This window comes from Cryobacterium sp. N21 (assembly GCF_002929575.1).
Taxonomy (GTDB): Bacteria; Actinomycetota; Actinomycetes; order Actinomycetales; family Microbacteriaceae; genus Cryobacterium; species Cryobacterium flavum.
In genome coordinates this window covers 112,288-153,149 of the sequence record NZ_PJJQ01000028.1, presented here as the reverse complement: position 1 = coordinate 153,149, position 40,862 = coordinate 112,288, and the positions used below count along the sequence as shown (strand labels likewise).

Sequence of the window (40,862 nt, the reverse complement as noted above, 5' to 3'; positions counted from 1 at the left end):
CGCCGACGATTTCGGGTACGACGGATGCCCCGGTCGGTACGTTGATCACTGTGGTGGTTGCGGGTCAAACGCTGACCGCCACCGTTGTTGCGGGTGGTACTTGGTCGGTGACGGCCGCAACGCTGGTCGAGGGCGAGCACACCGTCACTGTATCGATCACGGATCTGGCGGGTAACAGCGGTAGCGCCACCCAGGCCTTGACGCACGATGCTGAGGCACCGACCGTGGTTTTTGCTGGTGGGGCAACGCAGACGACCAGCGATCGAACTCCGACTATTTCGGGCACGACCAGCGCAGCGAATGACAGCGTCGTGACGCTGGATATCAATGGCACCACGGTTTCATCGACGGTGACGGCCGGTGCCTGGTCGGTGCTTGCGGACGGCCTCGGTGCCGATGGCACCTACCCAGTCGTCGTCACCATCGCAGTCGGCGGCCTTGTCGGCACGGGGAGTCAGGCGATCACTCTGGACACGACGGCGCCGACGCTGGTCATTACCGGCGGGGCAGCGCTGACGACCGCCGATAGCACCCCGACCATCTCTGGAGCGACGGATGCTCCCGTCGGCACTTCGGTCACTGTGACCGTTACTGACACTATGGCCGTTACGGGTCAAACGCTGACCTCCACCGTTGTTGCGGGTGGTACTTGGTCGGTGACGGCGGCGGCTCTCGTCGAGGGCGGGCACACCGTCACTGTCTCCGTCACGGATCTTGCAGGCAATACCGGCACGGCCATCCAGACCATCAGGGTCGACACCACCAAACCCTCGCTGGCCATCATCACGGGTTCCACGCTGATCAACGATTCCACGCCGACCATCTCGGGCACAACGGATGCCGCCAACGGCACCGTCGTCACCGTCACCGTGGCCGATCAGACCCTGTCCGCGACCGTTTCCGACGGCGCATGGTCGGTCACGGCCGGCGCACTCAGTGACGGCAATCACCTGGTTTCCGCTGTGGTCACGGACCCGGCGGGTAACAGCCAAACGGCAACGCAGGCATACTCCGTCGACACCGTCGCACCGATCGTGTCCATTTCCGGAGGGTCCGCACTCACCAACGCCGATACGACACCGACCATTTCGGGCACGTCCAATGCACCCGTCGGCACCGCGGTATCCGTTTCAGTGGGCACCCAGACGCTCGCCGCCACGGTCATCGCGGGGGGCACGTGGTCAGTGGCCGCCGGGGCGCTCGTCGAGGGCGATCACACCATCACGGCCTCGATCACGGATGCCGCCGGTAACACGGGTGTCGCTCTTCAGGTCTACACGGTGGTCGCGGCACCCGACGTGACTGTCATCGGGGGCGCGGCAGCAGCATCCAACGATCCAGCACCGAGCTTCGTCGGTACCTCGACGGCTGCGGCCGGATCGGCAGTGACCGTGACGATCGATGGCCAGGTTCTTAGAACGACCGTGACGGCTGCCGGAACCTGGTCGGTCGAATCGGCCGAAATTTCTGCCGATGGTAATTTCACCGTCGACGTGACCGTGGTGGACCGCGTAACGAACCTCCCGGCAACGTCGACCCAGGTCTTCACGATCGACACGACCGCACCCGCGGTGGCCGTGACCGTGGCCCCGGCGGGTCGAACGCGCGACACCACGCCGACACTGTCGGGAACAACGGATGCCCCGGTCGGCGCGACCGTGTCGGTCACGGTGGCCGGGCAGGTGTTGAGCGCTACGGTGCAGGTCGGTGGCGTCTGGACGGTTGAGCCCGGTGTGCTCGCCGACGGAAACGTAGACGTCGTCGTCACAGCCGAGGACACGTATGGAAATGCGCGCTCGGCTAGCCATAGTTTCGTGGTGGCCACGACGCCACCACAGAACACAACGCTCGAACAAACCGTTGAGGAGGGTACACTGCAGTCACTCGCTGTCACTGGTGCCGATTTCGATCCGGGGGAGTCCGTTCAAGTGTGGATTCATTCCACACCCGTGCTGCTGTCAACCGTCACAGCTGATGCCAACGGCAGCATCGTGACCCGCGTCATCGTTCCCGAGGCGACAGCGGCCGGCCTGCACCACATCGTGATGATCGGCGTGACTTCTTCGACCGCACAGCTGGCGTCGGAGACCATTACCGTCATCAACTCGGGCACCAAGAATGCCAGCGTTGCAGCGGTCGCCCCGGAGATGACCGAACTCGCCCGCTCGGGATTTGAAGCGCCAGGGATCGGCGGCGCGGCATTCCTTCTGCTGCTGGCCGGTGTTCTCCTGCTGATCCTGCGACGGGACATTCGGAAAACTCACCACCGCATCAATCCGTAAAAACGCCGACATACCCGGAAATCTTCGACCGCGCGCGCGCCCGCCCGCCACACTGTTAGAATTTTGAAAGCGAAGGGGAGTATCCCTCTGGGCCCGATCGGGTTCTATGTCGCGATCGTCAATACGGGCCGCGCTGTCGGGGCCCCGGTCGCGGTGGTATCGATTGGTTCCGGTTGGGTCCTATTGGTGCGGGAGAGACTTTCGGGTTCCGTAACACCCGACTCCCGTTATTTCTTGAAAGGCCCCCGTGGAACTCGCTCTCCCTCTCTGGTTCGAGGCTGGATCACTGGTCGTTCTGACCCTGATTCTCGTCGCCGACCTGCTCATCGTCTACAAGCGCCCGCACGTGCCGAGCATGCGCGAGGCTGGCCTGTGGGTGGCGTTCTATGTGACCCTGGCGCTGATCTTCGCACTGCTCATGCTGCTGCTCGGTGACGCCGAGCATGCCGGGCAGTTTCTCGCCGGCTGGCTCACCGAGTACAGCCTGTCGATCGACAACCTCTTCGTCTTCGTGATCATCATGGCGCGGTTCTCGGTACCGCGAAAATACCAGCAAGAAGTGCTGATGGTGGGCATCATCATCGCCCTCGTGCTGCGCGGAATCTTCATTCTCGCCGGCGCCCAGCTGATCGAAAGCTACGCCTGGATCTTCTACATCTTCGGGGCGTTCCTCTTCTACACCGCCGTCAAGCAGGCGTTCTCCAACGAGGAAGAAACCGAGGACAAAGAGAACGCGGTCATCCGGCTGCTGCGTCATCGAATCCGTATCTCGTCAGAATTCGACGGTTCCAAGGTGCGAACCCGAATCGATGGCAAAAAGGTCTTCACCCCGATGCTGATCGTGTTCATCGCGATCGGCACCACCGACCTCATCTTCGCGCTCGACTCGATTCCGGCGATCTTTGGCATCACCCAGAGCCCCTTCATCGTGTTCACGGCCAACATCTTCGCTCTCATGGGCCTGCGCCAGTTGTACTTCCTGCTCGGCGGACTGCTCGAACGGCTCGAATACCTCAAGTACGGCATCGCGGTCATCCTTGCTTTCATCGGCGTTAAGCTCGTGCTGCACGCAATGCACACCAACGAAGTAATCTTCATCAACGGCGGCGAAAACATCGAGTGGGCCCCGGAGATCGACACCTGGACGTCGCTCGGCGTGATCATCGGTAGCATGGCCGTGGCCACCATCGCGAGCCTGATCAAGGCGCGTCACGATGCCAAGAAGCGTGGTCACACGCTGGCCGAGGAGATTTCGGCGACCGCCAAGGAATGACGAATAGAGGCCGGGCACCGGCGAACGGAGGGTTCTTATGACTCTGAACCAGCAGAGCACGATTGAACTCTCCACCGCCACCGCCCGCCTCTTTTTCAGCGCACGCACCGACGTCGGCAGCGTGCGCACGGTGAATGAAGACAGCCTTCTGGCACAGTCACCGGTCTTTCTGGTGGCCGATGGTATGGGCGGCCACGCGCAGGGTGAGGTCGCCAGCCAGACCGTGTTGCGGGTGTTCGACGAGCACATCGCGCGCGATCTGCCGTCGACTCCGGAGCGCATACTCGACGCCATCCACTCCTCGAACGACGCCGTGCGCGATCTCAGCGCAGCCGACGACTACGGCACCGCAGTATCGGGCACGACCCTTGCCGGCATCGCTTTCGTCGACGCCGGCGATGACGTCGGCTATCACTGGATGGCCTTCAACGTCGGCGATTCCCGCGTCTACACCTGGACCGACGGGGTTCTGAGCCAGCTGTCAGTCGACCATTCCGCGGTGCAGGAAATGCTGGACGCCGGACTGATCTCCACCGAGGACGCTGAGAAGCATCCAGAGCGCAACGTCATCACCCGCGCGATCGGCGCTGACGAATTCGTCGATGCCGACGTTTGGCTGCTGCCGGCCCTGGGGGAGCAGTCCTTTCTGATCTGCTCCGACGGGCTGACCAAGGAACTCGACGACGCGGCGATCGCGCGGGTCCTGGCCATGGACATCCGCTTGGATGGGCACGGGCGCAGCGTCGCCGACATTCTCGTCGCTGAGGCCATCGAGCATGGCGGGCGTGACAACGTGAGCGTCGTCTACGTGGAGTCGGCGTTCGACTGACCGCTGGCGAGGCCGGCGGCTGGACGAGGTGTTACCCTGAATCCGTGGTGAGCCGACTTCTTCTGTGCCGCGACGAGTCCCTGTCCTGAGGCCTCCCTCGTCGCGGAGTTCGGCGTGGCTGCCATCGATTCGTGAGGAAGACGCTCAAAATGACCAACGCAATACCCACTTCGGAACAACATTCCAGCACCGGCCTGCGCACGCTGGCTGAAAAGGTCTGGGACAAGCACCTCGTCAGCAAGGGCGAGAACGGCACGCCAGACCTCATTTACATCGACCTGCACCTGCTGCACGAGGTCACCAGCCCCCAGGCCTTCGACGGTCTACGCCTGGCCAATCGACCGCTGCGCCGTCCTGATCTGACCATCGCGACCGAAGACCACAACACGCCGACGCTGGCCATCGACAAGCCCATTGTCGACCTGACCAGCCGCACCCAGATCGAGACCCTGCGTCGCAACTGCGCCGAATACGGTGTGCGCCTGCACTCGCTCGGTGACATCGAGCAGGGCATCGTGCACGTCGTCGGCCCGCAGCTCGGCCTGACCCAGCCCGGCATCACCGTGGTCTGCGGTGACTCGCACACCTCCACCCACGGCGCCTTCGGCGCCATGGCGCTCGGCATCGGCACGAGCGAGGTCGAGCACGTCATGGCCACCCAGACACTGCCGCTGAACCCGTTCAAGACCATGGCCATCACGGTCAACGGCGCCCTGCGCACCGCGGTCACCGCGAAGGACATCATCCTCGCCGTGATCGCCAAAATCGGCACCGGCGGGGGAGCCGGCTACGTGCTCGAATATCGTGGTGAGGCTATTCGCGCCCTCTCCATGGAGGGGCGCATGACCATCTGCAACATGTCGATCGAGGCCGGCGCCCGCGCCGGCATGGTGGCCCCCGACCAGGTCACCTACGACTACCTCGAAGGGCGTGCCCACGCGCCCCGTGGCGCCGACTGGGATGCTGCCGTCGCCTACTGGCAGACCTTGGCCACCGATGAGGGCGCCAACTTCGACGCCGAGGTCATCATCGACGCCAACGAGCTCGAACCCTTCGTCACCTGGGGCACCAACCCCGGCCAGGGCGTGTCCCTGAGCGGATCCGTTCCGAACCCCGCCGCAATCATCGACGCCAACGAGCGCTCGGCGGCCGAGCGGGCCCTGGAATATATGGACCTCGCGGTCGGCACCCCGATGAAGGACATTCGGGTCGACACCGTTTTTCTCGGTTCCTGCACGAACAGCCGGGTCGAAGACCTGCGCGCCGCCGCAGAGATCATCAAGGGCAAGACCAAGGCCGAGGGACTCCGCATGATGGTTGTCCCCGGCTCGGCCCGGGTGCGCATCGAGGCCGAAGCCGAGGGGCTCGACAAGATCTTCCTCGATTTCGGTGCCGAATGGCGGTTCGCCGGCTGTTCGATGTGCCTCGGGATGAATCCCGACCAGCTCGAACCCGGAGAGCGCTGCGCCTCCACCAGTAACCGAAACTTTGAGGGACGACAGGGCAAGGGTGGCCGTACCCACCTGGTGTCACCGCTCGTCGCGGCAGCCACGGCCATTCGCGGCACGCTCTCGAGCCCGTGGGACCTCGTTCAGGATGGAGACTAAGTAGCATGCAGAAATTCACCACCGTCACCGGAGTCGCGGTGCCGCTGCGCCGTTCCAACGTCGACACTGACCAGATCATCCCGGCCGTGCACCTCAAGCGCGTCACGCGCACCGGCTTTGAAGACGCGCTCTTTGCGGCTTGGCGCCTCGACCCCGACTTCGTCATCAATAAGAAGGAATACCAGGGCGGTCGCGTGCTCATCGCCGGAGCCGACTTCGGCATCGGCTCTTCACGCGAACACGCCGTCTGGGCCCTGCGCGACTACGGCTTCGACGTCGTGCTCAGCCCCCGATTCGGCGACATCTTTCGCGGCAACTCCGGCAAGCAGGGTCTGCTCGCCGGCCAGATCAGCGAAGCGGATGCCGAAACCCTGTGGAACCTGATCGAGAGCGACCCGGGTATCGAACTGACCGTGGATCTGGTGAGTAAAACAGTGCGTGTCGGGGATCTGACCGTGAATTTCGAAATCGACGATTACACTAGATGGCGGCTGCTCGAAGGTCTCGATGACATCGGCCTGACCCTGCGTGACGAAGCGCGGATCAATGAATTCGAAGCGACGCGAGAGCCGTGGTTGCCCCGAACCCTTCCCGCGCTGTCGCCGGAATCAATCTCCAAGTAACACGAAGACAGGTATTTTGTGAGCACTCTCAGCGAAGCCCGACGTGATCAAGAGGCGAAGAATTTGAATGACGCCAGGCAGCACGACGATGCGAACGAACGCGGGAGTGCCCAGAACCACGGGGCAGCTGTTGGCCTCACCGCCGACAAGATCACCATCCGCGGCGGTATTCCGCTGGTCGGCCGCATCGAGGTGAAGGGGGCGAAGAACCTCGTCACCAAGGCCATGGTCGCCGCGCTGCTCGGTGAAACCCCGAGCGTGCTCAAGGACGTTCCGAACATCAGCGATGTTCGGATCGTTCGGGGCCTGCTCGAGGTGCACGGCGTCAAGGTGACCGAGGGCGCCGAGCCGGGCGACCTCATCCTCGACCCGGTCGACGTGGAGAGCGCGCACTTCGCCGCGATCGATGCGCACGCCGGCTCGAGCCGCATCCCGATCCTGTTCTGCGGACCGCTGCTGCACCGACTGGGCGAGGCGTTCATCCCTGACCTCGGCGGTTGCCGCATCGGCGACCGACCGATCGACTTTCACCTCGAGGTGCTGCGCAAGTTTGGTGCCGTCGTCGAGAAACAGCCCAACGGCATCCGCATGTCGGCACCGAACGGTCTCAAGGGTGCCAAGCTCGAACTGCCGTACCCGAGCGTTGGGGCCACAGAGCAGGTGCTGCTCACCGCGGTGCGTGCCGACGGCATCACCGAACTCAAGGGCGCGGCAATCGAGCCCGAGATCATGGATCTCATCAATATTTTGCAGAAGATGGGTGCCATCATCACGGTCGACACCGACCGGGTGATTCGCATCGAGGGCGTGGACCGCCTCATGGGCTACAACCACCGCGCACTGTTTGACCGCAACGAGGCCGCCAGCTGGGCTGCTGCCGCCCTCGCCACCGACGGTGACATCTTCGTCGGCGGCGCCCGCCAGCCCGAAATGATCACCTTCCTCAACGTCTTCCGAAAGGTCGGTGGTGCTTTCGACATCTGCGACGACGGCATCCGCTTTTATCACCCGGGCGGCGATCTGAAGCCTGTCATCATCGAAACGGATGTTCACCCCGGCTTCATGACGGACTGGCAGCAGCCGCTCGTCATCGCCCTCACCAAGGCACACGGCACGTCGATCGTGCACGAGACCGTCTACGAGCAAAGGTTCGGCTTCGTTGACGCCCTCGTGGAAATGGGCGCGACCATTCAGATTCACAAGGAATGCCTCGGCGGCCACCCCTGCAGGTTCGGGCAGCGCAACTTCAACCACTCGGCCGTCATCACCGGCCCGACCAAACTGCACGGCGCTGACATCGTTGTGCCCGACCTGCGCGGCGGCTTCAGCCATCTGATCGCGGCACTCAGCGCCGAGGGCACCAGTACGGTCAGCAACGTGGGAATCATCAGCCGAGGCTATGAGAACTTCATCGGCAAGCTGCGGCTTTTGGGGGCGGACTTCGATCTCGAAGGATAATAGGCGCGTGCCAGAAAATAAAGACGTGCCAGCATCCCCCGAGTCAGCCGAGTCGCCTACCCGAAGCCGTTCGGAAAAGAGCCGGCCCTCGGCGTTCTGGATTCTCGCCGGGCTGATCCTGCCAGTGATGAACCTCGCGGCCCGGTACGAGATCGTCGACGCCCACAAGTTCCCGCGCAGCGGTGCGTTCGTCTTCTCGCCCAACCACTACAGCGAGATCGACCCCGTGGTCATGGGCGTCGTGGCCTGGAAGCTGGGGCGGCTGCCGCGGTTTCTGGCGAAGGCATCCGTTTTCAAGATTCCGGTCATCGGCTGGGTTCTGACCAAATCTGGCCAGATTCCGGTGCAGCGCGGCGGATCGGTGCGCGGCAGTGAACCGGTCAAGGCCGCCCAGCGTCTGGTCGAAAAGGGCCAGATCGTGGTCGTCTACCCGGAAGGCTCGCTCACCCGCGACCCCGACTTGTGGCCGATGCGGGGCAAGACCGGAGCGGTGCGCATCGCGCTCGAGCAGGGCATTCCGATCGTGCCGGCCGCCCACTGGGGCACCCAGAAGTTGATGCCGCGGTATTCCAAGAAGATCAGCCTGTTTCCGCGCAAGACCATTCGGGTGAAAATTGGCGACCCGCTCGACCTCGCCCAGTTTCGGGGGCGCAGCCTCGATACCGCCACGCTCAACGAGGCGACGGCCGTCGTGATGGTCGCCATCACTGCGTTGCTCGAAGACCTGCGCGGCGAAAAGGCTCCGGTCAAGCGCTGGAACCCGTCGGAGCACAACCAGAAAGAGACCGGCCGTTTTGAAGCCTAGAACCCCCCAGCTGCTCAAGATCCAACCAGGCACCCGGGTGGCCGTTCTCGGCGCCGGTAGTTGGGGAACCACCTTCGCCAAAATTCTGACGGATGGCGGGGCCGACGTCGTTCTGTGGGCCCGCCGCCCCGAGTTGGCCCGCGAAATCTCCGAAGCCCGCCGTAACAGCGACTACCTGCCCGGCGTGAACCTACCGTTGGGCCTGCGCGCCACGAGCCGCCTCGACCTCGCACTGGCCGGCGCTGAAATGGTCTTCGTCTCCGTGCCCAGCCAGTCCCTGCGGGAGAACCTCAAGCAGGTTGAACCGTACCTGGCCGCGAACGCGATCGTCGTCTCGCTCATGAAGGGCGTCGAGCGCTCCACCGGCATGCGCATGAGCACGGTGATCGAAGAGGTGCTGAGCATCGACCCCGCTCGCATTGCCGCGATCAGCGGGCCGAACCTGGCGCTCGAAATCGCCAAGGAGCAGCCCACGGGGGCTGTCGTCTCCTCGGTGAGCCTGGAAACCGCGCAGGCCGTGGCCAAACTGGCCACCAACCGCTATTTTCGTTCGTACATCAACACCGACGTCATCGGCACCGAATTCGGTGGCGTGCTGAAGAACCTCATTGCGGTTGCCATCGGCATCGTCGACGGTGTCGGCTTTGGCGAAAACACCAAGGCCTCGATCATCACCCGTGGTCTGGTCGAAATGACGGACTTCGCTGTGGCCTACGGCGCGCAGGCCGAGACGCTGGCCGGCCTGGCCGGTCTCGGTGACCTCATCGCCACCTGCCAGTCGCCGCTGTCCCGCAACAATACGGCCGGGCGACTGCTCGGCCAGGGTTACAGCATCAACGACGTCGTCAAGCAGATGCAGCAGACCACCGAAGGCCTCGCCTCGGTGAAGCCCGTTCTCGAACTTGCCCGCGCCAAGGGCGTTGACATGCCCATCGTCGAACAGGTACGCCAGGTGCTCGACGGCACACTCAATCCCCGCGACATTGCGCCGCACCTAACAACAGACTCCGGCGAACCGCAGGGCGAAAGGACACTTGACGATGGACAAGCTCACGGTGGTGCTTCTCTTTGGAGGGCGTTCCAGCGAACACTCGATCAGCTGCGCCACGGCGGGCGGAGTGCTGGCAGCCCTCGACCCTGATCGCTACACGGTCATTCCGGTGGGAATCACCCGTGACGGTGCGTTTGTGTTGGAAGACAACGACCCAGCCAAGTTCGCCCTGAACGCGTCCGCGTTGCCCGTTGTCGCCGACAACGGAACGCGGGTGCGCTGGCCGGAGAGCGCAGCGAGCCGGGAACTGACCGTCGTCGACGCGTCGGGTGTGCGCTCGCTCGGCACCGTCGACCTCATATTCCCGATCTTGCATGGACCGTTTGGCGAAGACGGAACGATCCAAGGCATGCTCGATCTGCTCGGCCTGCCGTATGTCGGCTCGGGAGTGCTCGCATCCGCTTTGGGTATGGACAAACACTTTGCCAAGACCGTGTTCCAGCAGGCGGCACTACCGGTAGCGCCGTGGCGCACCCTGACAGCGGATGACTGGGCGCAGGCCCCCGGAACCGCCTACGCCGCCCTCGAGCACTTGGGTCTGCCCGCGTTCGTCAAGCCGGCGCGCGCGGGTTCCAGCGTCGGCGTCAGCCGGGTGTCGACGCCCGAGCAACTGGCCGAGGCCATGACGGTGGGGCTCGCCGAGGACAACAAGGTCTTGATCGAATCCGGGCTCATCGGCCGGGAACTCGAAATTGCCGTGCTGCAGGGACGCCCGGGGGAGCCGACCCGCGCCTCCGTGGCCGGCGAGGTCGTCGTGACCGGCCGTGACTTCTACGACTTTGCCGCGAAATACCTCGACGCACCGGGGGTCGACCTGGTCTGCCCCGCTCTCTTGTCGGACGAGGAGCTGGCAGAGGTGCAACAGCTAGCGATTCGGGCGTTCGAAGCCATCGGCGGCGCCGGCCTGGCCCGGGTGGACTTCTTTCTCACGCAGGCCGGCTGGGTGATCAACGAGATCAACACCATGCCCGGCTTCACGAGCATCTCGATGTTCCCGAGCTGCTGGCTCGCCAGCGGCTACACCTACCCCGAGCTGGTCGGCGAACTCATCGCGGTGGCCATCGCCCACGCCCGCCACGGTTCCTGACCCGATCGCCACCAGCGGTCTCGTAAGACCGGACTACGGCGCGGTCGTCGCCCCGTCGGTGGGCAGCCGCACGTCTTCGGCGCCGACACAGGCCCCGGCCGCCGGAACATACCCGACCGCATTGGCCACGTCGACCAGCGCCGTTGAGCCGCTCACCGCTTCGGAATCGATGACGACCTCGATGGTGGGGTCGCGCCCGTAGGTCGTGTACCGGTAGGTCGGGGCGTCGGAGTCATCTTCGATCCAGTCGATGCCGTTGATGTTCAGGCAGGGCAGCGTCGTCGGCGCAGGCACCGGAACACCGCAGTGCAGCAGCACCGCGGCCGGGTCTCCCCAGGCCCCTGTCCCCTGGGCGTTCGTCTCCCGCGAGCGCTCGTCGGCGACGGTGGACGGCAGGTGCACGATTACGTCGGCGCAGGCCACATTGGTGGCATCGGCGGCCGGGGTCAGCGGCACGGCGGCGGCGCAGCCCGCCAGCAGCAGTGAGCCCGCGAGCACGGTGACGACGGCGATGGAACGACGGGGAGCGAAGCGCGGGAGCAGGAATGGGTGAGACATCGTATTCAGGCTACCGTTTCTTACATGACAACCGCTGCGGATGCCCCGCGTTCAGCCCCGCATACCGCCACCACCGAAACGCTCGCCGACCTGAGCGAAGGCGCCGTACTCGGCCGAATCTTTCCCCGGCTGCCGACCGCAGCCGCGCAGCTGCTTGGCCCGGGGGACGACGCAGCAGTCGTCTCCGCTCCCGACGGACGCTTCGTGGTGACGACCGACATGATGATTCAAGGTCCGGATTTTCGTCTGGCCTGGTCCACGCCGCACGACCTCGGTTGGAAGGCCGCGGCCACCAACCTCTCCGACGTGGCAGCGATGGGAGCCCGCCCGACCGCCCTCGTCGTAGCCATTGCCGCACCGCCGTCGACGCCCGTGGTGGTGCTCGAGGGCATCGCCGACGGGCTGCGGGACTGTTGTGAGGCACTCGCGCCCGGCTGCGGGGTGGTCGGCGGCGACCTGTCCGCGTCGGACGCCCTCACGCTGGCTGTGACGGCCTTCGGCGACCTGGAGGGCCGCGCGCCCGTATTGCGCTCGGGCGCGCGCCCCGGCGACGTTGTGGCGCACTCCGGGCTGCTCGGCGACGCCGGTCGCGGTCTCGAACTGCTGTTTCGCCTGGGCGTCGACGCCAACGGAGTGCCCAACCTTGACCGCGCCAACGCGCTCAAACTCTCGCACCCGACCGAAGTGGCAGCCCAGCTCACCCCCGTGCCGCCGATTGCGAGCGGACCGATCGCAGCCCTCGCGGGCGCCACCGCCATGCTCGACGTCTCCGATGGGCTCGCCATCGACGCCGGACGCATTGCGCGTGCCAGCGGAGTGGGCATCGATTTCGACTCCGCGAGCCTGGGCGACCGCATCGAGGTCGCTCTTGGCGGCGGCGAAGACCACGGGCTGCTGGCAACTTTCCCGCCCGGCGCCGTTCTGCCGGCGGGCTTTCGGAGCCTCGGAACGGTTGTGGCGGCATCCGCTTCGCACGCGGGCATGATCACCGTCGACGGTTCCCCGCACGATCAGGGCGGCTGGGACCCCTATCGCGGCTGGGACGGCGCGGCGGGCTAATTCAGTTCAGGTGGAGAGGCGTACCAGACAGTCGTGTCGCCGTAGTCCTTGCGGCGATCGAGCTCGAGCCCGGGGCCCCATTCCGGCTCGGGTGAGCGGGAACTGCGCTCCAGCACCACGAGCGCGTCGTCGGCCAGCAGTGGGGCCAACGCACTCAGATTGTGCCCGAGCTCAACCTCGGTGAGGTCGTACGGCGGGTCGATGAAGACGACATCGAAGCCGTCCTTGGTGGCCGCCAGGAACGACTGCACCGCCTGTGACGACACCGCAATCTTCAGTTCTGCACCTTTCGGGGCTGACCGCTGCACGGCCTCGCCGTTCTTGCGGCACATGGCCGCCGCGCCGTAACTGTTCTCGACCAGCGTCACCACTCGCGCTCCGCGGCTCGCTGCTTCGAGTCCCAGAGCGCCCGATCCGGCATACAGGTCGAGAACGCGCATGCCGTGCAAGGCATCAAGTGAGTCGAGTGCCGAGAAGATGGCCTCGCGCACCCGGTCGCTGGTCGGTCGGGTGCCCGATTTCGGAACCGCCAAAGTCAGGGAGCCGGCAAACCCGGAAATAATTCGCGTCATAACCCATCGAGCCTAGCTGCCCTGTCAGAGGCCCGGTTTACGATGGAACCATGACCGGTTCGAGCGCTGCCAGTGGCCCCGAATTCGATGGTGGTTCCCTGCCGGCACCCCGGCTGCAGCCTCTCACCCCCGATAGCAGCCTGACGAGTGCCCTCGGCGCACTCAAGGCGAAAGCGCTCCTGAAGGCGTTCGGTTTTCAGACCGTCAACGACTTGCTCAGCCACTACCCGCGCGACTACGCCGACCGCGAGGTGCTCCGACCGCTGAATCAACTCACCCCCGGCGCCAACATCACGGTCATCGCCGACATTGTGTCAGTGCGAGAAAAGCGCATGTCATCGCGGCCCGGCACGATCGTTGAGGTGGTCATTTCCGACGGAGGTGGGGAGTTCCTGCTCACGTTCTTCGGCAAGAGCAGCCAGCAGTGGCGTCTCGATCAATTGCGCCCAGGGCTGCGTGGCAGTTTTTCCGGCAAGGTGACCACCTTTCAAAACCGGAGTCAGCTGGCGAACCCGTCGTACAAGACCTTTGAAAGCGAAGAAGAAGAGGCTCGCGATGACCCGGCGGTGCGGCTTCGCCACAAGCCGCTCATCCCCATTTACGCGGCAACGGCCGCAGAGACCAGCTGGAACCTGCAGACCATGATCGACCAGGTGCTGCAACGCGTGGGCAACCTGCCCGACCCGGTTCCCCAGGACATGCGGATCGAACACGGCCTGCTCGACCACACCCAGGCCATCCGCTGGATTCACAGCCCCGACAATCCGAAGCAATGGAAGGCCGCGGAGGAGACGTTGCGGTTCACCGAGGCCTGGGTGCTGCAGTGCGCGCTCCTGCAGCGGCACAGTCTCGCGCGGGAGCGCCGAACCCGGCCGCGAGTGCCCACCCCTGGCGGGTACCTCGAACGCTTTGACGCGACCCTGCCGTTCGTACTGACGGTCGACCAGGAGATCTGTGCGGCCGAGATCGCCAGCGACATGGCCCGGTCTGGCCCCATGAACCGGTTGCTGCAGGGCGAGGTCGGTTCGGGCAAGACTGTTGTCGCCCTGCGGGCCATGCTCGCCGTAGCCGACAGCGGAGGCCAGACGGCGCTGCTGGCACCCACCGAAGTGCTGGCTGCGCAGCATCTGCGGTCGATCACCACGCTTCTCGGCCCCGATCTCGCGGCCGAACTCATGCCGACACTACTGACCGGCAAGCTGCCGGTCGCCCAGAAGCGCAAGGCACTGCTGCGCACGGTGTCGGGTCAGTCGCGCATCGTGATCGGCACCCACGCGCTGCTCAGCGATACCGTAACGTTCTTCGATCTCGGTTTGATCGTCATCGACGAACAGCACCGGTTTGGCGTCGACCAGCGTGAAACCCTGCGGTTGAAGGGCGCGCAGCCACCGCACGTGCTGGTCATGACGGCCACGCCCATTCCGCGCACGATCGCGATGACAGTGTTCGGCGACCTCGACGTGAGTACCATTCGCATGCTGCCGTCGGGGCGCCAAGGGATTCGCAGTGTCGTGGTGCCCATGGGCGAGAACGGAGCCCTGTTTGGGCGGGTCTGGGCGAGCCTGGCGCAGGAGCTCGCGCTCGGGCGTCAGGGCTTCGTTGTCTGTCCGGCGATTTCTCCGGCAGAAATTGAGGAAGTCCCCGCTGACCTGGTCGGAATCGAACCGTCGCACGGAGAGAAAGCCGGTCCCCTGTTCAACGTGGACGAGGTTCTCGAAGGCATGCGCGGCGTACCGACGCTCGCCCCCTATCGTCTGGAGGCCCTGCACGGGCGCATGACGAGCGACGAGAAAGACCGCATCATGCGGTCGTTCGCCGCCGGCGAGATCGATGTTCTCGTGGCCACGACCGTTATCGAGGTGGGTGTCGACGTGCCGAACGCCTCGGCCATGGTGGTGCTCGACGCGGATCGCTTCGGTGTCTCCCAGTTGCACCAGTTGCGCGGCCGTGTCGGGCGCGGGTCCGTGCCAGGCCTCTGCCTTCTGGTCACCAATTCCCGGGCCGGGTCTCCGGCCCGCCAGCGCATCGGCGATGTCGCCGCGACGCTGGATGGTTTCGTACTCGCCGAACTCGACCTCGCCCTGCGCCGAGAGGGCAACGTGCTCGGCGATCTGCAATCGGGTGACGGCTCGAAACTGCGTTTTCTTCGGGTGGCGGTCGACGGCGACCTGATCGCCGAGGTGCGACGGGCGGCCTTCCACTTGGTGACGGGCGATCCGGGCATCCGCACCAATGAGGCTCTGCGCAATGCGATCGCGCGCCGCCTGAACGATTCCGAACGCAGCTGGCTCAACAAAGGCTGATTATGTCCACGCCAAGCGGATGCGTCGGGCAGCGTTCCGTCAGCGTCTGGCAGTAGGGTGTGATCATGCGCAGGATCGCCGTTGTCCCTGGATCATTTGACCCCGTCACCCTGGGCCACTTGGACGTGATCGATCGCGCGGCCGGCCTGTTCGACGAGCTCCATGTGCTCGTGGTGCATAACCCCGACAAATCGGCCCTGTTGCCGATCAGCCAGCGAGTGTCGCTGCTGGAACAGGCCATCAAAGAAGCCGGGCTTCCGACCAATATCGTGGTCGCCAGCTGGAGCATGGGGCTGCTCGTCGACTACTGCATGGATGTCGGTGCGAGCGTTCTGGTGAAGGGCATCCGTTCGCAGGTTGACGTGGCCTACGAGACTCCCATGGCGATCGTGAATCGCAATCTGGCCGCGGTAGAAACGGTCTTTCTGCTGCCCGACCCGGCCAACGCCCATGTCTCCAGCTCCCTGGTACGCCAGGTGGCCGGTCTCGGCGGCGATGTCTCGCCCTACGTGCCACGGGCCGTAGCGGAATATCTGGAGCGTTCGCGGGTATGAACCTCAAACCGACTCGCTCCTCCACCGATTCAAGCAGGGCGGAACTGGCGTCGGTTCCGTCGAATGACGCTGACACGACCGTTGACCTCGGGGAACTGCAAGAAGCCGGACGCGCGATCATGCGCAACGTTGAGACGGTTATTGATGGCAAGCACGAGGCTGTGCAGATCGCCCTGACCGTTCTGCTGGCCGAAGGGCACCTCCTAATCGAAGATGTGCCCGGTGTCGGCAAGACCATGCTCGCCAAGGCCCTCGCCCGTTCCGTGGATTGCACGGTCGGGCGCATTCAATTCACCCCGGACCTGCTGCCCTCCGATGTGACCGGGGTGTCGGTGTTCAATCAGGCCGAGCGTCGGTTTGAGTTCAAACCGGGCCCGGTCTTCGCCAACATCGTCATCGGTGACGAGATCAACCGGGCGAGTCCGAAAACCCAGTCGGCGCTGCTGGAATCCATGGAGGAACGCCAGGTCACCGTCGACGGCGTCACGTACCCGCTCGCCCTGCCGTTCACCGTCATCGCCACCCAGAACCCGATCGAGATGGAGGGAACGTACGCCCTTCCGGAAGCGCAGCGGGACCGGTTCATGGCCCGCATCTCCATGGGATATCCCGACCCCGACTCTGAGCTCGCGATGCTCGACTCGCGCGACACGAACAGCCCGCTCGCACTGATCTCGGCCGTGGTGTCGGGGGAGACCCTGCGCGACATGATGCTCACGGCGCGAGGCGTCTTCGCCTCTGGCGCGGTCAAGGAATACGCGGTCAATCTCGTGCGGGCCACCCGCGACGACCGGGACCTGCGCCTCGGCGCCAGCCCGCGCGCGACCCTGCAGCTCATCCGTGCCGCGAAGGCCCAGGCGGCGTTGAACGGTCGGGACTACGTGCTGCCCGACGACATCGACTCGCTCGCCGTGGCCGTTCTCGGCCATCGGCTGGTCCCCACCAGCCGGGCGCTCGGCCACCACCACCAGGACAGCGGTCCGGTGATCGACGACATCGTGCGTCGAATCCTCGCTGATACGCCGGTGCCAATCGGTGTCGCGGCATCCGCTCTGTCCCGATCGGTGACGCAGGTGCGTGCCGTTGGATCTACCGGAACGTCGTAGTCATGGCACGCGGGGTGAGAGATTCCGGGCTGGTCAATGCCGACTGGTACACGCGGCTGGCAGCCCGATTCGCCACGCGTCTCACCCTGCGCGGCTGGGTTATTCTGGCCGCCGGAGTCGTGCTGTTCGCCAACGCGGTGCTGGTCAACAGCCGCGACATGCTATTCGTGGCCAGCCTGATGATTGTGGCTCCGCTCGTCGCCGCCGGTTACGTTTCGCTCCGCCCGGCCCGGGTCGAGGTCACCAGGGTCTTTCGGCCGCCGATCGTGCCGGTCGGCGGTGAGAGTGTGGTCTCGCTGCAGCTGAGCAACCTCTCGGCGACACCGCTCAGCGGCGCCTGGTGGGCTGACACCCCGTCGCCCGGCGTGGAGGCGCCGCCGGCGGCTATCCTTCCACTCGTTAGTCGGAACGGCGCAACCGGCGCGACTGTGCGTCTGGAATACACTGTCGTGCCGCGACATCGCGGCGTCTACGACGTCGGCCCGCTCCGCGTGTCACGCCAGGACCCATTTGGCTTCGCGCGCAGCGACCGAACTGCCGGCTCTCCCCACGACCTGATCGTGACGCCGCGCGTGACGCCGCTACCGGGCAACGGCCTTGCCCAGTCCAGCAACGATGGGTCGATTCGCGAGCTGGTGCGCCAGGCCACCCCCACCTCCGACGAACTCATCGCCCGCGAATACCGCCCTGGGGATGCGCTGCGTCGCGTCAACTGGCCGGCCACCGCCCGGCACGGCGAAATCATGGTGCGGCAGGAGGAGCAGCGCAGCAACCCGGAGGCCCGGATCGTGCTCGATACGACCCTGGCCGGCGCGGCGGGGCTCGGCGCCGGGCATCTTCCACCGCATCTCGGGGCCGGATTTGAACTCGAGATCGAGCTGGCAGCATCCGTTGGTGTGCACCTGCTCGACGCCGGTTACCGGGTCGAGGTGATCGAGCTGGGTGCCAGCCAGTTGCTGCCGGGCGACCAGCAGACCCTGGGCGGGTTGCACGGCGACGTGCCAGCGACTTTTCGAGCCCCCGGCGGTGATCGCGCCCTGCTGGAAGCCCTGGCCAGTGTGGTTCCGGTGCCGTGGCCGACCCGCAGCGCTCGCCTCGCCGCAGAGCGCCGGGCGCCGCTGCGCGCAGCCCTGCGGGGCGCGCAGCCATCGCTTCCGACATTCGCGATGCTCGTGAGCGTGTCCGAAGCTGATGTCGACGATCTCGTTGCCCTCGCGCGACACTGTGAACCCGCCGTCGCGTTGGTGCAACGAACGGTCGGGGCGCCGGCCCGCGAACGCCTGCAGGCCGCGGGGTGGCGCTGTGTGGAGCTGGCCACGGCCGAGAACCTGGAAGACGTGTGGAACGACGTGAGCGGGGAGCGAGGAGCCAGCCATGACTAGCCTGGTCGCTCAGGAGGCGCCGGCCGCAGATTCCCCGTCGCCGGCACGCCAGGTGAGCCCGCCTCGGGCGCACCGCCGTCGGCGCGGCGAGCGAGTTGCCGCGCTCTGGCCGCTCGCCCTCAGTTTGCTTTTCTTGCTGCTCAGCTCCTGTGCGGCGCTCGCGCCCCTGCTGCGCGGCAACGCCTGGTGGTGGGTCTGTGCGGCGGTTGGATCCGTCGTGCTGCTCAGCGCGGCTGTGTTTCGTCGGTTCGGGCTGTCGCGCCCGATCGCTCCGGTGGCGAGCGGCGCGGTGCTGGTCGGCACGATGACGCTCCTGTTCGGCGGTGGAACCGGCCTGTTCTGGATCATTCCGACGCCGCAAACCATTGGCCTGTTCAGCGGTCTGATCGACTCCGGCGGGGCGTCCATCGCCCAGCAGAGCACGCCGGCCGAGGTGACCCTCGGCATCCTCTTTCTGCTCGCCGGCGGCACCGGGCTGATCGCGGTTCTCATGGACCTGCTCGCGGTGACGCTGCGCTGGCCCGCCCTTGCCGCAGCCGGCGCACTCGTGCCGCTCCTCGTGCCGGGATTCATCATCGACGACGGGACCGACGTCGCCGTGCTCGTGGTGACGGCGGCCGCTTTTCTACTTGTGCTGCGGGTCGATGTGTCGGCGCGTCGCGCACGGGAAGCAGCGCGTCTGGCGGTCGGACCGGGCGAGCCACGTGTGTACCGGCCAGAGCGGGTGCGCGGCCGCGGCCGGATCGGCGGCACATTCGTGCTGGGATCCGTGACCATCGTGGCTGCCCTGATTCTCAGCACGCTTGCCCCCGCCTTGACATCCGGGGGACTCGTGACGGCAAGGCCTGGTGGTTTACTGTTCGGCAGCGGAGTCAGCCCCATGATCAATCTCGGGCAGGACCTGCGTCGGCCCAAGGCTGGACCGGCATTTCACTACACCTCGACCGGCACGGAGCAGCCCTATTTCACGCTGCTCACCCTCGATGAGGTCATCGGGTTGACCTGGACGGCACGCATCGACGGGGCAGACGTGCGCAATACCGTCGACGACATCCCGCGGCCATTCGGGCTCGACGCCAACGTGGAGACGGTGCCAGCGTCGACATCGGTCGTCATCGAGGGCGTCAACAGCCATTGGCTGCCCGCACCGGCCCGCGCCACCAGCATTGAGGGCCTCACCGGTCGCTGGTACTGGGACAGCCGCACCCGGGCGATTGCGAGTGTAACGGCGAACACCCTCGGCCAGGAATATACGGTGTCGTCCCTGGAGCTGAAACCCACCGCCGAGCAACTGCGGCGCTCCAGCACCGACTATCCGGCGAGCGTCCTGGGCAATCTGCAACTGCCGGTCGATCCGCCGCCGATCATCGAGGAGACGGCCCGGCAGGTGACGGCGGAAACGACATCGAACTATGACGCTGCCGTCGCCATTCAGGACTATCTGCGCAGCAGCGCCTTCATCTACGACACCGACGCGCCCGTTGAAGACGGCTACGACGGCGGGGGAGTGGATGTGATCGGAGTGTTCCTGAAGGAAAAGCGCGGCTACTGCGTGCATTTCGCCTCCGCCATGGCCGCGATGGCACGTACCTTCGGCATTCCCTCCCGGGTCTCGCTCGGCTACCTGCCCGGCGTCAAATCCCAGGACCTCGAGCAGGGGCTCGGGCAGTACAACGTGGACTCGCACGACCTGCACGCCTGGCCGGAACTGTACTTCGTGGGAATTGGCTGGGTGAGATTCGAGCCGACGCCCGGCCGCGGTACCGTCCCCAACTACGAGCAGGCAGCGGATGTCGGCACGCCGACGGCCGCGCCCGGCGGTGCCGCCGCCACGAGTGCTCCCGGGCTCAGCCCCGACCGGCTGGCCGACGATTCCGCCCTGGAACGCGGTACCACGCCGCAGAGCGTCGAGGCCAGCAACCTGCTCGCAGTACTCGGGTTCAGCGCACTGGGTCTCCTGCTGCTGCTTCTGCCCGGGGTCGCCAGACGGATGCTCCGGCGCTCGCGGGTGCGGCGCATCCGCTCCGGAGGCGCTGGCGCCGGGCTCGCCTGGATCGAAGTGCAGCACACCAGTCTCGATCACGGCATACCGACGCCGATCACCGACACTCCGCGAGCGTTTGCCGGCCGACTGGAGCGCCTTGGAACCCTCGACCCGGCGTCGACGGAAGCGCTCGAACGAGTACTCCTCGCGCTGGAGCGATCGCGGTTCGACCGGTCGCCTGTGCGGGCCGACACCCTCGCCGCCGACCTGACCCGGGTGCTGCGCGGGCTGCACGGCGGCGCGAGTGCCGGCATCCGTTTGCGGGCAAACTTTGCGCCCACCTCGCTGTTCGCCACCCTGGCCGCGGTGCTGCGCGGAGACCGTCGCGCCCGCACGATCGCCCCCTGAACGAAGCACCCACGCGCAGCGCGTACAATTTACGACCGTGACTAAGTTCAAGAAGACGCCGTACACGGTCGACGTGCGTGACCTCATCAACCGCCCGGGCACCATGCACGAACGCCACCTCGATATTGTCGTTCCCGACGACCTCGGCGCCGGCCTCGTGGCCGTGAAAGCCGGTTCGACGCTGTCGACCGAGCTGCGCCTCGAGGCGATGCACGAGGGAATCCTGGTGAGCATCGAGGTCTATGCAAGGGCGCTCGGAGAGTGCGGCCGATGCCTCAAAGACATCGACCTGCCGGTTCGAGTTCAGTTTGCCGAGCTTTTCGGTTATCCTCAGGAGGAAGCCTTCGAGTTTGAGATTCTAGACGACCATGTCGATTTGGAATCTTTGATCCGGGACGCGGTAGTGTTAGCACTTCCGTTCCAGCCGGTATGCCGGCGGGATTGCCCTGGTCTTGACAGTGAGACCGGACAACCGCTTGCCGAACTACCCGAACTCGTTTCCGACGAGCGCTACGATCCCCGGTGGTCAGCGCTTGCGGGGTTTACGGCTTCCACAGACAAAGACATGGGTGCGGACATCCATGTTTCAGACAGCAGAGAAGAGAAGTAGTCATGGCAGTTCCGAAGCGCAAGATGTCGCGTTCCAACACCCACTCGCGTCGCGCGCAGTGGAAGGCCACGCCTCCCACCCTCGTGAAGACCATGGAGGGCGGCAAGGTCGTCTACAGCCTGCCGCACCGCGCCAAGGTTGTCACCGACTCCACCGGCACCCCGTTGTTCATGGAATACAAGGGCCGTAAAGTCGCCGACATTTAAGTCGCGGCTTTTCTATGGGCCGGAGATCGGTCGATGAAAAACGCTGATACCGAGCGGTCGCCCCTGTTGGCGACCCTCGGAGTGCAGATTGAACCGGTGATTCTGGAGCTTGCTCTGACCCACCGGTCGTTTGCGTACGAAAACGGCGGAATTCCCACCAACGAGCGCCTCGAATTTCTGGGCGACTCGATTCTGGGTCAGGCCGTCACGGTGATGCTCTATCGCACCTACCCCAACCTCGATGAGGGCCACCTGGCCAAGCGCCGGGCCAGTCTGGTCTCCACGGCCGCGCTGGCGCAGATCGCTCGCGGCCTGGGTTTGGGTGAGTATATTCGACTCGGCCGAGGCGAAATCCTCACCGGCGGGCGCGATAAGGCATCCATTCTGGCCGACACCGTCGAAGCGCTCATCGGAGCGACTTTTCTCGACGCCGGTGGCGACGTCGCCACCGCGTTCGTGTTGCGCCTGATCGAGCCGCTCCTGGCCGAACCGGGCCACTTCGGTGTGTTGATGGACCCGAAGACGAGCCTGCAGGAACTCGCCGCGAGTAAAGGCGTCGGCGTTCCCGTCTACACGCTCGAAGCCAGCGGTCCCGATCACTCCAAGGTGTTCGTCGCGACCGTCGACATCGGCTCGTCCGTCAACGCCCAGGGCGTCGGCCCGAGCAAGAAATTCGCTGAAATGGCCGCGGCCCGAGGCGCCATCGACCAGCTCAACGCGCTCTAACCCTGTGCCGGAACTTCCCGAAGTCGAGGTCGTGCGCTCCGGCCTGCAACCGGCGGTCACCGGGGCCCTGGTCACCGGGGTTGAAATCTTCGACGAGCGTTCCCTGCGCCGCCACGTTCCGGCGGCTGAATCGTTCACGGAGCAGCTCACGGGGCACCGAATCCTTGCCGCCGTTCGCCGCGGCAAGTTTTTGTGGCTTCCCCTCGACAGCGGCCGGGCGCTCGTCATCCACCTCGGAATGAGCGGCCAGGTGCTGCTGCGCACGCCGGGCGCGGCGGTGGATCGCATGTTGCGCATCCGCTTGACGTTGGAACACCCGACCCACGGCGAGCTGTGGGTCAATTTCGTCGACCAGCGAATCTTCGGCAGCATGGCCGTCGACGCTATGCTCGCCACGAGCGACGGGCTGCCCGGCGGCTACTCAGGGCTGCTTTCAGCGGATGCCGCGTGGCAGCACCGCCTTCCCGCGCAGGTCGCGCACATTGCTCGCGACCCGATCGACCCGTCGTTCTCGTCTCCGATGTTTCTGGCGGCCCTCGCGCGCAAGAACACCGGCATCAAGCGGGCGCTGCTCGACCAGAACCTGATCAGCGGCATCGGCAATATCTACGCCGACGAGGCGCTCTTTGCCGCGCGCATCCACTATGAGCAGCCGGCCGCGTCGCTGTCGCGCGCCAAGGCGACGACGCTGTTCGCGGCCGTACGTACCATTCTGGAGCGTGCTCTTGCCGAGGGCGGCACGAGCTTCGACGCCCAGTACGTGAACGTGAACGGGCAGTCCGGGTATTTCGCGCACAGCCTGGAGGCCTATGGCCGGCAGGGTACGCCGTGCTCCCGCTGCGGCACCCTTCTGGTGCGCGAGCAGTTCATGAACCGCGGCTCGCACTTCTGCCCCAGCTGCCAGCGGTTGCGCTAGCCGTAGCACGTTGGTTGTCGGGCGTTCGCCGCCCGGCCAAGAGTTCGACCGTCTGGCGCGGGAGGTGCGCCAAAATGCTCGACCTGCGCCATTGCGCGGGACCGCGGGCAGCGGGCATCCGTTCGACCGCCTCGCGCTGCGCGGGACCTTCGGCGCTGCGCGCTGCGCGGGACCTACGGCGCCAGAGCGGATGAGCCCCGTCGCGCTGCGCGGGGACTGCGCCAGTTCGCGGGAGTTCGGGCCTGGCCAGAACTCCAGCGCAACGCGTCGCGCTGGACCTGCGCCAGTGCGTGCGAGTTCCGCCTCCCGCGCAGCGGCGCAGCCCCCGCGCGACCGTAGTATCCCGCCCGAGAGTGGCATCTGGGTGTCAGCTCTGCCAATCTTCGGTCATGGATATCGTTACAGATCGGTTGACGCTGCATCCCCTGACTCCGTGGGAGGCTCAGCGCATTGTTTACCGAAAGCCTGAACCCGACGATGTCTGGCATGCGGACTATCCGTTGGACGATGAGTTGAATCCACTCCGAGCCCTCGCCGAATCCCGCGAGGGCGAAGCAATCTTCACGCTCTATTCAATCCGGATCAACGACGGCGATGTCGCGGTGGGCGGCATCGGGTTCTTTGGCCCTCCCGACGTGAAAGGTTCGGTTGAAATCGGCTACGGCCTGGTGGAATCTGTTCGGGGACGAGGGCTCGCCACCGAGGCCCTCATCGCCGCGACTCAGTGTGCTTTGAGGAATGGAGCCGTGCAGATCAAGGCAGACACTGACCTCAAAAACTATGCATCGCAAGGAGTCCTCGTGAAAGCCGGGTTCACAGAAGTGTCCCGGTCCGACGAATTGATCTTCTACGAGTTCGGGTGAGCTCTGAACCAATCGAGGTCGCGTGATGGTCTTGCTGGCGCGGTCGCCGGGGCGTTAGGCCAGAGCGGCCTGGAGGCGCCGTCGCCTCAGCGCCCAGCGCACAGTCAGGCCGAGAACCATCACGATGACCGCTGGGATCAGGAGCGCGGCGGATCCGCCCTTCACACCCAGCGCGCTGAAGAACACCTGCACGCCGTAATCGAGCATCTCAGCCGGGTAGGCAGCAAGCACACGAGTTCCCGCGGCGGCGCTGACTGCCGTGAACAGTGCAGGTCCGATCCAGAGGGCAAGAAAACTGACGATCGCCGCAGCCACCCGGCCAATCGTTGCCAGGCCGCACCACGCCACGGCGAGCCCCACGATGACGGCCGGAACCCATCGGGTGGCGCTCAGCAGGGCCCTGCCCGTTTGCGATACGTCAAAGTCGAACGGATGCGCGATGAGCGCGCCCAGCCAGACACTGACCGTGACAGCGGCCAGGCTCACGCCCACCGTCGCACCGGCGGCAGGCGCTCGGGCGATGAGCACCAGAATAAGCAGTCCGATCACGTTGGCAGCAATGGTTCCGAGGGTCAGAGCGAGCAGGTAGACCTTCGCGGCCGGGCTCTCAGCGAGTCCGCTGGCGACTGTGACTGCGGTCTGCATGATGGCAAGGACCTGCACGAGCAGCACTCCGATCATGATCGCGGCGAATGCGAATCGGGGGTGCTGCGCGCGCGTCAACCGAGCGAAGCCGCCGGCCAGCGCTGACCCGGTCACGATCAGGGCGACGATGAGGGTGATGGTGTACTGGCTGAACGGCAGCAGGGCGATCGGCATGTCCTCCGGAACGGAGTCGACGGCCCACAAATTCTGAATGGGAAGGTGCATCCCGGTGACCAGCCAGGGCAGCAGCCCGACGATCGCCGCGAGCATCCCGACGATAAGGTATGACACCGGACCTATCGCTTTCATCCGTGTAAGTACAATCACCAGAACCCCCTCAGACTGAAACCGCAAGGCTAGCACTGCCTCAAACGGGGGGATTCGACGGTTCCGGCGGAGGCACGACGCGTTTCCAGGCGCCCTCGTAACCCATCGGTACAAAACCGAGCGCCTCGTTGACGGCCAGCATGTGCCGGTTCTCTTCAGCGTTGAATGTCGTCACCGACGGATGCCCGGGGCTCTCTTGCGCGAGATACTCCAGATTCGCTGTTTTCAGCAGCATGCCAAGGCGGTTCCCACGATGCTCGCGCAGCACGAGCGTGTCCTCCTGGCCGACGGAGCAGTCACTTTCGGCCGGCACCGACAGCTGGGTGAACGCGACCAGGTGACCGATCGGGTCGTGCAGCGCGGCCGCGGTGAGCATTCGACGCGGGCTGCCGACGCGGGAAGTCTCCTCGTCGACCAGCCGCTCGATGCTCCAGACATCTTCGGGCTCTTCGAGGCCGGCGGTAGGGGCATCCGTGCTCATGCGCGTATAGAGCAGAGCGAGATCGTCGCGCCAGGGCGGGGGAGTCGCCTCACTCCAGCAGTGCACGGTGTAGTCGCCGCCGGCGTGCGCCGCGGCATCCGCTCGGAAGCGGCGGATCACGCTCTCGTCGGCGGGCAGCGCGAGTCGGCTACCGCGCTCCACCTGCTCGAGCCGGAAGCCCCGGGTGAGGAGAAATCGCACTTCGGAGTTACCGAGCGGGACCGACCCGAAGCCGGTCGGGGCGGTCAGGCGTTCGCCCGGGCATCCGCTGACACCGTGTAGACGATCAGTTCGTGCCGATTCTCGGTGGCGGCGAGCAGCTCGACGCGATCGGCGAGGGCGGTGCCGATGCCGCGATTGCGCCAGGCCGGCAGTACCTGTGCGATCAGCCAGGCATGATCGTCGTTCGGGCCCTGCAAGGTCTCATAGGCGGCCCGGCCGACGACAGCACCGCCGACGCGTGCTACGAACATGCGCTTGGGATCGTGTTTCGTGGCGAGCCACACCGGCAGCAGCTCAGCAGCCGAATAGTTGAGTTCGGTCGTGCCGAACCCGTGCGCTTCGATTTCGTTACGGAGCGCGGCAACAGCCTCGAAATCGGGCCAGCCGGGCGCGGTCGCCCCGGCGGGAATGTCGAGTTCGTCGATCGAGAAGTCGGTCATGCTATGCCAGAGTAGTGCGACCCACTCGGGTGCGTGCGGTCGATTCGTGCAGAACCGCGGCGATTTTCGCTTTGCGACCCGAAATCACCGGAAAGGATGCTGTGTTCCATGGATTCTCCGCAGTTGGGTACGCCACACCGGGCACGAGCGGATGTCCCGGCCAGTGTCGGTGGGGCACGGTACCGTTGAATCAGCCCCGAGACCAGTACTCGCCGCGACCGACCGGAAGGGTCTCACGTTGTATCTGAAGAGCCTCACCCTCAAGGGGTTCAAGTCGTTTGCCCAGCCGACGACGTTCGCCTTTGAGCAAGGCGTTACCTGCGTCGTCGGTCCGAACGGGTCGGGCAAGTCCAACGTCGTCGATGCCCTCGCCTGGGTGATGGGGGAGCAGGGCGTGAAAACCTTGCGCGGCGGCAAGATGGAAGACGTCATCTTCGCCGGCACGTCGACCCGCGGTCCGCTCGGCCGGGCCGAGGTCATCCTCACCATCGACAACAGCGACGGCGCCCTGCCGATCGATTACTCCGAAGTCACCATTTCACGCACGCTCTTTCGCAACGGCGCGAGCGAGTACGCCATCAACGGGCGCACCTGCCGGCTGCTCGACGTACAAGAATTGCTCAGCGACTCCGGCCTCGGCCGCGAGATGCACGTCATCGTCGGGCAGGGCCAGCTCGACGCCGTGCTGCGCGCGACCCCGGAGGAACGCCGCGGCTTCATCGAAGAGGCCGCCGGCATTCTCAAACACCGCCGCCGCAAAGAAAAAACCCTGCGCAAGCTCGACGCCATGCAGACCAACCTCACCCGATTGAGCGACCTCGCGGGAGAGATTCGCCGCCAGCTCAAACCGCTCGGACACCAGGCCGAAATCGCGCGGGAGGCTCAGACCATCGCCGCCGTCGTGCGAGATGCCCGCGCCCGCCTGCTCGCTGACGATGTCGTGACGCTGCGCACTGCGCTCGACGCGCACAATCGCACCGAGAGTGAACGCCACACCGAGCGGGTCGTGCTGCAGGAGCAGCTTTCGCAGAAACAGGCACGGGTGCAGCGGCTCGAACTCGCCCAAGTGGGAGACGCCGTCGACCTGGCACGCCGCACCAGCTATGCCCTGGAGTCGGTGCAGGAACGACTACGCGGGCTCTTCACCCTAGCCAACCAGCGGCTGGCATTATTGGGTTCGCAGGCCGAGTCGACCGGCCTCGTCTCGAGCGTCACCCCCACCATGCTGGCCGAGGCTGCCGCCGAGGTAGAGCAGCTGCGTGCGGGCATCGGCATGGCTCAAATCGGCTGGGACGACTCACGAGGGCAGAGCGCGGCAGCCCGGTCGAGGCTCGACGCGGTCGACGAAGATATTGCAGCCCAGGCAGCACTCGTCTCTCGGCACGACCTCGACATCTCCCACCTGACCGGGCAATCCGAGACGGCAGCATCGCGGCTGGCTGCCGTACGTGGTGAGCAGTTGCGGCAGCAGAATGCCCGTGACGCGGCGACCGAACGCAGCATGAAGGCGCAGCTGCAACTTGACGAGTTGCAGTCCGCTGCGCCAGCCGGTGAACCGGACTCCGGCGAGCTGGCCGCGGCATTCGAGCTGGCGCAGGCTGCGGTTCAGGGTGTTGAGGCCGAGGTGGAGCGTCTGCGCGACGAGCTGCACGGCCATGAGCGGGAACGGGACGCCCAGGCGGCACGGCAGGGTGCGTTCTCCCTCGCGCTCGATCAGAAAGACGGCTCCTCGGCGTTGCTCGGCGCGAAGCTGGCCGGCATCCGTGGCCTCGTGGCCGACCACGTGCGGGTGCAGCCAGGGTTCGAAGCGGCGATCGCCGCCGCCCTCGGCTCTCTTGCCGATGCCGTGCTGGCCGACAACCGCGACGCCGCCCTCGCTGCCCTCGTTCAGGCCGAAAACGACGACTTCGGGCGGGTTGAGCTGATCGTGGCCAACGGCGACGACAGCGCGGCGCCGACCATCGAATTGGGTGCGCCGTCGGGCATACGCTGGGCGAACGCGGTCATCGACGGCCCGGCCGGCCTGCGCGGCCTGCTGGCTCAGACCGTCATCGCCGACGATCTTGCCGTGGCTCGAGCGGCCGAGCTGCCTCAGGGTCTCACGCTCATCACGCTGGCGGGCGAGGTCTTGAGCCCGTGGGTCGTGAGCGGCGGGTCCGGCGCCAGACAGAGCAAGCTCGAACTCGTTGCGGAGCGAGACGTGGCGGCCGAGAGGCTCGCGGCCGTCACCTCGCAGATCGAACGGGTGCGCTGTGAGTTCTCCGAACAGCGCACCCTGTTGCAGGCCTACAAAGAGCAGTCGGTCAGCGCACGGGCTGCCCTGCGCGCCTTCGAAACTCAGCTCGCCACGGTGACCGAACGTCGCGGACGACTCGTGGTGCAAGCGGATGCCGCCGCCGCCGACGTCGACCGGGTCTCCGCCGCTCTGCAGCTCGCGAGCACGGCCGGCACCGAAGCCGAGGCTGTCGCGGCGCGGGCAGCCGCTGCACTCGACACTGCCCGGTCCCAGCCACGGCCCATCCTCGACGCGACCCTGCGGGACGCTGTGTACACCGAACTTGAGGCCGCCCGCGAGACCGAGGTCGAGAACCGGCTCCAGGTGGAAACCGCCCGTGAACGCGTGCGCGCAGGCGCTGACCGCGTCGCAACACTCACCCGTCAGCTCGAGGACGACCGCACGGCCGCTGAGGCCGCAGCGCGTCGCGCGGTCATTCGTCGCCGCCAAGTGGATGCCGCCTCCCGCGTTGCCGAAACGCTTCCGGCCGTGCTCGCCGCGGCCGACCGCTCCGTCGCCGAGGCCCGGATTCAGCTCGCGAGCGCCGAAGCCGAACGGGCGAGCCAGAACACCGAACTGCAGCAGCTTCGGCAGGGCGAGAACGTGTTGCGCGAGCGGCTGGCCTCGATCACCGAAAACGTGCACGGACTCGAACTCGAGATCTACGAGAAGAAGCTGCACCTCGCGGCCCTGCTTGAACGCGCCGGCAGCGAACTGGGTCTCACCGAAGACGTGCTCGTCGGCGAATATGGTCCCGACCAGCTGATCCCGCCCGATGGCACCGACGTGAGCGGCAGCGGCAGCGAGGGCCTGGTTTTCGCTGGCGGCGCGGCCGGCGGCATCCGCTTTGATCGGGCCGAGCAGCAGAAACGGTTCGCGGCCGCCGAACGCAAGCTCGGTCAACTCGGGCGGGTCAACCCGCTGGCCCTCGAAGAATTCGCGGCGCTCGAGCAGCGGCACCGCTTTCTCACCGAGCAGCTCACCGACCTCACGGAAACCCGCAGCGACCTGCTCACCATCATCGCGGACATCGACGAGAAGATGCAGACCATCTTCTCGTCCGCGTTCGATGACACCCAGGCGGCCTTCGCCGACGTGTTCCCGGTGCTGTTTCCCGGCGGCAGCGGCAGCATCTGGCTCACCGACCCCGACGACCTGCTCACGTCCGGCATCGAGGTGTCGGTGAAACCGGCCGGAAAGAAGATCGAACGGCTGTCGCTGCTCTCCGGCGGTGAACGCTCACTCGCCGCCGTCGCGCTGCTGATTGCCATTTTCAAGGCCCGTCCGAGCCCGTTCTACATCATGGATGAGGTCGAAGCTGCGCTCGACGACGCCAACCTCGGCCGGTTGCTCACCATCTTCGAAGACCTGCGAGAGACCAGCCAGCTCATCGTGATCACGCACCAGAAACGCACCATGGAGATAGCGGATGCCCTCTACGGTGTGAGCATGCGGCAGGACGGCGTCAGTGCTGTCGTCGGCCAGCGCATCGGCACCCGCGCGGACGAACGGGCCGATGCTGCGGTCGGTTGACCCGCGGATGCGCGCGTAATTGCCGATGCGGGCGCCCTACGCCTGCGGCGGCAGTGCGGAGACGACGGGGTGGTCCTTGGCGAGCACGCCGACCTTGGCGGCGCCGCCCGGGGAGCCGAGGTCGTCGAAGAATTCGACGTTGGCTTTGTAGTAGTCGGCCCACTGTTCGGGCAGGTCGTCTTCGTAGTAGATGGCCTCGACCGGGCAGACCGGTTCGCAGGCTCCGCAGTCGACGCACTCGTCTGGATGGATATAGAGGGAGCGTTCGCCCTCATAAATGCAGTCCACCGGGCATTCGTCGATGCAGGCACGATCTTTCACATCGACACAGGGCAGGGCGATCACATAGGTCATAGTGTCAGCAAAGCTTCCGTGCGGGAGATGGCAACCTGTTCGGCGCGGGAGATCACCTTGACGCGCTCCCGGCCGGGAGTGACCAGATCCTGGGCGCCGAGCAACTGCTCGTGCGCGTCGAGGGTGCGCCAGCCGGCCCAGGTCGTGTATTCCACGCCGCGCGCCTCGAGCAGCGCCAGAATCGTATCCGCCGAGCCGAACGCCTGGTCGCGAGCGACGAGCGCCGGTACGTCTTCGACGAGCCGGGTGATGGTCTCCAAGGCATCACCCTTGGTGTGTCCAATGAGGCCGATCGGGCCGCGCTTGATCCACCCGGTGGCGTAGAGGCCGTCGATCGGCTCGCCGGCCGCATCGAGCACGCGGCCGCCGTCGTTTGGAATAACGCCGCGCACGGCGTCGAACGGCACCTCGGTGAGGGCGCTACCGCGGTAGCCGACTGCGCGATATACGGCCTGTACCGGGTAATCCACGATGACGCCGGTCGGTCGCACGCCGCCGTCTCCGGTGTGTTCGGTGCGCTCAAAACGGATGCCTTCCACCCGGCCGTCGCCGTAGACCTCGCGCGGTGCGTGCAGAAAGTGCAGGTGCAGGCGACGTGAGGCGCCCTGCGGAGCCTTGGTGAGCCATCCGTTCAGCGTGCGGGTCATGATCTTGACCTGGTTGTTGCTCGCGACGAGATGCTCGCTGTGCGAGTCGGGAGCGAAGTCCTCGGCGTAGACCACGAGGTCGACATCGGGAATATCGGCGAGCTCGCGCAGCTCGATCGGCGTGAATTTCACCTGCGACGGCCCGCGGCGGCCGAACACGTGCACGTCGGTGACCGGCGAGCCGGCCAGCCCGGCGTAGACCGAGGCCGGGATGTCGGTGGTGAGCAGATCGTCGGCGGGCTTGGCCAGAATGCGCGCCACGTCGAGGGCCACGTTGCCATTGCCGATGACGGCGACATCGGTCGCGTCGAGCGGCCAGTCCAGCGGAACGTCGGGGTGGCCGTCGTACCAGGAGACGAAGTCGGCGGCGCCGAACGAGCCGGGCAGGTCGATGCCGGGAATGACGAGCGGTGCGTCGAGAATGGCCCCGGTGGCGAAGATGACCGCGTGGTAGTGCTCGCGCAGCTCGGCCAGGGTCAGGTCGGTGCCGTAGGTCACGTTGCCGATGAAACGAATGATGCCTGCGTCGAGCATCTCCTGCAGCGACTTCACGATGCCCTTGATGCGCGGGTGATCGGGGGCGACGCCATAGCGAATCAGACCGTACGGGGCCGGCAGCGAATCGAACAGGTCGATGGCCACCTCGTGGCCGGCCTCCAGCACGAGCCGGTTGAGAATGTTGCCGGCGTAGATGCCGGCCGGGCCGGCGCCGATGATGGCAACGCGCAGGGCAGAGGGAGCGGGGGTCATAACGGGCCTTTCAAACAAGGGACAAGGACAAAGGATGCGCGCAGGTCAACGCAGGCCGGCGGCCATGAGTCCGCGGCGACGCAGCAATCGGCGCTCGATCGGCGCGAAGATGACGAGTTCGACCAGGATGCCGACGAAGAGGATCACCAGGATCGTGGCAAGTACGCCGGACAGGTCGGCGAGCTCGCGGCTCTGGTGCAGCATCGACCCGAGACCGAACCCGATGTCGCCGCCGATCACGATGATCTCCGCGGCCATGAGGGAGCGCCAGGCAAAGGCCCAGCCCTGTTTGAGACCGGAGAAGTAGCCCGGCAGGGCCGCCGGCAGCACTACGAGGGTCGCCATTTGCAGGCGCGAGGCGCCGAGGACCGTGCCAACGCGGCGCAGCTGCGGGGGAATCTGGTCGACGCCGGAGACGAGCCCATTGGCGATGGACGGCACAGCGCCCATCAGGATCACGAAGTACACGGTGGCGTCGCTGAGGCCGAACCAGATGATTGCGGCGGGCACCCAGGCGACGGAGGGCAGCACCTGCAGGCCCGACAACAGCGGACCGAGCGCTCGTCGCACCGGTCGGCATTCGGCCAGCAGCAATCCGATCGGGGTGCCGATGGCTACGGCGATGATAAAGCCGAGCCCGCCGCGTTCGAGGCTCGTCGTCACCGCGAGCTGCAGGCGGTCACTGTTCCAGGCGCTCACCAGGGCGCCGAACACATCGAGGGGTCCGGGGATCAGGTCGGGGCGCGGTTTGACGATGAGAATGTAGACCTGCCAGGCCAGGGCGAGTCCGATGAGCAGCAGAATGGGCGGCAGCACACCGTCGACGGTGCGTCGAACGGCACCGCGCGGGGTTTCGGGGACGGCCTGCAATGAATCCAATCCGGCTTCGAGGCGACGCAGTTCGTCGTGGCTCGGGTCGGGGGCCGTTGCGGTACGGGTGTCAAGCGGCATTGCGGCGGATCTCCTGTCGCAACTGGTCGGTGATTTCGTCGCTCAGCCGGGCGACTTCGGGGGATTCGATGCGGCGTGAGCCGGTGTCGGTGATGGTCCACTCGTTGACGATGCGGCCGGGGCGGGAGGACATCAGCAGGATGCGTTCGCCCAGCCGGGCGGCCTCCCGCACGTTGTGGGTGACGAACACGATGGTGCGGCCGGTCTGCCGCCAGACCCGTTCCATCTCCTCGTGCAGCAGGTCGCGGGTGATGGCGTCGAGGGCGGCGAACGGTTCGTCCATCAGTAGTACCTTGCGGTCCTGTGCCAGCGAACGGGCCAGCGCAACGCGCTGCCGCATACCTCCGGAGAGTTCGTGCGGGCGCTTGTCGGCGGCATCGGCCAGGTTGACCAGGTCGAGCAGCTCGAGGGCCTCGCCGCGGCGGTCCTTGCGGGGGACCCCGCCCAGCTTGAGGGCGAGTTCAACGTTGCGGCCGGCGGTCAGCCAGGGGAACAGTGCTGCGTCCTGGAACATGACGGCGGCCTTGCCGCTCGCCACGGTGACGGCGCCCTCGGTCGGTTTCTCCAGGCCGGCGATGATGTTCAGCAGCGTGGACTTGCCGCATCCGCTTGCCCCGAGCAGACAGACGAACTGGCCGGGCTCGATCGACAGGTTGATGTTGTCGAGCACGAGCGGGCCGGTGCCGTAGCGCTTGCCGAGAGCATCGACCGTGATGGCGGCCGGCTCGAGCGCCGTGGCAGTCGGCGCCACGGCAACGTTCGTGAGCGAACTCACGGTGACACTTCCGACCCTGCGCCCGAACCATCGCCCGCACGCGTCGGCTCGCCGGGAGCGGTGACGATGCCGGCCGCAAGGGTCGCGCCGTCCTGCGGGTGAATCACCAGGAACGCGCCGGAGCGGCGGTTCTGCGCGTAGGGTTCCACCGGCAGATCGCGCGACAAGCGGATGCTCGCCTGCCCGATATCGTTCACGGCCAGGCTCGTGGCCGGTTGGGCGCCGAGCGTCGTCAGGTCGAGCCGACCGGTGACCTCGCTGATCAGGGCCTGCATGACGGTCGTACCGAACTTCACGAGCACGCGGGCGCCCGGTGCGAGCGGGCGCGGGTCGAGCCAGAACAGGTCGGCCGAGAGGGTGCGGGTCACCGGCGGCAGGCTGCCGGCGGCGGCAATCACCGCGCCACGGGCAATGTCGAGGTCGTCGGCCAGGCGCAGCGCGATCGATTGCGGTGCGAAGGCCTCGTCGAGAGCGACCCCGGCGAAATCGATTCCGGTGACGGTGCTGGTGCCGCCGCCCGGCTCAACACTCACGGTGTCGCCGACCTTGATGCTGCCGCTCGCCACCTGCCCGGCATAGGCCCGATAGTCACGGTACGAGTCGGCGAGCTCGGGGGCGACGACGACCGCGCCCTGAGGCCGCAGCACGAGCTGTACCGGCAGGCGGAACGCCTCGGTGGTTTGGCCGCGCTCGTCCAGATCGTCGATCACCGTGAGGGTTTCGAGCAGTTCGAGCAGGCTCGGTCCGGCATACCAGGGGGTGCGCTCGGAGCGGTCGACGACGTTGTCGCCGACCAGGGCCGACACTGGAATCACATGAACTTCTGCACGTGAGTCAGAACCGAGGCCGAGTTCGGTGGTGACGAGACGAACGGATGCCTCCACCTCACGGTAGGCCGCTTCGTTGTAGTCCAGCAGGTCGATCTTGTTGACCGCGACGATCACGTGCGGCACGCGCAGCAGGGCGACGACGCTGAGGTGTCGACGGGTCTGCTCGAGCACCCCCTTACGGGCGTCGATGAGCATGATGACGGCATCCGCTGTGGTGGCGCCGGTGACCATGTTGCGGGTGTACTGTACGTGGCCGGGGCAGTCGGCGAGGATGAAGGACCGGGCGGGCGTGGCGAAATAGCGGTAGGCCACGTCGATGGTGATGCCCTGTTCGCGTTCGGCCCGCAGGCCGTCGGTCAGCAGGGCGAAGTCGATGCCGCCGCCTATCCCGCCGAAGCCGCGCTCGGTGGAGGTGCGGGTGACCGCTTCGAGCTGGTCGGCGAGGATGGCTTTCGAGTCGTGCAGCAGGCGGCCCACCAGGGTGGACTTGCCGTCGTCGACCGAACCGGCCGTCGCGAAGCGAAACAGGGTGCCAACGGGCTCGGCGACGGCGGTTTCTTCGGCTTTCGCTTGGGTGTCAATGGTGAGGGTCATCTGTTATTCCGTTCCCAATCCGCCGGCCGAGACCGGTTCTTCTGCATGTTTCACCAGCACTGCGTTGAGCAGTGCCACGTTGAACAGGCCGTCCAGGTCGCCGTCCTTGCCGAGGCCGGCCTTGACCGCCTCGGCGAGCGAGACCGGAAAGGTCGAGGCCAGCGGGTCGACATTGAATTTCACTTCGGTCAGGGCCCGGGTCAGAACGTCGTCGGCGAGTGCCTTGCCGGTGTCGGCCTTGAGCTTCGTGTTGATCGTGGCTGCCGCGTCGGCCGGGTTCTGGGTGAGCCAGTCCACGGCGGTGACGTGCCCCTGGAGCAGGGCGCTCACGGTGTCGGGATGCTCCTCGAGAAAGGCCTTACGCACGAGGAGCACGGTGGTCGGAAAGTCGCCGTTGTCCCACAGGTCGGCTTCGTTCACGAGAACGTGGCCGCCGCCTTCCAGGACGAGCCGGGACACCCACGGTTCGGGTAGCCAGGCGCCGTCGATCTTGCCGCTTTGAAACAGGGTCAGGGTTTGCGCATTGTCGCCGGGTGAGACGGTGACGTCGCCGCCGCCAATCGTGCTGGTCTCATAGCCCTCGTCGCCCAGCCAGGAGCGTAGGGCCACATCCTGGGTGTTGCCGAGCTGGGGCGTGGCGATGGTGGTGCCGGCGAGGTCGGCCGGGGTGTCAATGCCGTCGCGCACGACGAGCGCTGCCCCGCCGCTCGCGGCTCCGGCCACGATGACCGCCGACTGGCCGCCGCTCTGCACAAAGGTGTTCACGGCCGGACTCGGACCGATGTAGGCGGCGTCGATCGCACCGGCGCTCAGGGCCTCAACGGCAGACGGCCCGGCGCTGAAGATCTGGGTGCTCAGCGTGGTATCGCCGAGGGCGTCCTCGAAGAAGCCGTTCTGCAGGCCCACGAGCGCGGCGGCGTGGGTGACGTTGTCGAAGTAGCCGAGGCGCAGTTCGGTGGCTGGTCCCTGGTCGGTGGCGGGCTCGGCGCTGACCGAGGTCGCGCATCCGCTTAGAAGAAGGGTGGTTCCGAGCATGAGAGCGCCCAGACGTAGCGAATTCTTCATTAGAAGTATCCTTCCTTCTTGCGGTCTTCCATGGCGGCCTCAGAGATGCGGTCGTCGGCGCGGGTGGCGCCTCGTTCGGTGATTGTGCTCACGCCGACCTCGCGCACGACATCGGCGACGGATGCCGCACTCGAGTCGACCGCGCCGGTGCAGCTCATATCGCCCACCGTTCGGTACCGCACCGTGCGTGTCTCGACGATTTCGTCGGCGCGGGGCAGGCTGACCGGGCTGACCGAACGCCACATGTTGTCGCGGCGGTAGACCTCACGTTCATGCGCGTAGTACAGCGGGGGCAGCTCGATGTTCTCGCGTTCGATGTAACGCCAGACGTTGAGTTCGGTCCAGTTGCTGATCGGGAAGGCGCGCACGTGCTGGCCGACGGTGTGGCGTCCGTTGTAGAGGTTCCACAGTTCGGGGCGCTGGTTGCGCGGGTCCCACTGGCCGAATTCGTCGCGCAGCGAGAGGATGCGCTCCTTGGCTCGGGCCTTGTCCTCGTCGCGGCGGGCGCCGCCGAAGACGGTGTCGTGCCGGCCGGCGGCGATCGCGTCGAGCAGCGGCAGGGTCTGCAGCGGGTTGCGGGTGCCGTCAGCACGCTCCACCAGGCGGCCGTCATCGATGTAGTCCTGCACCTTGGCGACCGTCAGGCGCACGCCGTGGGCGGCGACGGTCTGGTCGCGAAACTGGAGAACCTCGGGAAAGTTGTGGCCGGTGTCCACGTGCAGCAGTGTGAACGGGATCTTGCCCGGCCAGAACGCCTTAGCGGCCAGGTGCAGCACCACGACGGAGTCCTTGCCGCCACTGAACATGAGCACGGGGCGTTCGAACTCGGCGACGACCTCGCGAATGATGTGGATCGCTTCGCTCTCGAGCACGTCGAGTTCGGAGAGACGGTGGGCTGGTGGTGAAACTGGCGTGATCGTCACAGGTGGAGCCCGCATTCTGTCTTCTCGAGGGTGGCCCAGCGGCCGGAACGGGGGTCAGCGCCCGCCGCGACGGGCTGGGTGCAGGGGGCGCATCCAATAGAGGGGTAGCCCTGGGAAAGCAGCACGTTAACCGGAACGTGATTCAGGGTGGCGTAGTCCATCAGCTCGTCGTAGCTCCAGGCGGCGACCGGGTTGACCTTGACCAGGCCGTTGCGTTCGTCCCAGGTCACCAGCGGCGTGTTGGCGCGAGTGGGGGCTTCGTCGCGGCGCACACCGGTGAACCACAGCTCGTAACCGCCGAGCGAACGCTGCAACGGTTCGACCTTGCGCATCGCGCAGCAGGCGTTGGGGTCGCGGGCGAACAATTCGGCGCCGTGCAGGGCATCCTGCTCCGGCACGGTCGTGAGCGGCAGTACGTCAACGACGGTGACCGGCAGGGCGGCGGCGACCGCGTCGCGGGTTTCATAGGTTTCAGCGAAGTGGTAGCCGGTGTCGAGAAAGAGCACGTCGACGCCCGGCAGCTGCTTCGACACGATCTCGGGCAGCACGGCGTCGGCCATGGAGCAGGCGACAGCCACGGAGTCGGCGCCGAAATTGCGGGTGACCCAGGCGACGACCTCGGCGGCGGTGGCCTCGCGGCCGTTGGCTGCTGCGGCGGCAGCGAGTTCGGCCGAGCCGGCTTCGGCCAAGGCCTCCAGCTCGGCGGCCGGGCGGCGCGCGGGAAGTTCGCGTGCCGGCGCAGCGGATGCCGCGGCGCGCGCGTTCAGGTTGATGGCGCTCATTTGAGCTCCTCCTCGTCGGCGCGGTGCGCCCACTGGGCAAAAGTTTCGTCCGTGCTGCGGGCATCCAGAAAACGACGCACGAGGCGTTCGACGTAGTCGGCCAGGTCCTCCGCGGTGACCTTGAGGCCGCGTACAGTGCGACCGAGGCCGGCTTCGTCCCGATCCACCGAGGCGAGTCCGCCGCCGAGGTGCACCTGGAAGCCGGGGGTGGAGCCGCCGTTGCCGTCCGGCAGCAGCTGTCCCTTGAGCCCGATGTCCGCGGTCTGGATGCGGGCGCAGGAGTTGGGGCATCCGTTCACGTGCAGGGTGATCGGGTGCGGGGCGTCGATTCCGGCGAGCCGCTTTTCCAACTCGAGAATGGCATCCGTTGCGGACTGCTTGGTCTCGACGATGGCGAGCTTGCAGAATTCAATGCCGGTGCAGGCGACGGTAGAGCGGCGGAACAGGCTCGGGCGGGCCGAGAGGCCGATCTCGTCGAGCGCCGCGATCAGCGGTTCGACGTGCTGTTCAGCGACGTCGAGCACCACGATTTTCTGGTGCGGCGTGGTGCGCAGGCGGGTCGAGCCATGGGCTTCGAGCAGGTCGGCGAGCTTCGTGAGGGTCCGGCCGGAGACACGGCCGACAAACGGCGCGACGCCGATGTAAAAGCGGCCGTCCTTCTGCTTGTGCACGCCGATGTGGTCGCCTTGGGTCTTGGGGCGGGGCGCGGCGGGGCCGTCAGGCAGGGTGTAGCCGAGATATTCGTCTTCGAGAATACGACGGAATTTCTCGGTTCCCCACTCGGCCAGCAGAAACTTGAGGCGTGCCTTGCCGCGCAGGCGGCGGTAGCCGTAGTCCCGAAAAATGGAGGCGACGCCCCGCCAGACCTCGGACACCTTGTCTTCGGCGACGAACGCGCCGAGGCGTTCGGCCAGGCGCGGGGTGGTGCTGAGCGCGCCGCCGACCCAGAGGTCGTAGCCGATGCCGAGTTCGGGGTGTTCGACGGCGACCAGGCCGATGTCGTTGATCTCGTGTACAACGTCCTGGCTGGGGTGGCCTGTGATGGCCGTCTTGAACTTGCGCGGCAGGTTGGCGAATTCGTCGGTGCCGAGGTACTTGCGGGCGAGCTCGTTGATCGACTCGGTGGGGTCGATCAGCTCGTCGGCGGCGATGCCGGCCACGGGGGAGCCGAGGAACACGCGCGGCACGTCGCCGCAGGCCTGGGTGGTTTCGAGGCCGACGGCTTCGAGGCGGCGCCAGATTTCGGGCATGTCCTCGATCTGGATCCAGTGCAGCTGAATGTTCTGGCGGTCGGTGATGTCGGCGGTATCGCGTCCGAAGTCGCGCGAGACCTCGCCGATGACCCGAGTCTGCTCGGTGGTGAGTTGGCCGCCGTCGATGCGCACGCGGAGCATGAAATAGCGGTCTTCGAGTTCTTCCGGTTCGAGAGTGGCGGTCTTGCCGCCGTCGATGCCGGGCTTCCGCTGGGTGTACAGGCCCCACCAGCGAAAACGGCCGTGCAGGTCGGTGCCGTCGATGGAGTCGAAACCCTGCTTGGAGTAAATCTGTTCGATGCGTCCTCGCACGGCGAGGCCATTGTCGACCTGCTTCCAGACCTCGTTGCCGTTGAGCGGTTCGGTGCCGTCGATCTTCCACTGGCCGTTCGGGCGCGTTGAGGGCCGTGGCGGGCGGGCTGCGGGCAGCTTAATCGCTGTTGGTGCATTGCCGGCCCCGGCTGCAACGGTGGGCACCGTCTCGGTTTCGTTCGGCACGTCGACTCCCTCGGTTTGCGGTGCCGCCTCGGTATTTTGGGATCCGAAGCAACGACATCAACGCTACTGCGCCGCACGAATACGGGGCAGGGAGCCGGTCACGTGCTGTCACACACTGTCACGCGGCGTCACACAGGTTGCGCGGAACGTTTCGCGCGCTAGCCGGGCAGCCGATCGCCGCGCGCAAGCCGTCGCCGTCCCCGTAGGCTAAGGACATGGCTGAACGCACCCCCTGGTCCCTCTCCGGCGCACTGCGCGGAATGTTCGCGAAGAAGACCATCGACGCCGACACCTGGGAAGACCTCGAGGATGCCCTGCTGCAGGCCGACTTCGGCCCGAATGTCACCGAAGCTGTCATCGCAGACTTGCGCGCCAAGGTCGCCAAGTACCACACGACAGACCCGACAGATCTCCAGCGGATGCTTCGCGAAGATATCGAAGAGCGGCTCTCGGTTCTCGACTCCACCCTGACGCTCTCCGAGCGCCCCGCCATCGTGCTGGTCGTCGGGGTGAACGGCGTGGGCAAAACCACCACGATCGGCAAGTTCGCCAAGTTTCTGGGCACCTACGGTCGCAGCGTCGTGATCGGGGCCGCCGACACGTTCCGCGCCGGCGCGGTCGAGCAGCTGTCGACCTGGGCCGAACGCGCCGGTGCGCAAATCGTCAAGCCGCAGATGACCGGGCAGGATCCGGCATCCGTCGCCTTTCAAACCGTCGAGAAGGCGAAGAATGAGGGCATCGAAATCGTGCTCATCGACACCGCCGGGCGGTTGCAGACCAAGGGCGGCCTGATGGACGAGCTCACCAAGATTCGCCGCGTCGTCGAGAAGCAGGGCTCGATCGCCGAGGTGCTGCTCGTGCTCGACGCCACGACCGGTCAGAACGGACTCGCCCAGGCCGAGGCGTTCATCGAACATGCCGGAGTGACCGGGCTCGTGCTGACCAAGCTTGACGGCTCAGCCCGCGGCGGCTTCGTGCTGGCCGTGCAGGAGAAAACGGGCATCCCGATCAAACTCGTCGGGCAGGGTGAGGGCATCAACGACCTCACCGGGTTCACCCCGCACGTCTTCGCGCAGAAACTCGTCGGCTGATGGATAATATTAAGGGAGCGATATGAGCATCGAACACGATTTCTTCGGAATTCTCGGCGACGAAGACGAGGGCGAGGTCTACTGGTCGGAGTCGGCGGAACTCGGTGACCAGAGCGTCGAAATCGATCTCAGCTCGCCCGATGAAGAATCGGTGACCGCCGAGG

At 66.1% G+C, this 40,862-nt stretch carries 37 protein-coding genes (1 of these 37 running past the window's edge); 23 read left to right on the top strand and 14 right to left on the bottom strand.

Annotated elements, in window-relative coordinates; translation table 11 throughout:
* From CXY77_RS04990 to CXY77_RS04950, 9 genes are all read left to right on the top strand, one after another.
* A partial coding sequence (locus CXY77_RS04990; protein ID WP_199181881.1) for an Ig-like domain-containing protein occupies positions 1–2,282 on the top strand: 2,282 nt, incomplete at its 5' end.
* Between the two features lie 247 nt (positions 2,283–2,529).
* Complete coding sequence (locus CXY77_RS04985) at positions 2,530–3,555, top strand: TerC family protein (protein WP_092341237.1); 1,026 nt, start codon at positions 2,530–2,532, stop codon at positions 3,553–3,555.
* Positions 3,556–3,592: 37 nt separating this feature from the next.
* On the top strand, positions 3,593–4,384 hold the full coding sequence (locus CXY77_RS04980) for a PP2C family serine/threonine-protein phosphatase (protein ID WP_092341236.1): 792 nt from the start codon (positions 3,593–3,595) through the stop codon (positions 4,382–4,384).
* Between the two features lie 149 nt (positions 4,385–4,533).
* Positions 4,534–5,991: a 3-isopropylmalate dehydratase large subunit gene (gene leuC / locus CXY77_RS04975; RefSeq protein ID WP_104088275.1), complete on the top strand. Its 1,458-nt coding sequence runs from the start codon at positions 4,534–4,536 to the stop codon at positions 5,989–5,991.
* Positions 5,992–5,996: 5 nt separating this feature from the next.
* On the top strand, positions 5,997–6,614 hold the full coding sequence (gene leuD / locus CXY77_RS04970; protein WP_092341234.1) for a 3-isopropylmalate dehydratase small subunit: 618 nt from the start codon (positions 5,997–5,999) through the stop codon (positions 6,612–6,614).
* A 150-nt stretch (positions 6,615–6,764) separates the two neighbouring features.
* Positions 6,765–8,072 (top strand): UDP-N-acetylglucosamine 1-carboxyvinyltransferase, encoded by a 1,308-nt coding sequence (gene murA, locus CXY77_RS04965; RefSeq protein WP_233197242.1) that lies wholly within the window; start codon positions 6,765–6,767, stop codon positions 8,070–8,072.
* Positions 8,073–8,079: 7 nt separating this feature from the next.
* Positions 8,080–8,877, top strand: coding sequence for a 1-acyl-sn-glycerol-3-phosphate acyltransferase (locus tag CXY77_RS04960; protein WP_233197236.1), 798 nt, complete (start codon positions 8,080–8,082; stop codon positions 8,875–8,877).
* Positions 8,867–10,018, top strand: coding sequence for an NAD(P)H-dependent glycerol-3-phosphate dehydrogenase (locus tag CXY77_RS04955; protein WP_233197235.1), 1,152 nt, complete (start codon positions 8,867–8,869; stop codon positions 10,016–10,018). Before CXY77_RS04960 ends, CXY77_RS04955 begins: the two co-directional genes overlap by 11 nt.
* The gene (locus tag CXY77_RS04950) at positions 9,918–11,015 is read left to right on the top strand and encodes a D-alanine--D-alanine ligase family protein (protein ID WP_092341231.1); all 1,098 of its coding nucleotides are present in this window, start codon (positions 9,918–9,920) and stop codon (positions 11,013–11,015) included. Before CXY77_RS04955 ends, CXY77_RS04950 begins: the two co-directional genes overlap by 101 nt.
* 33 nt (positions 11,016–11,048) lie before the next feature.
* Here CXY77_RS04950 and CXY77_RS04945 read toward each other — a convergent pair whose 3' ends face one another.
* Entirely contained in the window at positions 11,049–11,573 is a 525-nt protein-coding gene (locus CXY77_RS04945; RefSeq protein WP_104088273.1) for a DUF3515 family protein, read from the bottom strand.
* A 24-nt stretch (positions 11,574–11,597) separates the two neighbouring features.
* On the opposite strand from CXY77_RS04945, the gene thiL reads away from it, so the two are divergent.
* Entirely contained in the window at positions 11,598–12,632 is a 1,035-nt protein-coding gene (gene thiL / locus CXY77_RS04940; protein ID WP_092341229.1) for a thiamine-phosphate kinase, read from the top strand.
* On the opposite strand, the gene rsmD is transcribed toward thiL, so the two are convergent.
* Positions 12,629–13,204 carry a 16S rRNA (guanine(966)-N(2))-methyltransferase RsmD gene (gene rsmD, locus CXY77_RS04935; protein WP_092341228.1) on the bottom strand — a complete coding sequence of 192 codons (576 nt, stop codon included), beginning with the start codon at positions 13,202–13,204 and terminating at the stop codon, positions 12,629–12,631. The genes thiL and rsmD overlap by 4 nt on opposite strands.
* A 50-nt stretch (positions 13,205–13,254) precedes the next feature.
* On the opposite strand from rsmD, the gene CXY77_RS04930 reads away from it, so the two are divergent.
* From CXY77_RS04930 to CXY77_RS04885, 10 genes are all read left to right on the top strand, one after another.
* On the top strand, positions 13,255–15,507 hold the full coding sequence (locus CXY77_RS04930; RefSeq protein WP_092341227.1) for an ATP-dependent DNA helicase RecG: 2,253 nt from the start codon (positions 13,255–13,257) through the stop codon (positions 15,505–15,507).
* Between the two features lie 65 nt (positions 15,508–15,572).
* Positions 15,573–16,061 (top strand): pantetheine-phosphate adenylyltransferase, encoded by a 489-nt coding sequence (gene coaD / locus CXY77_RS04925; RefSeq protein ID WP_092341312.1) that lies wholly within the window; start codon positions 15,573–15,575, stop codon positions 16,059–16,061.
* Complete coding sequence (locus tag CXY77_RS04920) at positions 16,058–17,167, top strand: MoxR family ATPase (protein ID WP_092341226.1); 1,110 nt, start codon at positions 16,058–16,060, stop codon at positions 17,165–17,167. Before coaD ends, CXY77_RS04920 begins: the two co-directional genes overlap by 4 nt.
* Positions 17,168–17,181: 14 nt before the next feature.
* A complete protein-coding gene (locus CXY77_RS04915) occupies positions 17,182–18,549 on the top strand; it encodes a DUF58 domain-containing protein (RefSeq protein WP_158252781.1) in 1,368 nt (455 codons plus the stop codon).
* Positions 18,542–20,941 (top strand): DUF3488 and transglutaminase-like domain-containing protein, encoded by a 2,400-nt coding sequence (locus CXY77_RS04910; RefSeq protein WP_104088269.1) that lies wholly within the window; start codon positions 18,542–18,544, stop codon positions 20,939–20,941. Before CXY77_RS04915 ends, CXY77_RS04910 begins: the two co-directional genes overlap by 8 nt.
* A gap of 37 nt (positions 20,942–20,978) precedes the next feature.
* Positions 20,979–21,551, top strand: a complete 573-nt coding sequence (locus CXY77_RS04905) for a DUF177 domain-containing protein (protein ID WP_233197234.1) — start codon at positions 20,979–20,981, stop codon at positions 21,549–21,551.
* 2 nt (positions 21,552–21,553) lie between these two features.
* Positions 21,554–21,757, top strand: coding sequence for a 50S ribosomal protein L32 (gene rpmF, locus CXY77_RS04900; RefSeq protein WP_092108959.1), 204 nt, complete (start codon positions 21,554–21,556; stop codon positions 21,755–21,757).
* A gap of 33 nt (positions 21,758–21,790) precedes the next feature.
* On the top strand, positions 21,791–22,483 hold the full coding sequence (rnc, locus tag CXY77_RS04895) for a ribonuclease III (RefSeq protein WP_104088267.1): 693 nt from the start codon (positions 21,791–21,793) through the stop codon (positions 22,481–22,483).
* Positions 22,484–22,487: 4 nt separating this feature from the next.
* Positions 22,488–23,399, top strand: coding sequence for a bifunctional DNA-formamidopyrimidine glycosylase/DNA-(apurinic or apyrimidinic site) lyase (gene mutM / locus CXY77_RS04890; protein ID WP_104088266.1), 912 nt, complete (start codon positions 22,488–22,490; stop codon positions 23,397–23,399).
* A gap of 389 nt (positions 23,400–23,788) precedes the next feature.
* On the top strand, positions 23,789–24,262 hold the full coding sequence (locus CXY77_RS04885) for a GNAT family N-acetyltransferase (protein WP_092341221.1): 474 nt from the start codon (positions 23,789–23,791) through the stop codon (positions 24,260–24,262).
* A 54-nt stretch (positions 24,263–24,316) separates the two neighbouring features.
* Here the strand turns inward: CXY77_RS04885 and CXY77_RS04880 are convergent, their stop codons facing one another.
* The 3 genes from CXY77_RS04880 to CXY77_RS04870 form a co-directional block, all read right to left on the bottom strand.
* On the bottom strand, positions 24,317–25,198 hold the full coding sequence (locus tag CXY77_RS04880) for a hypothetical protein (RefSeq protein WP_134505127.1): 882 nt from the start codon (positions 25,196–25,198) through the stop codon (positions 24,317–24,319).
* A 76-nt stretch (positions 25,199–25,274) separates the two neighbouring features.
* The gene (locus CXY77_RS04875) at positions 25,275–25,916 is read right to left on the bottom strand and encodes a hypothetical protein (protein ID WP_104088264.1); all 642 of its coding nucleotides are present in this window, start codon (positions 25,914–25,916) and stop codon (positions 25,275–25,277) included.
* Positions 25,917–25,960: 44 nt separating this feature from the next.
* Positions 25,961–26,377 carry a GNAT family N-acetyltransferase gene (locus tag CXY77_RS04870; protein WP_092341218.1) on the bottom strand — a complete coding sequence of 139 codons (417 nt, stop codon included), beginning with the start codon at positions 26,375–26,377 and terminating at the stop codon, positions 25,961–25,963.
* A 238-nt stretch (positions 26,378–26,615) separates the two neighbouring features.
* Here CXY77_RS04870 and smc point away from each other — a divergent pair, with 238 nt between their 5' ends.
* On the top strand, positions 26,616–30,185 hold the full coding sequence (gene smc, locus CXY77_RS04865) for a chromosome segregation protein SMC (protein WP_104129768.1): 3,570 nt from the start codon (positions 26,616–26,618) through the stop codon (positions 30,183–30,185).
* A gap of 36 nt (positions 30,186–30,221) precedes the next feature.
* Here the strand turns inward: smc and fdxA are convergent, their stop codons facing one another.
* From fdxA to CXY77_RS04820, 9 genes are read right to left on the bottom strand one after another with little or no spacing between them, the layout of a single operon-like run.
* Positions 30,222–30,539, bottom strand: coding sequence for a ferredoxin (fdxA, locus tag CXY77_RS04860; protein ID WP_104088261.1), 318 nt, complete (start codon positions 30,537–30,539; stop codon positions 30,222–30,224).
* Complete coding sequence (locus CXY77_RS04855; RefSeq protein ID WP_104088259.1) at positions 30,536–31,936, bottom strand: FAD-dependent oxidoreductase; 1,401 nt, start codon at positions 31,934–31,936, stop codon at positions 30,536–30,538. Before CXY77_RS04855 ends, fdxA begins: the two co-directional genes overlap by 4 nt.
* Before the next feature lie 45 nt (positions 31,937–31,981).
* Entirely contained in the window at positions 31,982–32,887 is a 906-nt protein-coding gene (locus CXY77_RS04850) for an ABC transporter permease (RefSeq protein WP_104088258.1), read from the bottom strand.
* Entirely contained in the window at positions 32,877–33,662 is a 786-nt protein-coding gene (locus tag CXY77_RS04845) for an ABC transporter ATP-binding protein (RefSeq protein ID WP_233197233.1), read from the bottom strand. Before CXY77_RS04845 ends, CXY77_RS04850 begins: the two co-directional genes overlap by 11 nt.
* A complete protein-coding gene (locus CXY77_RS04840; protein ID WP_104088256.1) occupies positions 33,659–35,086 on the bottom strand; it encodes a sulfate adenylyltransferase subunit 1 in 1,428 nt (475 codons plus the stop codon). The genes CXY77_RS04845 and CXY77_RS04840 overlap by 4 nt, the downstream gene beginning before the upstream one ends.
* A gap of 3 nt (positions 35,087–35,089) precedes the next feature.
* The gene (locus CXY77_RS04835; protein ID WP_104088255.1) at positions 35,090–36,151 is read right to left on the bottom strand and encodes an ABC transporter substrate-binding protein; all 1,062 of its coding nucleotides are present in this window, start codon (positions 36,149–36,151) and stop codon (positions 35,090–35,092) included.
* Positions 36,151–37,089 (bottom strand): sulfate adenylyltransferase subunit CysD, encoded by a 939-nt coding sequence (gene cysD, locus CXY77_RS04830; RefSeq protein WP_104088253.1) that lies wholly within the window; start codon positions 37,087–37,089, stop codon positions 36,151–36,153. The genes CXY77_RS04835 and cysD overlap by 1 nt, the downstream gene beginning before the upstream one ends.
* A complete protein-coding gene (locus tag CXY77_RS04825) occupies positions 37,071–37,856 on the bottom strand; it encodes a phosphoadenylyl-sulfate reductase (protein WP_104088252.1) in 786 nt (261 codons plus the stop codon). The genes cysD and CXY77_RS04825 overlap by 19 nt, the downstream gene beginning before the upstream one ends.
* Entirely contained in the window at positions 37,853–39,586 is a 1,734-nt protein-coding gene (locus CXY77_RS04820; RefSeq protein WP_104088283.1) for a nitrite/sulfite reductase, read from the bottom strand. Before CXY77_RS04820 ends, CXY77_RS04825 begins: the two co-directional genes overlap by 4 nt.
* Positions 39,587–39,822: 236 nt before the next feature.
* Here CXY77_RS04820 and ftsY point away from each other — a divergent pair, with 236 nt between their 5' ends.
* Together ftsY and CXY77_RS04810 are read left to right on the top strand one after the other, a co-directional pair.
* The gene (gene ftsY / locus CXY77_RS04815; protein ID WP_104088250.1) at positions 39,823–40,698 is read left to right on the top strand and encodes a signal recognition particle-docking protein FtsY; all 876 of its coding nucleotides are present in this window, start codon (positions 39,823–39,825) and stop codon (positions 40,696–40,698) included.
* 22 nt (positions 40,699–40,720) lie between these two features.
* Positions 40,721–40,862 carry the 5' end (the start) of a DUF2004 domain-containing protein gene (locus CXY77_RS04810; RefSeq protein ID WP_092341209.1) on the top strand. The gene runs 362 nt beyond the window's last position, so only the first 142 of its 504 coding nucleotides appear in the window; it begins with the start codon at positions 40,721–40,723; the stop codon falls past the right edge of the window.

Excerpts from the sequence above, each read along its gene's own strand:
- CXY77_RS04835 (WP_104088255.1), bottom strand. The coding sequence starts at position 36,151 with ATGAAGAATTCGCTACGTCTGGGCGCTCTCATGCTCGGAACCACCCTT.
- CXY77_RS04885 (WP_092341221.1), top strand. The coding sequence starts at position 23,789 with ATGGATATCGTTACAGATCGGTTGACGCTGCATCCCCTGACTCCGTGG.
- CXY77_RS04950 (WP_092341231.1), top strand. The coding sequence starts at position 9,918 with ATGGACAAGCTCACGGTGGTGCTTCTCTTTGGAGGGCGTTCCAGCGAA.
- thiL (WP_092341229.1), top strand. The coding sequence starts at position 11,598 with ATGACAACCGCTGCGGATGCCCCGCGTTCAGCCCCGCATACCGCCACC.
- CXY77_RS04855 (WP_104088259.1), bottom strand. The coding sequence starts at position 31,936 with ATGACCCCCGCTCCCTCTGCCCTGCGCGTTGCCATCATCGGCGCCGGC.
- CXY77_RS04930 (WP_092341227.1), top strand. The coding sequence starts at position 13,255 with ATGACCGGTTCGAGCGCTGCCAGTGGCCCCGAATTCGATGGTGGTTCC.
- CXY77_RS04920 (WP_092341226.1), top strand. The coding sequence starts at position 16,058 with ATGAACCTCAAACCGACTCGCTCCTCCACCGATTCAAGCAGGGCGGAA.
- leuD (WP_092341234.1), top strand. The coding sequence starts at position 5,997 with ATGCAGAAATTCACCACCGTCACCGGAGTCGCGGTGCCGCTGCGCCGT.
- cysD (WP_104088253.1), bottom strand. The coding sequence starts at position 37,089 with ATGCGGGCTCCACCTGTGACGATCACGCCAGTTTCACCACCAGCCCAC.
- CXY77_RS04850 (WP_104088258.1), bottom strand. The coding sequence starts at position 32,887 with ATGCCGCTTGACACCCGTACCGCAACGGCCCCCGACCCGAGCCACGAC.
- CXY77_RS04870 (WP_092341218.1), bottom strand. The coding sequence starts at position 26,377 with ATGACCGACTTCTCGATCGACGAACTCGACATTCCCGCCGGGGCGACC.
- leuC (WP_104088275.1), top strand. The coding sequence starts at position 4,534 with ATGACCAACGCAATACCCACTTCGGAACAACATTCCAGCACCGGCCTG.
- CXY77_RS04825 (WP_104088252.1), bottom strand. The coding sequence starts at position 37,856 with ATGAGCGCCATCAACCTGAACGCGCGCGCCGCGGCATCCGCTGCGCCG.
- rpmF (WP_092108959.1), top strand. The coding sequence starts at position 21,554 with ATGGCAGTTCCGAAGCGCAAGATGTCGCGTTCCAACACCCACTCGCGT.
- fdxA (WP_104088261.1), bottom strand. The coding sequence starts at position 30,539 with ATGACCTATGTGATCGCCCTGCCCTGTGTCGATGTGAAAGATCGTGCC.
- CXY77_RS04910 (WP_104088269.1), top strand. The coding sequence starts at position 18,542 with ATGACTAGCCTGGTCGCTCAGGAGGCGCCGGCCGCAGATTCCCCGTCG.
- coaD (WP_092341312.1), top strand. The coding sequence starts at position 15,573 with ATGCGCAGGATCGCCGTTGTCCCTGGATCATTTGACCCCGTCACCCTG.
- CXY77_RS04945 (WP_104088273.1), bottom strand. The coding sequence starts at position 11,573 with ATGTCTCACCCATTCCTGCTCCCGCGCTTCGCTCCCCGTCGTTCCATC.
- CXY77_RS04980 (WP_092341236.1), top strand. The coding sequence starts at position 3,593 with ATGACTCTGAACCAGCAGAGCACGATTGAACTCTCCACCGCCACCGCC.
- ftsY (WP_104088250.1), top strand. The coding sequence starts at position 39,823 with ATGGCTGAACGCACCCCCTGGTCCCTCTCCGGCGCACTGCGCGGAATG.
- rnc (WP_104088267.1), top strand. The coding sequence starts at position 21,791 with ATGAAAAACGCTGATACCGAGCGGTCGCCCCTGTTGGCGACCCTCGGA.
- CXY77_RS04840 (WP_104088256.1), bottom strand. The coding sequence starts at position 35,086 with ATGACCCTCACCATTGACACCCAAGCGAAAGCCGAAGAAACCGCCGTC.
- rsmD (WP_092341228.1), bottom strand. The coding sequence starts at position 13,204 with ATGACGCGAATTATTTCCGGGTTTGCCGGCTCCCTGACTTTGGCGGTT.